At 70.2% G+C, this 57,671-nt stretch carries 51 protein-coding genes and 1 tRNA gene (1 of these 52 running past the window's edge); 15 read left to right on the top strand and 37 right to left on the bottom strand.

Annotation, left to right across the window (positions count from 1 at the left end):
- The 8 genes from AC27LF_RS34985 to AC27LF_RS34950 form a co-directional block, all read left to right on the top strand.
- Nucleotides 1-636, top strand: the 3' portion of a protein-coding gene (locus AC27LF_RS34985; protein WP_479663490.1) for a carbon-nitrogen hydrolase family protein. 231 nt of this gene lie to the left of the window's left edge; the window shows 636 of its 867 coding nt (coding positions 232-867); its start codon lies beyond the left edge, outside the window; the stop codon is at nt 634-636.
- Nucleotides 633-1,991 (top strand): amidohydrolase family protein, encoded by a 1,359-nt coding sequence (locus AC27LF_RS34980; RefSeq protein WP_479663489.1) that lies wholly within the window; start codon nt 633-635, stop codon nt 1,989-1,991. The genes AC27LF_RS34985 and AC27LF_RS34980 overlap by 4 nt, the downstream gene beginning before the upstream one ends.
- The gene (locus tag AC27LF_RS34975; protein ID WP_479663488.1) at nt 1,988-3,178 is read left to right on the top strand and encodes an amidohydrolase family protein; all 1,191 of its coding nucleotides are present in this window, start codon (nt 1,988-1,990) and stop codon (nt 3,176-3,178) included. Before AC27LF_RS34980 ends, AC27LF_RS34975 begins: the two co-directional genes overlap by 4 nt.
- A 13-nt stretch (nt 3,179-3,191) precedes the next feature.
- On the top strand, nt 3,192-3,800 hold the full coding sequence (locus AC27LF_RS34970; RefSeq protein ID WP_479663487.1) for a DUF1989 domain-containing protein: 609 nt from the start codon (nt 3,192-3,194) through the stop codon (nt 3,798-3,800).
- Nucleotides 3,797-4,843: a hypothetical protein gene (locus AC27LF_RS34965; RefSeq protein ID WP_479663486.1), complete on the top strand. Its 1,047-nt coding sequence runs from the start codon at nt 3,797-3,799 to the stop codon at nt 4,841-4,843. Before AC27LF_RS34970 ends, AC27LF_RS34965 begins: the two co-directional genes overlap by 4 nt.
- Nucleotides 4,840-5,562 carry a class II aldolase/adducin family protein gene (locus tag AC27LF_RS34960; protein WP_479663485.1) on the top strand — a complete coding sequence of 241 codons (723 nt, stop codon included), beginning with the start codon at nt 4,840-4,842 and terminating at the stop codon, nt 5,560-5,562. The genes AC27LF_RS34965 and AC27LF_RS34960 overlap by 4 nt, the downstream gene beginning before the upstream one ends.
- A gap of 24 nt (nt 5,563-5,586) precedes the next feature.
- On the top strand, nt 5,587-6,831 hold the full coding sequence (locus AC27LF_RS34955; protein WP_479663484.1) for an aspartate aminotransferase family protein: 1,245 nt from the start codon (nt 5,587-5,589) through the stop codon (nt 6,829-6,831).
- A gap of 664 nt (nt 6,832-7,495) precedes the next feature.
- Nucleotides 7,496-8,395, top strand: a complete 900-nt coding sequence (locus tag AC27LF_RS34950) for a winged helix-turn-helix domain-containing protein (protein WP_479663483.1) — start codon at nt 7,496-7,498, stop codon at nt 8,393-8,395.
- A 54-nt stretch (nt 8,396-8,449) separates the two neighbouring features.
- On the opposite strand, the gene AC27LF_RS34945 is transcribed toward AC27LF_RS34950, so the two are convergent.
- Nucleotides 8,450-9,322 (bottom strand): sugar phosphate isomerase/epimerase family protein, encoded by an 873-nt coding sequence (locus AC27LF_RS34945; protein ID WP_479663513.1) that lies wholly within the window; start codon nt 9,320-9,322, stop codon nt 8,450-8,452.
- 1,086 nt (nt 9,323-10,408) lie between these two features.
- Here AC27LF_RS34945 and AC27LF_RS34940 point away from each other — a divergent pair.
- Nucleotides 10,409-10,486 (top strand) — tRNA-Met (locus tag AC27LF_RS34940).
- Nucleotides 10,487-10,580: 94 nt separating this feature from the next.
- On the opposite strand, the gene AC27LF_RS34935 is transcribed toward AC27LF_RS34940, so the two are convergent.
- Nucleotides 10,581-11,276, bottom strand: a complete 696-nt coding sequence (locus tag AC27LF_RS34935) for a GNAT family N-acetyltransferase (protein WP_479663482.1) — start codon at nt 11,274-11,276, stop codon at nt 10,581-10,583.
- Nucleotides 11,277-11,627: 351 nt separating this feature from the next.
- Between AC27LF_RS34935 and AC27LF_RS34930 the strand changes: the two genes are divergently transcribed.
- From AC27LF_RS34930 to AC27LF_RS34910, 5 genes are all read left to right on the top strand, one after another.
- A complete protein-coding gene (locus AC27LF_RS34930) occupies nt 11,628-11,894 on the top strand; it encodes a hypothetical protein (RefSeq protein WP_479663481.1) in 267 nt (88 codons plus the stop codon).
- Nucleotides 11,895-12,011: 117 nt separating this feature from the next.
- Nucleotides 12,012-12,419: a hypothetical protein gene (locus tag AC27LF_RS34925; protein WP_479663480.1), complete on the top strand. Its 408-nt coding sequence runs from the start codon at nt 12,012-12,014 to the stop codon at nt 12,417-12,419.
- A complete protein-coding gene (locus AC27LF_RS34920) occupies nt 12,416-13,297 on the top strand; it encodes a transketolase (RefSeq protein WP_479663479.1) in 882 nt (293 codons plus the stop codon). The genes AC27LF_RS34925 and AC27LF_RS34920 overlap by 4 nt, the downstream gene beginning before the upstream one ends.
- Complete coding sequence (locus tag AC27LF_RS34915) at nt 13,294-14,292, top strand: transketolase family protein (protein WP_479663478.1); 999 nt, start codon at nt 13,294-13,296, stop codon at nt 14,290-14,292. The genes AC27LF_RS34920 and AC27LF_RS34915 overlap by 4 nt, the downstream gene beginning before the upstream one ends.
- Nucleotides 14,293-14,322: 30 nt before the next feature.
- Nucleotides 14,323-15,084, top strand: a complete 762-nt coding sequence (locus AC27LF_RS34910) for an SDR family NAD(P)-dependent oxidoreductase (protein WP_479663477.1) — start codon at nt 14,323-14,325, stop codon at nt 15,082-15,084.
- A 176-nt stretch (nt 15,085-15,260) separates the two neighbouring features.
- Here the strand turns inward: AC27LF_RS34910 and AC27LF_RS34905 are convergent, their stop codons facing one another.
- The 29 genes from AC27LF_RS34905 to AC27LF_RS34765 form a co-directional block, all read right to left on the bottom strand.
- Nucleotides 15,261-16,973: a dipeptide ABC transporter ATP-binding protein gene (locus AC27LF_RS34905; RefSeq protein ID WP_479663476.1), complete on the bottom strand. Its 1,713-nt coding sequence runs from the start codon at nt 16,971-16,973 to the stop codon at nt 15,261-15,263.
- Nucleotides 16,970-17,845, bottom strand: coding sequence for an ABC transporter permease (locus AC27LF_RS34900; protein ID WP_479663475.1), 876 nt, complete (start codon nt 17,843-17,845; stop codon nt 16,970-16,972). Before AC27LF_RS34900 ends, AC27LF_RS34905 begins: the two co-directional genes overlap by 4 nt.
- Nucleotides 17,846-17,856: 11 nt before the next feature.
- Nucleotides 17,857-18,816, bottom strand: coding sequence for an ABC transporter permease (locus AC27LF_RS34895; RefSeq protein ID WP_479663474.1), 960 nt, complete (start codon nt 18,814-18,816; stop codon nt 17,857-17,859).
- 66 nt (nt 18,817-18,882) lie between these two features.
- Nucleotides 18,883-20,598: an ABC transporter substrate-binding protein gene (locus AC27LF_RS34890; protein ID WP_479663473.1), complete on the bottom strand. Its 1,716-nt coding sequence runs from the start codon at nt 20,596-20,598 to the stop codon at nt 18,883-18,885.
- Nucleotides 20,599-20,658: 60 nt separating this feature from the next.
- The gene (locus AC27LF_RS34885; protein WP_479663472.1) at nt 20,659-21,783 is read right to left on the bottom strand and encodes an LLM class flavin-dependent oxidoreductase; all 1,125 of its coding nucleotides are present in this window, start codon (nt 21,781-21,783) and stop codon (nt 20,659-20,661) included.
- A gap of 502 nt (nt 21,784-22,285) precedes the next feature.
- The gene (locus AC27LF_RS34880; RefSeq protein WP_479663471.1) at nt 22,286-23,125 is read right to left on the bottom strand and encodes an MFS transporter; all 840 of its coding nucleotides are present in this window, start codon (nt 23,123-23,125) and stop codon (nt 22,286-22,288) included.
- 257 nt (nt 23,126-23,382) lie between these two features.
- Nucleotides 23,383-24,420, bottom strand: coding sequence for an aldo/keto reductase (locus tag AC27LF_RS34875; protein ID WP_479663470.1), 1,038 nt, complete (start codon nt 24,418-24,420; stop codon nt 23,383-23,385).
- 54 nt (nt 24,421-24,474) lie between these two features.
- Nucleotides 24,475-25,497, bottom strand: coding sequence for an aldo/keto reductase (locus tag AC27LF_RS34870; protein ID WP_479663469.1), 1,023 nt, complete (start codon nt 25,495-25,497; stop codon nt 24,475-24,477).
- Nucleotides 25,498-25,524: 27 nt separating this feature from the next.
- Nucleotides 25,525-26,760: an acyl-CoA dehydrogenase family protein gene (locus tag AC27LF_RS34865; protein WP_479663468.1), complete on the bottom strand. Its 1,236-nt coding sequence runs from the start codon at nt 26,758-26,760 to the stop codon at nt 25,525-25,527.
- 44 nt (nt 26,761-26,804) lie between these two features.
- Nucleotides 26,805-28,160 carry an NtaA/DmoA family FMN-dependent monooxygenase gene (locus tag AC27LF_RS34860; protein ID WP_479663467.1) on the bottom strand — a complete coding sequence of 452 codons (1,356 nt, stop codon included), beginning with the start codon at nt 28,158-28,160 and terminating at the stop codon, nt 26,805-26,807.
- A gap of 58 nt (nt 28,161-28,218) precedes the next feature.
- Nucleotides 28,219-29,043 (bottom strand): NADPH-dependent oxidoreductase, encoded by an 825-nt coding sequence (locus AC27LF_RS34855; RefSeq protein ID WP_479663466.1) that lies wholly within the window; start codon nt 29,041-29,043, stop codon nt 28,219-28,221.
- Nucleotides 29,044-29,093: 50 nt separating this feature from the next.
- Nucleotides 29,094-30,188, bottom strand: coding sequence for an LLM class flavin-dependent oxidoreductase (locus AC27LF_RS34850; RefSeq protein WP_479663465.1), 1,095 nt, complete (start codon nt 30,186-30,188; stop codon nt 29,094-29,096).
- A gap of 26 nt (nt 30,189-30,214) precedes the next feature.
- Nucleotides 30,215-31,372, bottom strand: coding sequence for an acyl-CoA dehydrogenase family protein (locus AC27LF_RS34845; protein ID WP_479663464.1), 1,158 nt, complete (start codon nt 31,370-31,372; stop codon nt 30,215-30,217).
- Between the two features lie 73 nt (nt 31,373-31,445).
- The gene (locus tag AC27LF_RS34840; RefSeq protein WP_479663463.1) at nt 31,446-32,360 is read right to left on the bottom strand and encodes an LLM class oxidoreductase; all 915 of its coding nucleotides are present in this window, start codon (nt 32,358-32,360) and stop codon (nt 31,446-31,448) included.
- Between the two features lie 17 nt (nt 32,361-32,377).
- Nucleotides 32,378-33,625 carry an LLM class flavin-dependent oxidoreductase gene (locus AC27LF_RS34835; RefSeq protein WP_479663462.1) on the bottom strand — a complete coding sequence of 416 codons (1,248 nt, stop codon included), beginning with the start codon at nt 33,623-33,625 and terminating at the stop codon, nt 32,378-32,380.
- 9 nt (nt 33,626-33,634) lie between these two features.
- Nucleotides 33,635-34,837 (bottom strand): acyl-CoA dehydrogenase family protein, encoded by a 1,203-nt coding sequence (locus AC27LF_RS34830; protein ID WP_479663461.1) that lies wholly within the window; start codon nt 34,835-34,837, stop codon nt 33,635-33,637.
- 12 nt (nt 34,838-34,849) lie between these two features.
- Nucleotides 34,850-36,502, bottom strand: coding sequence for a dipeptide ABC transporter ATP-binding protein (locus AC27LF_RS34825; RefSeq protein ID WP_479663460.1), 1,653 nt, complete (start codon nt 36,500-36,502; stop codon nt 34,850-34,852).
- Entirely contained in the window at nt 36,499-37,401 is a 903-nt protein-coding gene (locus AC27LF_RS34820; protein ID WP_479663459.1) for an ABC transporter permease, read from the bottom strand. The genes AC27LF_RS34825 and AC27LF_RS34820 overlap by 4 nt, the downstream gene beginning before the upstream one ends.
- Complete coding sequence (locus tag AC27LF_RS34815; protein WP_479663458.1) at nt 37,398-38,447, bottom strand: ABC transporter permease; 1,050 nt, start codon at nt 38,445-38,447, stop codon at nt 37,398-37,400. The genes AC27LF_RS34820 and AC27LF_RS34815 overlap by 4 nt, the downstream gene beginning before the upstream one ends.
- 36 nt (nt 38,448-38,483) lie before the next feature.
- A complete protein-coding gene (locus tag AC27LF_RS34810) occupies nt 38,484-40,145 on the bottom strand; it encodes an ABC transporter substrate-binding protein (protein WP_479663457.1) in 1,662 nt (553 codons plus the stop codon).
- Nucleotides 40,146-41,165: 1,020 nt separating this feature from the next.
- On the bottom strand, nt 41,166-42,386 hold the full coding sequence (solA, locus tag AC27LF_RS34805) for an N-methyl-L-tryptophan oxidase (protein ID WP_479663456.1): 1,221 nt from the start codon (nt 42,384-42,386) through the stop codon (nt 41,166-41,168).
- The gene (locus tag AC27LF_RS34800; protein ID WP_479663455.1) at nt 42,383-43,453 is read right to left on the bottom strand and encodes an aldo/keto reductase; all 1,071 of its coding nucleotides are present in this window, start codon (nt 43,451-43,453) and stop codon (nt 42,383-42,385) included. Before AC27LF_RS34800 ends, solA begins: the two co-directional genes overlap by 4 nt.
- Nucleotides 43,454-43,539: 86 nt before the next feature.
- On the bottom strand, nt 43,540-44,727 hold the full coding sequence (locus AC27LF_RS34795) for an acyl-CoA dehydrogenase family protein (RefSeq protein ID WP_479663454.1): 1,188 nt from the start codon (nt 44,725-44,727) through the stop codon (nt 43,540-43,542).
- A complete protein-coding gene (locus AC27LF_RS34790; RefSeq protein WP_479663453.1) occupies nt 44,724-46,124 on the bottom strand; it encodes an LLM class flavin-dependent oxidoreductase in 1,401 nt (466 codons plus the stop codon). Before AC27LF_RS34790 ends, AC27LF_RS34795 begins: the two co-directional genes overlap by 4 nt.
- On the bottom strand, nt 46,121-46,957 hold the full coding sequence (locus AC27LF_RS34785; protein ID WP_479663452.1) for a carbohydrate ABC transporter permease: 837 nt from the start codon (nt 46,955-46,957) through the stop codon (nt 46,121-46,123). The genes AC27LF_RS34790 and AC27LF_RS34785 overlap by 4 nt, the downstream gene beginning before the upstream one ends.
- Nucleotides 46,954-47,841 (bottom strand): carbohydrate ABC transporter permease, encoded by an 888-nt coding sequence (locus AC27LF_RS34780; RefSeq protein WP_479663451.1) that lies wholly within the window; start codon nt 47,839-47,841, stop codon nt 46,954-46,956. Before AC27LF_RS34780 ends, AC27LF_RS34785 begins: the two co-directional genes overlap by 4 nt.
- The gene (locus tag AC27LF_RS34775) at nt 47,838-49,016 is read right to left on the bottom strand and encodes an ABC transporter substrate-binding protein (protein WP_479663450.1); all 1,179 of its coding nucleotides are present in this window, start codon (nt 49,014-49,016) and stop codon (nt 47,838-47,840) included. The genes AC27LF_RS34780 and AC27LF_RS34775 overlap by 4 nt, the downstream gene beginning before the upstream one ends.
- 449 nt (nt 49,017-49,465) lie before the next feature.
- Complete coding sequence (locus AC27LF_RS34770) at nt 49,466-50,170, bottom strand: GntR family transcriptional regulator (protein WP_479663449.1); 705 nt, start codon at nt 50,168-50,170, stop codon at nt 49,466-49,468.
- A gap of 179 nt (nt 50,171-50,349) precedes the next feature.
- Nucleotides 50,350-50,715, bottom strand: a complete 366-nt coding sequence (locus AC27LF_RS34765; protein WP_479663448.1) for a hypothetical protein — start codon at nt 50,713-50,715, stop codon at nt 50,350-50,352.
- 149 nt (nt 50,716-50,864) lie between these two features.
- Here AC27LF_RS34765 and AC27LF_RS34760 point away from each other — a divergent pair, with 149 nt between their 5' ends.
- The gene (locus tag AC27LF_RS34760) at nt 50,865-51,071 is read left to right on the top strand and encodes a hypothetical protein (protein ID WP_479663447.1); all 207 of its coding nucleotides are present in this window, start codon (nt 50,865-50,867) and stop codon (nt 51,069-51,071) included.
- Between the two features lie 302 nt (nt 51,072-51,373).
- On the opposite strand, the gene AC27LF_RS34755 is transcribed toward AC27LF_RS34760, so the two are convergent.
- From AC27LF_RS34755 to AC27LF_RS34730, 6 genes are all read right to left on the bottom strand, one after another.
- A complete protein-coding gene (locus AC27LF_RS34755; protein ID WP_479663446.1) occupies nt 51,374-52,510 on the bottom strand; it encodes a phosphotransferase enzyme family protein in 1,137 nt (378 codons plus the stop codon).
- Nucleotides 52,507-53,307: an ABC transporter ATP-binding protein gene (locus AC27LF_RS34750; protein ID WP_479663445.1), complete on the bottom strand. Its 801-nt coding sequence runs from the start codon at nt 53,305-53,307 to the stop codon at nt 52,507-52,509. Before AC27LF_RS34750 ends, AC27LF_RS34755 begins: the two co-directional genes overlap by 4 nt.
- Nucleotides 53,308-53,442: 135 nt before the next feature.
- Nucleotides 53,443-54,363, bottom strand: coding sequence for an ABC transporter permease (locus tag AC27LF_RS34745; RefSeq protein ID WP_479663444.1), 921 nt, complete (start codon nt 54,361-54,363; stop codon nt 53,443-53,445).
- Nucleotides 54,360-55,574: an ABC transporter substrate-binding protein gene (locus tag AC27LF_RS34740; protein WP_479663443.1), complete on the bottom strand. Its 1,215-nt coding sequence runs from the start codon at nt 55,572-55,574 to the stop codon at nt 54,360-54,362. The genes AC27LF_RS34745 and AC27LF_RS34740 overlap by 4 nt, the downstream gene beginning before the upstream one ends.
- Entirely contained in the window at nt 55,571-56,530 is a 960-nt protein-coding gene (locus AC27LF_RS34735) for an ABC transporter substrate-binding protein (RefSeq protein ID WP_479663442.1), read from the bottom strand. The genes AC27LF_RS34740 and AC27LF_RS34735 overlap by 4 nt, the downstream gene beginning before the upstream one ends.
- Nucleotides 56,531-57,423: 893 nt before the next feature.
- Nucleotides 57,424-57,552 (bottom strand): hypothetical protein, encoded by a 129-nt coding sequence (locus AC27LF_RS34730; RefSeq protein ID WP_479663441.1) that lies wholly within the window; start codon nt 57,550-57,552, stop codon nt 57,424-57,426.
- Between the last annotated feature and the right edge of the window lie 119 nt (nt 57,553-57,671).

Here is a 57,671-nt window from a genome sequence, read left to right as displayed (position 1 = left end):
TGGAGCCGGATGGAGGAGTGCGCCGACGGCTTGTGGCGGCTCGTCGTGTATGTCACCGACCGCGCCGGCGGCCAGGTACTGCGGTACGAGCGCAGCCACCCGGCGACCGTGCCGCCGGGTGACACCGGTGGCTGGGTGGCCCCCGGCCCGGTACTCGGCTCGTTCGAGCTGGACGGTATCCCGATGGGTGTCGTGGTCTGCTCGGAGCTGTGGGTCCCCGAGCCGTCCCGGGTGCTCGCGCTGCGCGGAGCACAGATCCTGCTGTCCCCGGCGGGCGGGGACTTCACCAGCCTGGCGCCGAACTGGGAGGCGATCGCCCGGGTCCGCGCCATCGAGAACCAATGCTATGTGGCGCTCACCAACAACCTGTACGACGTCGAGTCGGGCTCTGCGATGATCACCGGCCCGGAACATCCGCTGGTGAAGGCGGGCCGGGCCGAACTCGCGGTCGCCACTGTGGACTTGGCCCGGCTCCGCTGGCTGCGCGAGCACGACGACCAGCTCGGCGCCGTGAAGGCGTTCGACTCGATCCCCGGGCTGCTGCGGGCCCGCCGCCCCGAGCTGTACGGCGAGTTGGCGGCGCCCCGCGACGACCTGTTCGACTATCACACTCCGCGGGCGGAGGTCACCAAGTGACGCGCACGACCCTGGTCCGCGGCGGGCATGTGCTGACCGCCGGCCCCGCCGGAGCGCTGCGCGACGCCGCCGTACTCGTCGACGGAACGACGATCGCCGCCGTCGGGCCGTACCGGGAGCTGCGCGCCGCGCACCCGGCGGCGACCGAGCTGGGCGGCCCGCACGACCTGGTGCTCCCCGGGTTCGTCAACACGCACGGGCACTTCTCCGAAGGGCTCATCACCGGGCTGGCCGAACAGTTCACGCTATGGGAGTGGGTCCACGCGCTGATCGAACCGGTCGCGCCGCACCTGGACCGCGAGGCCGCCTACCTGGGCACCATGATCTCCGGCATCCAGATGCTGCGCAGCGGCATCACCACCGCCAACGACATGTTCGTCTGCGACCCCCGGCAGGAGTCCGCCACACCGGGAGTGGTCGCGGCCCTGGACGAGCTGAACCTGCGCGGCGTCGTGTCCTTCGGCGCCGGCGACAGGCGGCCCACGCCCGGCGGGATCGAGGCGCTGCTGGACGAGCACGCCGCGCTCCGGGAGGCCGCCGCGGCGAGCCGTCTGAGCACGTTCCGCGTGGGCATCGGAGCGGTCGGCGGGCAGAGCGCCAAGTTGTTCGCGGCCTCCGTGGCGCTGGCCACGGGCGGCGGTCACGGCGTGCACATCCACCTTCAGGAGATACGCGAGGAGGTCACCGCGACCGTGCAGGAGTACGGCGCGACACCGATCGGCGTCTGCGCCCGGGAGGGCCTGTTCGCCGCGCCGACGCTGGCCGCGCACTGTGTGTGGGTGGACCGCCACGACCGCCGGCTGCTCGCCGAGCATGGTGTCGGCGTGGCGCACAACCCGGTGTCGAACATGATCCTCGCCTCGGGCGCGGCCCCGGTCGCGGAGCTGCGGGCGCTCGGCGTGGACGTCGGTATCGGCGTGGACGGTGCAGCCTCCAACGACAGCCAGGACATGCTCCAGGCAGTGAAGTCGGCGGCGCTGCTGGCCCGCGTGCACGCGATGCAGGCGACCGCGATGACCGCCCGCGAGACCTTCGAGATGGCCACGATCGGCGGCGCCCGGGCGCTCGGGATGGCCGACCTGATCGGCTCGCTGGAGCCCGGCAAGGCCGCCGACCTCGTCGTGCTGGACGGCTCGTCGCCGGCGCTGGCCAACGTGCACGACCCGTACCAGGCCGTGGTGTACGTGGCCGGATCGCGGGAGGTCGCCCAGGTGCTGGTGGACGGCCGGGTGAGCGTCGCGGACGGGGATGTCGTCACGGTGGACGTGGCCGAGACCGTCGAACGGTCCCGCCCGGCGGCGCGCGCACTGGTGCGCCGCGCGGGGCTGGCCCACCTGTCGGAGCTCGCCCGGTGACCCGCACGCTCATCACCGGCATCGGCACGCTGCTCACCGGCGATGTGTCCGCGCCGGTCGCCGAGCCCGGCGACCTGCTCGTCGAGGACGGCCGTATCGCCGAGCTGAACACCACGGTCACCGCCGAGGCGGTGGACCGGGTGATCGACGCGGGCGGCGCCACGGTCGCCCCCGGCCTGATCGACTCGCACTGTCATGTAGTGCTCGGCGACTACACGCCGCGGCAGACCGCGGTCGGCTTCCTCGCCTCGTACGTACACGGCGGCATCACCTCCGTGATCTCCCCCGGTGAGATCCACCTGCCCGGACGGCCGCACGACGCGGCCGGGGTCAAGGCCCTGGCGGTGCTCGCCCAGCGGTCCTGGAGCGAGTACCGGCCCGGTGGGATGAAGGTCAACGGCGGCTCGGTGGTGCTGGAACCGGTGCTCACCGACGCGGACTTCCGCGAGCTGGCGGCACAGGGCGTGCGCTGGGCCAAGTTCGGCTTCGGCCGGTACCGGGACCCGGCCGACGGGCTGCCCCAGGTCCGCGGCGCGCAGCAGGCCGGGATCGTGGTCACCTGCCACTCCGGCGGCGCCTCCATCCCCGGCTGCGCGCCGATCACCGCCGACCATCTGATGCTGCTGCGACCGGACGTCTGTGGTCATATCAACGGCGGACCGACCTCCCTGGGCGGCGAGGGACTGCGGGCCATCGTCCGGGACGGTGAGATGGCCCTCCAGATCGTCCAGGCGGGCAACCTGCGCAGCGCGATCGAGCTGGTCGGGATGGTCCGCGAGTACGGCGCCGAACGGCGCGTGGTGCTCGGCTCCGACACCCCGACCGGCACCGGCACCATGCCCCTGGGTGTGCTGAAGACGGTGGCAGAACTCAGCTCGCTCGCCGGGGTGGACCCGGCGATGGCCTGGGCCTGGGCCACCGGCAACGTGTCCTCGGTCTACTCGATCGAGGCCGGGCTGGTCGCGCCGGGCCGGCCGGCCGACCTGGTGGTGCTGGACGCCCCCTGGGGCTCTCAGGCGCCGGACGCGCTCGGCGCGCTGGCCCGCGGCGACATCCCGGGTATCAGCCTCGTCCTGATTGACGGCGAGATCAAGGCGCTAACCAGCCGAAACACTCCGGCGTCGGCGCGTCGGGCGCGCGTCACACCGTCCGTGCCCGAGCCGCCCGGTTCGGCTCACGTCTGCTGAGGAGGAACGACAAGTGATCATCGAGGACGTGCCGATCCCCGCCCGGGAGGGCCGGGGCGTACGGCTGGCCGCAGGGCAACTGCTCGACCTGGTGGACGTCCAGGGCAGCCAGGTGGCGGATTTGGTGGCCTACGACGCGGACGACCCGGAGGAGTATCTGTCCCCCGCGCACACCGCGGCGGTGAACACCTCTGTCCTTCTCAAGGCCGGGCAGAGCGTGTACTCCAACCACCGCAACCCACTGCTCACCATCGTCCGCGACGACGTGGGCAAGCACGACATCGTGGTGCCGTGCTGCGACCGCGAGCGGTACGAGTACTCCTACGGCGTGACGGGCCACGCCAACTGCCTGGACAACCTGCTCCAGGCCCGCGACCTACTCGGCCTCGACCTGAGAGTCCGTGGCGAGAACGCCTGGAACGTCTTCATGCACAACCGGGTCACCGCGACCGGTGAGGTCGTCACCGACCCGGCGCTCCAGCCGGCCGGCTCCACGATCACCCTCCGCGCCGAACGCGACCTCGTCGTGCTGGTCTCGGCCTGCCCGCAGGATCTCAGCCCGTGCAACAACTTCGACCCGACCCCGATGCGGCTGGTCGTCCGTGCCGAGGAGGGCCGATGACCACCGCGACGGAGCTGACCAGGCAGGCGCGCTTGCCCTTGTCCGCCAGGAAGATCAGGCCGCCGTTCGCACTGGACCCGACCATGTGCTTCTACTCGCCGCAGGAGAACGTGGACGCCCTCCGGCACCCCCGGGTGGCCGCGTGGCTGGACTTCGTGCGGCACGAGTGGACGCCTGCTCCTGTGCCGGGAGCGACTTCGGGACGGCTGGGGCTCCTGCTCCCCTGCACGAAGTACAAGCCGTACCCGACGAGCCGGGAGCACCGGGGCGTCAACGCCGCGCTGCTGGCCGCGGGTTGGGAGCCGGTCGGCGGGCCGGTCCCCAAGCGGCTCCCGGAGTGCCTGGATCCGAGGGAGGACCCCCGCCTGCTCGACGTCTCCCCGATGGTCCGCGACGGATGGGTGCTCGACCGGTTCGTGGTGAGCGAGCCGCTCGCCCTGGTCCCGTACGACCACGTCTACCGGTGGCATGGCGAGCAGTCCCCGGCGACCTCCTACGACGACCCGGGGCTGTTCGAGTCGCGCGGCGCCTCCGTCACGCCGTACCGCGATGACTGCACGGCCGTGCCCAGACAGGACGGCACCTGGCAGTGGGGACCCGGCGAGCGCGAAGCCTACGCCGACATGCACGACGTCATGGTCGGGGTGCTCGCCGATGTGCTCCGCCGCGTCGGCGAGCGGTACGCCGGGATCGGCGCCTGGGTGTCGCCCGGCCTCACCCATGTCAGCTTCCTGGCCGACCGGGACCGCCGGCGCGCCGACGGTCTGCCCGCCTCCCGGCGCGGCGCGACCGGAAAAAGGCCGCTGACCGGCGTGCTCGACCTGCTGCCCGGGGCCCTCACCCTGATGCCCAGCCGCGCCCAACTCGACGCGGCGATCCGGGTACTGGCCGCCCGGCTGGCCGAGGAGGGCCGTCCGGCCACGCCCGGCGCCGTACGCTCGGTCTTCGCCCGGGGCGACGGCCGGGACACCCCGCTCGCGCTGCCCGAAACGCTCGTCCGCCTCATCGGCTGGATCGACGACATGACGGGTTCACGCTCGTGACAGCCCTCGAAGCCCATGGGGAGGGGACACGGAGTGTCCAGCGGGTCCGCGCGGAGGTCGCGCGGACCGCGCGGATGATCGCCGCCGCCGGGCTGGCCGAGGCGTTCGGGCATGTGTCGGCCCGGTTGCCGGGCGGCGGCGCGGCCATCACCTCGACCCGGCCGCTCGCCGAGGCGCGGACCGCCGATGTACTCGTCCTGGACGCCGCCGGGACGGCTGTGTGCGGCGCGCTGGACGACGTCCCGCTGGAGATCTGGCTGCACTTGGAGATCTACTCCGCCCGCCCCGACGTCGGCGCGATCTGCCGAGGGCATCCGCCGGCGGCCATCGCGTGGGGCACCGGCGACACCGACCTGCCCGCACTGCACGGCCTCGGCCTGCTCGCGGGCCGCCGGGTCCGGGTGCACGACGATGTCGCCCTGGTCGCCACCCCGGAGCGCGGCCGGTCCGTCGCCACCCGGCTCGGCCCGGACGTCGCACTGCTGCTGCGGGCCAACGGTGCCCTCGCCGTCGGCCCGGACCCGCTCACGGCCGCCACCCGGCTGTACGCCCTGGAGGAACGGGCCCGGATCGTGCTCGCCCCGCTGCCGCGCGCGGCCCGCCCCATCGGCGACGCCGAGTGGGACGAGCGGGAAGCCGCGAGTGCGGTCGAACTGGCCCGGGCCCGCCGCTGGTTCGACCGCCGATTCCGCCCCGTTGATTCCAGCGGCCGCACATAAGCGGCCCACATAAGGAGAAAGACGATGCTGAACGCCCTGGAGCCCTCCGCGACCATGAGCCAGGAGGAGCTGGCGTCGTACCGGGACCGGTTCGCCGCCCACCTGTCCCAGACCGTCCCCGACCGCACGGAACTCGTGGTCGCCGCCGCGAGCGGGTGCACCGTGAAGGCGGCCGACGGCCGCGTCTACCTGGACATGACCTCCGGCCTCGCGGTCGCCAACGTCGGCCACACCCATCCGGACGTGGTCGAGGCCGTGCAACGGCAGATCAGCCGGTACGCGCACGTCAACGCGTACGGCCGGCTCGTCGTCCCGGAACAGGTCGAGATCGCGGAGCGGCTGGCCAGGGTCGCCGGCGGCGGGCTGACCACCGCATACCTGACCTCGTCTGGCGCGGAGTCGACCGAGTGCGCACTCAAGCTGGCCCGCAAGTACACCGGGCGACCGAAGTTCGTCGCGATGGAACAGGCCCATCACGGCCACACCCTCGGCGCGTTGTCGGTGAGCCGGCGGGAGCAGTGGCATACGTCGTTCGAACCGCTGCTGCCCGGGGTGGCACGCGTGCCGTTCGACGACCTGGAGGCGGCCACGGCGGCGATCGACGAGCAGACCGCCGCCGTGATCGTCGAGCCGATCCAGGGCGAGGGCGGCGTCCGTGTCCCCTCCGACGGCTTCCTGCCCGGGCTGCGCGAACTGTGCGACCGCACCGGTGCGCTCCTCGTCTGTGACGAGGCCCAGGGCGGCATGGGCCGTGCCGGGGCCTGGTTCTCCCACCAGCTCTGGGGCGTGCGCCCGGACATCGTCATCTGTGCAAAGGCAGTCGGCGGCGGCCTGCCGCTGGGCGCGGTGCTGGCTTTGCCCGAGGTGTCCGCGACGTCCCTGGAGCCCGCGCCGAGCCACCTCACCACCATGGGCGGCAACCCCGTGGCCTGCGCCGCGGGCGTCGCGGCCTTCGACGTGATCGAGCGGGAGGGCCTGGTCGCCCAATCGGCCCGACTCGGTGCGTATCTGCGAGAGCGGCTGGAGTCGGTGCGCGGCCAGTTTCCCGGCTTGCTCACCGACATCCGCGGGCGTGGGCTGTGGTGCGCGTTCGAGCTGAGCGTCCCGGCGCAGCCGGTGGCCGAGGCGATGCAGGAACGCGGCGTGCTGGTCGGCTCGGCACTGAACTCCGAGGGCACGGTCTCGGTGACACCGCCGCTGGTGATCACCGCCAGCGAGATCGACGTGTTCGTCGGCGTGCTCCGCGCGGTCCTCCGGAACCTCACGTGACACAGCCCGCTCGGGAGGAGACCCCCATCCCGGCCGCCTGGGTACTGACGGCCGGGCCCGGTGGAGAAATCCCGGACGGCGCGACGCACATCCGGAACGGCGCGACGCACATCCCGGACAGCGCCACGCACATCCCGGACGGCGCGACCCTCGCGGCCGGGCCGTCCCCGCGGCGCGCGGGGCTTCTCGCCGGGCCGGTGACCGGCGACGGCCACCGGCCTGCTCGTCCCCGGCTTCGTCAAGGTGCACACCCACCGGTCAGCGGCTCACCCCAGGGACGGGTCCAAAGCCGGCTCTCTTCGGGTGGGGCGAGCGGCTCATCGGCCCACTCCGCGCCCTGCTCACCGCCGCGGGCGCCGCCGCGCGGCCCCGTCGGCGAGCAGGGCGCACGCCTGCTCGCCGCCGCCCACGCCGCACCCTCACCCGTGCCCGTGCCCGGCGGCCCGGTCGTGGTCGTGGTCGTGGTCGTCGAGACCCCAGAGGGCGAACCCGGCCCGATCGGCCCGTCGTTCGACCTCATGACGCACGTGGGACATCAGGGCACGCACGGACCGTGGCTGGCTCCGCGTGATCTTTTGACATCCTCAAGGATTGGGTGTGGTGCAAGAGCCATCCTGGTCTCATACAGCCTGGTACTGATCGGGGAACCCGAATGAGTGGCGTAATGCTGACGCTGACCGACGTGCACCGCATCCTCCGCGACCGGATCGCCTCTGGCGTCTACGCCGTCGGTTTCCGGCTGCCGTCCTGCCGGACACTCGCCACCGAACTGGGCACCAACCCCTCCACTGTGGATCGTGCGGTCCAGAAACTCGCCCGCTCGGGCCTGGTGCGGACCACTCCCCGGCAGGGCAGCATCATCATCCGCCTTCCGCAGATCTCGCCGGTCAACGCCGAGACTTTCAGCCGTGACCTGCACACACTCCTCAGCCGCGCCCAGTCCGCCGGGCTGTCCGCCACTGAGATCCAGCGGATGATCGCGGACACGCTGACCGACCTGGGCCCGGCCCCGAAGGTGGCATTCGTCGAATGCAACCCCCGAGACCTGCGGAGGATGAGCGCGCTGGTGGAGACGGCCTCGGGCATCCCCGTGGAACCGGTCCTGCTGTCCGAGGCGACCGGCCGTCGTCTCGACGACGAGTACGACATCGTCGCCGCCCCGATCTTCCACCTGCGCGACCTGGAGTCGCTGGTCGACTCCTTCGACAACGTGATCGAGATCATCGCGACGCCCTCGTCCGCGATGCTCCGCCGTCTGGCCACCCTGGGCGAGGGTCGCCGCGTGATCGTCGCGGCCCCCACGAACCGTGGCCTCGACCGCATGGCCGCTCTGGTCCGCCAGTACTACGACGCCAGCCCCGAACGCTTCCTCATCGGCCACGACGACATCTCCCGACTGGCCGGCGCGGACACCCTGATCCGCAACAACGCCGGCGAGCTTCCCGACGGCGCGGCGGACCTGGTCGGCGAGGTCCTCATCATCGAGTGGGGGTTGGCCCCCGACTTCAGTGACACCTTCCCGGCCCGCGTCAGCGCCGTAGTGAACCGGCACCGCGGTTCGTAGCGGCCGGGCGGCGGTTGCGAGCACGTCACGTCATCGGGGGCAACTGCCCATCCGTTACTCCCTGGGAAGTGCTGATGGCACCCGAATCGGCAAACCGGTCAGGGCGTGGTTCAGCCCCCGAATGCTCCGGTCCAGCATGAGAGCTTCCCTCTCCACGAGGTCCGGATTGCTCAAGGGCGAGGTGTCGATGCAGTACTCCATGTCGTGCTCAGGTAGGTCGATCGGATCGAAGAGGCTCCCCCGGTGATCATCAGGGCCTCGGTGCGGTGCTGGAGTCTGATAGGCCCAGGTGTTCTCGAAGCAGATGCGCCGAACTCCCGATTCGAGAAGCCGGTTGGTGAACTGGCGTATCGGAAGTCTTCCGGAACCAATGGGGAGGCCGAGGATGATGTCATCGGCGCTCTCCTCTGTGGCGATCACTGCCTGATCTTTCAAGTGCCCGCTCATCACCCAGGGCAGCAATGCTTCGAGGCCCTCGGCTGGTTCTTCGCCATGTACCATCGAGTTGCCATAGTCGTAGAGGGCGCCTATCCACGGAGAGTCGACCGCCGAAAGTATCTCCGCCACCTCGCGCGCGGTCACGTCTTCGTGATTCTCGACAGCGATCGGTATGCCGAATTCCTCAGCCACCGGAACGATCGCGCGGAGGTTGGCGATTGCGTCCTTGATGCGGTTCGGGTCCTGGGGAGACCCCTGTACCAAGGTCCTCAGCAATCCCGCACCGAGTTCCCGACCGATGTCGAGCAGGCCACGCAGCCGCTCGGGGTAGGTGTAGTTCGATTCGATATCGATACCCATGCCCAGCTCCGAAAGGACCGAGCGCGCGTTCCTCAGATACGCGGGAGATGCGTCTGAAAGGTGCTCGTACTGCGGGCCGTACACCGACACATTGACGCCTCCGAACCCCCGCTCTGCCGCGTCCCGGATGAAGTCGACAGCCCCCGCGCAAGGGCCGCGAAGCCGTCTTACGCCCCCTGGTACGCGTAGTCCGGCACGGTGGACAGCGTGTACGCCAGGAGGCCGTCCGCCAACTCAAATCCGCAGCCGGGTGCCACTCCCGGTCACGTACGCACGCACCGCGCCGTTCGCACCGATCAGCCGACGCGCGTTGTCCGGACCCCCCTGGCGCACTCTCCGGCGTCTGCGGGACATGCCGACCCTGTCCCCCGACGCCGACGCTCGTCTGCCCGGAGCACGGTTCGGGGGCGGTCGTCACAGCCTGAATCGTCGCAGGGGCTCCTCGCGGCCAACTCGTAGAATTCCGACGGCGCTTGCCTCACTGCCAACAACCATTAATCTACCTCACCAGGACGCCAAAGCTCAGCTATATGTGTCTTCTTGTGTGGCCCGACCCTTCCCCGCCGCCACCAGGGACCGACAGACCCCCACGCAGCGAACAAAGCATCCACACAACCACCGGGAGACCGGCACACAGGAACACCCGGGGCACACCCACACCACGGGCGCACCACGGCCGTGCAGGCCGTCACGGCGGCACACCTGGACAGGCCGGTCCGGGAGTCAAGGCCCAGGCGGCATCGAGCCCGCCGGCGCCCACCGGCGCCCGGCACACCTGCCCCGCACCGGCCGGACGCTCAGCCAAGGGCGCAGCGGCGCGGGGGCTACGTCCGGGCGAGATCCACCTCGCCGGCATCGACCAGGGCAGCGCGGTTGCTCCGTGCCGGCGGGGCGCCGAGAACGGCTCCTGGCGAGCAGCACCGGCGAGACCTACCACCGTCGCCGCGCTCGCCGCCGGCGCCGCCCCCGCAGCCGGGCCCGCGCGTCGGAGCAGCAACATCGAGTACCCTCACACGATCGGCTGAATCCCCCGCCAGTCGCTCCAGCAGTCCCTGCGCTGGCCGCTACAGTGAAGCCGCGCCACTGGACACTGGGGAAGCCCCTCCGCACATGCGGAGACGACGAAACGGGGCCCGCGCGTCAGCCTGGCCCCCGCGCCGCAGCGCGAAAATCCACCGCCCGGCCCGCCGACATCCCGTACCCTGACTAGACCGACGCGGGGTGGAGCAGCTCGGTAGCTCGCTGGGCTCATAACCCAGAGGTCGCGTGGTTCAAATCCCGCCCCCGCTACCACCATCCGGCCCTCGGCGACATCCCGTCGCCGGGGGCCGGAGCCGTTCAGGGGCAGCGTTGCCGGGTTGTACGCCATCGTGGCGGGCTCCGGGCGTCACCGGCCGGCGAGCAGGCCGGCGAGAACGCCGGCCCGGTACGACACCTGCGGGACAAGCGGGCGCACCAGGTGCCGCATCGACACATTCGCCGGGTACCGGAGACGGCCGACGGGCAGCTCCAGGTCGAGCGGGGCCCCGGGCGAAAGAACGTGAAAGCCGTCCGCCTCGTAGTACGGCGCCAGGTACGGCTTGCGGGTGTGGATGCCGCCCAGCATCGCCTCGTAGTCCCGGTCGCTGTAGGAGCGGACCATTTCATCGACGAGCCGGTGACCTAACCCCTGGCCGCGGGCGCTGTCGGCCACCGACACCACCTCCAGCTCGACGAGCGACCTCGACAGCCTCAGGCACAGCTGCCGCCCCAGAACTGCCTCCATCGCCATCAGCCACTCTACCGGCGGGATCGCATGGGCGAGGCCGACGACCTCTCCCGCCGGGTGTTCCTGCGCGAGCAGCAGGGTCGAGGTGCCGAACTGGGCCGGCAGGCGCCAGCCGGTGCGCATCCGGTCGACGATCTCTCCGGGCATCGCCGCATCCATGAAGTCCACCGGCTCCAGGAGCGCGCGCACCGCCTCGGGGTCGTCGTCCAGGGTGGCAGGGCGGATCAGGTACCGCTCCAGCACCACGACACCGGGAGCAGCATCGGGCTGAGGCGCGTTGCGGCGTTCTGCACGTCGTCGAGAGGCTCGTCCCATGCCCCTCATCCTCCCCCAACCCAACCCAGAACAATGGGTGATGACCGTCCGGCCCGCGTTGGGCAAAGCCCTCGTACGACGGCGAGCAGCAGACCGCCCCCTGAAGGAAAAAGGGGCCGGGCTTGGCTGGGCATCCTTTGGCATGAACGCGACTTCCCGGCATGTCGGCTTTCTTCAGGCTCGTGAACGGCTACGGCCTGCACCGATACGGTCCGGGCCCGGCGTCGGGCGGCTCACCTGCAGGCGACGTCGACGTCCCCGGGGTTGACCAGCGCCGTTCTCAGTTCCTCCAGCCCGGAGGCGGGTGCGCCGGGGGGGCGGGGCCGCCGCGGCCTCCAGCAGCGTGCGGACGTGCCGCCGGACCGGCTCCCCGGCGGAACGGGCGACCAGCAGCGCAGCCAGCAGCAGGGCATCCTGGCTGCCCGGATGACCGGCCGCACGCTCGGCGACCAGGTCCCCACCCGCCAAGGCCGCAGACTGCCCGGCGCTCGCCCGCATCAACTCCAGCCACACGGCCTCGCCGACAGCCATGTCGACGAACGTGCCCACCCCGGCCAGCGTGCCGACGGGCAGGTGGGCCGCGAGCGCGGCACGCCACAGCACCACGGCCGCGTCTAGCCGGGCGGCCGCAGCCGGCGGGAGCGGTGCGTTGGCGCCGGTGTGCGGCGTGCGGACGGCGGTCGCCTCCTCCTCCTCAACACCGGCGCTGCGACCGCGATCGTGCTCGCCTTTGCCGTGAGCTACGCCGTGTGCCAGAACAGCCTGGCCGGCGTGCAGGGCGCCTGGTTCTCCGAACTCTTCAACGCCCGCACCCGCACCAGCGGCGCGTCGCTGGCCTACCAGCTCTCCGCCGTCGTCTCCGGCTTCACGCCCTTGATCGCGACCGCATTGTTCTCGCACACCGGCTGGATCGGACCTGCTCTGCTCTTCAGCGCGTACGGCCTGCTCGGCCTCGGCGCCGCGCTGATGACCCGCGAGACTTGGGGCAGCGCTGAGCGAGACCATGTCGCCGCCCTTGAGCGCGACCTTGCCGCCGCCCCCGCCGACGTGCCCCGCCGCCCCTCACACGTGGTCAGGGAACCTGACTGCCAGTCCCTGACCTCACGCCGCACCGCACGATCAACAGGAGGAACGAACCGATGACCTCGGTGACTACGGACCAGCCGCCGGCCCTGGCCCAAGGGCCTGAACAACGCATCGCCCGTCTGCAGGCCGCGGCGACGCGCATCCGATGCCACGCGCTGACCATGGGTGAGGTCCAAGGCCAGGGATACATCGGCCAGGCGCTCGGTGTCGCCGACGTCCTGGCCGTGTTCTACGCCCGCGAAGACGGCGAGCTGCGCCTGCGCCCTGAGGACCCGGGCTGGGACGGACGTGACCGGTTCCTGCTCTCCATCGGTCACTACGCGATCGCCTTCTATGCCGCACTCGCCGAAGCCGGGACCATCTCGGTAGAGGAGCTTGAGACCTACGGCACCGATGAGTCCCGCCTGCCGATGTCGGGCATGGCCACTTACACGCCCGGGATGGAGATCTCCGGCGGCTCCCTCGGTCACGGCCTCGGCATCGCCTGCGGGATGGGCCTCGGACTGCGCCGACTCGGCCATCCGGCCCGAGTGTTCAACCTGCTCTCCGACGGCGAACTCGATGAGGGAGCCACCTGGGAAGCGGCCATAGCCTGTGCCCACCACGGCCTGGACAACGTCACCGCGATCGTCGACGTCAACGGCCTCCAGGCTGACGGACCCACCCCTGCAGTGCTGCGCACCGAACCGGTCACCGAGAAGTGGCAGGCCTTCGGCTGGAACGCCGTACGCGTCGACGGCAACGACATCCCCGCTCTCCTCGACGCACTGGACAGCATCCGCGACCACACCGGCGGCCCCTCGGTTCTGATCTGCGACACCCGTATCGGCCAGGGCGTGCCGTTCCTGGAGACCCGGGAAAAAGCCCACTTCATGCCCGTCGCCGACCACGAATGGCAGGCCGCCCGCGCCCACCTCGAAGGAGCCCAGCAGTGAGTACCACCCCACAGGCCCCTCGCAAGCGCCTGACCACCTCGGCGATGATCGCCTCGTTCGCCGATCCCGGCCAGCGCACCTCACCGGCACCGTTCGGGCACGCACTGAACCAGCTCGCCGCACGACGCCCGGACATCGTCGGACTCTCCGCCGACCTCGCCAAGTACACCGACATGCACGTCTTCCGCGACGCGAACCCTGACCGCTTCTTCCAGATGGGCATGGCCGAGCAGGCCATGCTCGGCGCCGCCGCAGGACTGGCCGAGGTCGGACTCGTCCCGTTCGCGTCGACCTACTCGGTGTTCGCCACCCGCCGCGCCTACGACTTCCTCTGCCTCGACATCGCCGAACCCGGTCTGAACGTGAACGTCGTCGGCGCCCTGCCGGGCCTCACCACCGGCTACGGGCCCAGCCACCAGGCCACCGAGGACCTCGCGATCCTGCGCGCCTGCCCCAACCTGACCATCGTCGACCCCTGCGACTCAGTTGACATCGAACAGGCTGTACCGGCGCTCGCCGACCACTCCGGCCCGACCTACATGCGCCTACTGCGCGGCAAGGTCCCCACCGTCCTCGACGAGTACGACTACCGCTTCGAACTGGGCAAGGCTGCCGAACTGCGCCCCGGCCGCGACGTCCTGTTCATCTCCACGGGCCTGATGACCATGCGGGCGCTGCAAGCCGCGCAGCGCCTTGAGAATGACCACATCGACGCGGCCGTTCTGCACGTGCCCACCATCAAGCCACTGGACACCGACACAATCGCCACCCAGATCCAAGGCGACAGACTGGTGGTCACCTGCGAGAACCACACCGTGATCGGCGGACTGTCCGAGGCCGTCGCCGCTCTCGTCGCCTACGCAGGCATCAGCGCCCGGATCGTCCCCGCCGCGCTCCCCGACGAATTCCTTGCCGCCGGAGCCCTGCCCACCCTGCACGACCGCTACGGGCTGTCCACCGACGCACTGTGCGCACGCGTGAAGTCCTCCCTTTGACCCCCCTGCTTCCAGGAGTTGCATTCAGCCATGAACGTCAATGAACTGACCGCCGTTGTCACCGGCGCCGCCTCGCAGCGGGGCATCGGCCGCGCCACCGCCCATGCTCTCGCCGCTGCCGGCTGGAACATCGCCGTGCTCGACCTCGACGAAGCCGCAGCCAAGGACACCGCAGCTGAGATCACGGACCGGCACCATGTACGCGCTGTCGGACTCGCCTGCGACGTGACCGACGAGGCCGCCGTCGCCACAGCCGTCGACACCCTCAACGCCGACGCACCCCCGATCGGGGCACTGGTCAACAACGCGGGCATCACCTCGCCCACCCCCTTCCTTCAAGTGGACGGCAGCGAGTGGGACCGCATCTTCGCCGTCAACGTCCGCGGGGCTTTCAACATCACCCGCCGGGTCGCCCCCGGGATGACCGAACGCGGCTTCGGCCGCATCGTTTTCCTGTCTTCCGTATCCGCCGAACGAGGCGGAGGCGTCTTCGGCGGCGTCGCCTACTCAGCGGCCAAGGCCGCCCAACTCGGCTTCGCCCGAGCGCTGGCACGCGAGGTCGGACCACACGGAGTCACGGTCAACAGTGTCGCCCCGGGCCTCATCGACACCGACATCACCGGGGGCGCCTTGGAAGGCGAACGCAAAGACACCCTGATCGCCGGCATCCCCGTCGGACGCAACGGTCGTGTCAGCGATGTCGCCGACCTGATCACATATCTGTGCCGCTCCGACTCCGGCTACATCACCGGAGCAACATACGACGTGAACGGCGGATCGCACATCCACTGACTTCCGCTGAACGGACAGAACCTGCCGGAGTCGTCCGGCAGGGAGGAGCGGACGCGAGGCGGCCCTCCGCAGCCCATATTCCACAACGGCCACGGATGCGTTCACCTGGCTCTCAGCCACAGCACGCATACTGCCTGAGAAGCCTTCCGCTTACCCCGCACCGCCGGCGCACGGTGTCACGGCTGGTGTGCGTTCAACGTGCCGACCCGCTCTCCTCCGCTCGGGCCGGCGCCGGTGAACCCGGCTCCCGGAACGGCTTCCAGCAGTTCCCGGGTGTACTCGTGCCGGGGCGAGCGGAGCACCTGCTCGGCCGGGCCCGTCTCGACCACGACGCCGCCCCGCATCACCGTGACGTCGTCGGCGATCAGACGTACGACCCCGAGGTCGTGGGTCACGAACACGTAGCTGAGTCCGAACTCGGCCTGCAGATCGACCAGCAGTTGCAGGATCTGAGCCTGGACCGACACATCGAGGGCGCTCACGGCCTCATCGAGCACGAGGATCCCTGGGTTGAGTGCCAGCGCCCGCGCAATCGCGACCCGCTGCCGCTGACCGCCGGAGAGTTCGCTGGGGAGCCGGTGCAGATGGCTCTCGTCCAGTGCCACCGCCCTGAGCAGCTCGACCACCCGGGCCGTCCGTTCCTGTTTTCCGGTCGCCAGCTTGAAGGCCCGCAGCGGCTCGGCGACGATCTTGCCGACCGTGAACCGCGGATCGAGCGAGGTGAACGGGTTCTGGAAGACGAACTGCAGGTCCCGGCGGATCTCCCGCAGTTGTCCGCGGCCCAGGCCGGTCAGTTCCCGGTTGCCGACGTGCACCGTGCCGCTGTCGGCGGCGGTGAACTGGACCAGGATGCTCGCCAGCGTCGACTTGCCCGCGCCGGACTCTCCGACGATGGCGTGCGTGGTGCCCTTGCGCACGACCAGGTCGGCGCCGTCCAGCGCCCGCAAGTGTCGCCGCCGGCCCCGGCCGCCGCGCAGGTGGTAGCTCTTGGTGAGGGCGCGCGCTCGCAGGATTGGCGAGCTGTCGGTGGGGACCGTCCGCGGGCCTGACGTCGGTTCGAGCCGGCCGGCCTGCCGCGCGGGGGCCGCGTCGAGCAACCGGCGGGTGTAGTCGTGGGTGGTGTTCTCCAGCACCTGGTGTACCGGGCCCTCCTCCACGATCCGGCCGTCCTGCATGACCAGGATCCGGTCCGAGCGGTCCAGTGCGACGCCGAGGTCGTGGGTGATCAGGAGGATGCCGATGCCGAGTTCCTCGCGCAGCCGCACCAGGTGGTCGAGGATCACTTTCTGCACGGTGACGTCGAGTGCGCTGGTCGGTTCGTCGGCCACGATGATCTTCGGCTTGCCCGCCAGCGCGATCGCGATGAGCGCGCGCTGCTTCATGCCGCCGCTGAGCTCGTGGGGGTACTGGTGGAAGACCCGCTCGGCGTCCCCCAGGCCCGCAGTGCGCAGGCTCTCCAGCGCGGCTTCCCGGTGCTCTGCCGCGGTGCGGGCCTCCGGCGCGTTGAACCGGACCGCCTCGATCACCTGCTGCCCGATCTTCTTGACCGGGTTGAGCGAGGTATTGGGGTCCTGGGGGACGAAGCCCACGTAGTTGCCCCGCACCCGGGCCATGCGCTGGTCGCTCCAGCCTGTGACATCGACACCGGAGTATGCGATCGAGCCGGCCCGGATCCGCGCGGCGGGCGGAAGCAGGCCGAGCGCGCCCTGGACCAGGGTGGTCTTGCCCGATCCGGACTCCCCCACGAGCGAGACGAACTCGCCCGGGTCCACGTGCAGATCCGTGCCGCGGACGGCCGGTGTCCACCGGCGGCGCCCCGTCCGGTAGTCGATCGCGAGGTCGGCGATCCGCAGCAGCGGGTCCTGCTTCCCCTCGGGCACGTCCGTCATCGTCGGTGTTCCTTCCGGTACGAGGTGCTGATGCGGTGGGTGGCGATGACGACGAGCGCGAGCGCCAGGCCGGGCATGATCGAGGGCCATGGGTGGGTCGCGACGTAGTCGCGGCCCTCGGCCACCAGCAGGCCCCACTCCGGCAGCGGCGGCGGTGCGCCGTAACCGAGGAACCCGAGCGAGGCGACCGCGAGCACGGCCGTTCCGACCTCAAGCGCGGCCAGCGCGATCACCGAGTTCAGCGAGTTGGGCACGACGTGCCGGAGCAGCACGGCCGTCCGGCCGCCCCCGAGGCCGTACGCCGCCTTGACGTAGTCCTGGTTCACGACCGTGAGCACCTCGGCTCTCATCACCCGCGCGAACGACGCGATGGAGGAGATGCCGACCGCCAGGGCGATGTTCTGCGTGGAGTAGCCCAGGACCGAGACCACCACCATCGCCAGCAGCAGGCTGGGGATCGCCAGGAACACATCGACCAGTCGCATGACGGCGGTGTCGACGATCCCTCCGCTGAAGCCGGCGATCAGCCCGACGACCGTGCCGATACCGAAGGCGATGAGGACGGCCAGCAGGGTCGCGGTCAGGGTGGTGTGCGCGCCGTACACGGTGCGGGCGAACAGGTCACGGCCCAGCCGGTCGGTGCCGAACCAGTGCTCCGCGCTCGGTGGTGCGAAGCTCGCGGCGCTGTCGCCGTCATAAGGGCTGTAGGAGGTGAACAGCCGAGGGGCGAGGGCCCAGCCGATCACGACCAGCACGGTGATCCACGAGGCCACCAGGACCGGCTGCTGCGCTAGTTCACCGAGGCGTCTGAGCGACGCGCGGCCGGAGCGGGGCCGGGCGGGCGGGGCGAGGGTGTCCAGTTCGACGGTCATCACATTCCTCCTCAGGCCGCCCGGGGCGAGCCGGCGGTGAGCGCAGCACGCAGTCGCGGATCCAGCAGCGGGTAGATCAGGTCGACGATCAGGTTGATCACCGCGAAGCTGGCCGCCACGAGCACGACGACCCCCTGCACCAGCGGGACGTCCAGCGTGTTGATCGCGGCCTGGGTCATCCGGCCGATGCCCTGACGGGCGAAGACGGTCTCGGTGATGACCGACCCGGCGATCAGGTTGCCGAAGGTGATGCCGGCGATGGTGAGCGCCGGCACAGTGGCGTTGCGGAAGACGTCACGGACGACGATGACGCCGCGGGTGGCCCCCTTCGCCCAGCTCGTCGTGACGTAGCCGGAGCGGAACTCGGTGGCGAAGCTGCGGACGAGGAGCTGCGCGATCGGCCCCGACACCGGGATGGCCAGAGTGATCACGGGCAGCACGAGGCTCTTCGCGCCGCGGTCGCCGAAGGCCGGGAACCAGCCCAGATGGAACGAGAAGACCTGCAGCATGAGAATGCCGGAGAGGAAGACCGGCACCGAGACCGCGCCCGACGGCAGCGCCTCGATCAGGTTGCGCACCCATGCCCGGCGGGTCGAGGTCGCGATGAGCGCGATCGCGAAGGCGATGAGCAGGGCCAGCAGCAGAGCGCCGGACGCGAGGACGAGGGTGCTCGGCAGCACGTCGAGGATGGTCGCGGTGACCGACCGGCCCGACTGCACGGAGTTGCCGAAGTCGCCGGTCAGCGCGTGTCCCAGGCGGAGGAGGTACTGCAGGAACACCGGTTTGTTGAAGCCGTAGCTCTCCGCCGCCTGCTCGCGGACCTCCGGTGTGACGGTGTTGAGCTCGGCGGGGTCGAAGAGCAGATCCACCGGGTTGGCCGGCAGGACGAACAGCAGCACGAAGGTCAGGGTGAACGCGGCCCAGGTCACGAACAGGGCCCGCCCGACCTTCAGCGCGAGGTAGCGCAGCACGAAGATCCTTCCATCAGGGCGTGCGAGTGGCCGCCGCGCCTCTCGGGGCGCGGCGGCCACGGGACGTCACTTCCCGTTGCCCTTCCAGGCGTTCACGAAGTGGTTGCGGGACTGGGCGTCGAAGATGATCCCGTGGACGTACTTCGCCTGGGCGATCACCTGCGAGGGGTTGTAAACCGGGTTCACCAGCGCGTACTTGTCCAGCAGGAGGTCTTGCGCCGCCTTGGTGTACTGCTTGCGCTCGGCCGGGTCCAGGGTAAGTTCCAGCCGGCCCAGGGTCTTGGTGACCTCGTCGACGTCGACGCCGGTCGAGTCCTCGCCCAGGTAGGAGCCGTTGCCGAGCAGCGGGCTGTACTGGAGGTTGAGGACCGCCGGGTCGTTGCGCGAGCGGTTGGCCGCGGTGATGTTCCAGTCGGTCTTCGCCTTGGCCACGTTGGCCGAGTAGTCCGGGATCGGGACGACGGTGAGCTGCAGGTCGACGCCGATCTTCTTCAGGTCCTGCTGGATCGACTCGTAGGCAGGCTTGTTCACCACCAGGTTGTTGATGCCCAGCAGCTTGACCACGAGCTTCTTGCCGCCCTTCACCCGGATCCCATCCGGGCCCCGCTTCCAGCCGGCCTTCTCCAGGAGCTGTCCTGCCTTCTCCGGGTCGTACGTCAGGACCGAGCCGCTGTAGTCCGCGTATCCGAACACCGACGGCCCGAGGACCGAGGTCGCCACCGAGTAGGAGTCGGTGAGCACCGTCTTCTTGAGCGCCTCCCGGTTCCAGCCGAGCTGGATCGCCTTGCGCACCGCGATGTCATTGGTCGGGAACAACCGGGAGTTGAAGTTGAAGAAGATGGAGGTGCCGGACACCGCCCGGTGGATGATCTCGAACCCCTGGTCGGCCAGTGACTTCTCGTCCGTGGTACCCACGTCGAGCGTGGCGTCGATCGCGCCGGAGGTCAGCGAGCCGGTCCGGACGCTGGCCTCCGGGATCGTGTTGAACACGATCTTGTTCAGGTACGCCTCGCCCTGATGCTTGAGCGCCGGCGGGGACCAGTTGTAGCCCTTGCGCTTCACCAGGACGGTACTGACCTGCGGCTTCCACGACCGGTACACGAACGGGCCGGTGCCGATCACCTTCTTCGGATCCGTCCGCTGCTCGACGCTCAGCTTCAGCGTGGAGAGCGACAGGAAGCCGGGCTGGGCGTTGGCGGTGAAGGACGAGGCCTGGAGGAAGCTCGCGAGGGGCTTCTCGAAGCGGATGACGGCGGTGTACTTGTCGGGGGTCCGGGTCTCGATGTAACCGGGCAGCAGGGTGGCGCCGTTGGGGAGGATGCCGAGCTTCTGGTCGCCGTGCACGTACTGATCGAAGTTGGCCTTGACCACCGCGGAGTCGAACGGCGTGCCGTCGCTGAAGGTGACATCCGTCCGCAGGTGGAACGTGAACTCGGTCAGGTCCTTGTTGTAGTCCCACGACTTCGCCAGCCATGGCGTGATCTCGCCGGTGTCCGGGTCCTGCCAGGTCAGCTTGTCGGTGATGTTGTTGCCGATGAGCGACTCGGCGTAGTTGGTGCCCCATTGCGGGTCCGGGCTGCGCTGGTAGTCGATCAGCGCGAACTGCAGGGTGCCGCCGCGGACGGGCTTGCCGTCGCCGGCAGCCTGGTTGCCGGAGCGGCCGCCGCGGGTGAGGGCGAAGGCGCTCACGGCGATGAGGAGGACGACGGCGACACCGGCGACCCAGGGCCACTTCTTCCGTCTGGGCGCGGCTCGTTCGATGGAACTGCCAAGGTCGGACATCATTTTCCTCGTGACGAATGGACGGGTGACAGCGGGCTCGGCGTGGGGTGGGGCGTTGGCTCACGAGCCCTGGAGGGGACGCCAGCCGAGCAGCGGCGCGACCTCCTGGGCGGTGGTGGCGAGCAGGCGTAGGTGCTCGTCGTACTCGGGGACACCAGGGACGAAACTGACGAGCAGATCGGTGACGTGGGCGAGGGACGGGTCGGCGGCGAGGGACTCGGCGACGGCCTCGGACGGCCCTAGCAGGGACCGGTCGCGCTCCAGGTACTCCTGCACGCCGAGCTCGGCGGCCTCACGGCGTTGGGCAGCCCATGACTGCCACCGGCGCACACCGGGTGTGACGGCGCGGATCGCACTGGCCCGGTCGGGATGGGGATAAACCGCGCGTGAGATCTGGACCCGCGGCTCGTGGCCCGCCCCGGCCGCGGCCTCGCGGTACGCGGCGACGATGTCGGCCTGCCGCCGGGCGGTCTGCCGGCCGGGCCAGTCGCCGGCCCGGGAGAGCTGCAGCCCGTCGCCGGCCTTCGCGGCGGCAACGGCCGCGTCGACGGCCCGCGTCGGCTCACCTGTGGTCGCCTGCCACAGCCGCCGCCGCACACCGGCACCCGGTGGGTGAAGCACCTCCCCGGCGCTGTTGACCGGTCGTCCTTCGAGGATCCCGTGCAGTCTCGCCACGCTCTCGTCGAAGAGCCCGTACCGGTCCTCGATGCTGCGGCCGAATGCCTCCCAGGCGGTCGGGAACGGACCTGAGCCGACACCGAGTTCGAGCCGCCCACCGCTGAGCTCGTCGAGCAGGGCCGCGTCCTCGGCGACGGTCAAAGGGTCCGCGAGCGGCAGGACGAGCACACCGGTGCCGAGCCGGATCCGGGTGGTGTGCTCGGCGATCGCGGCCAGCAGCACGAGCGGGGCGGAGACATGCTCGTTCCCCTGGCGGAAGTGGCGGTGGATGACCCAGCCCGAGTCGTACCCGAGTCGTTCGGCGGCCACGAACAGGTCGATGGCCTGGCGGTACGCCGCGGCAGGGGTGAGGTCCGAGTCGAGGTGGAGCAGGAAGCCGAGCCGGAAGGGCCGGCCGTCCGCCGCTCCGGCTCCCACCGCACCCGCCGTCTCGGTCACGGGCACCGGCCCCGTGGTCGCCATACTGGTCGATGCCTCGGTCGGGGACGTCATGGACGCCTTGCTCATGGTGCTCCTTCGGGAAGTCGGCGACCGCCGCCGGCCATGGGGGTGCGGCGCGTCGACGCGCCCGCGGCCGGTGTCGCCCCTGGGCGCGGTGAGATGTGGGGTGGTGTGGGCCTTCCGCCGGATCGCGGCAGAACGGATCACAACAGGTGCGTCCGCGGAGGCCGGTGGTCAGCCCACCGTCCGCTTCGACGCTGTCGTCAGGGGAGAAGTACCGCCGACCGGTCCGCTGGGACCAGGGCCGCGCCGGTACTCAAGACGGGGCGGACGATCGAAGACGGTCGTCCAGGGTGTGGATCACGCCACGCGGGTCGTCAACACCGCGCGCTGGAAACCCTGAGCAGGTCGACACAGCGCTCGCTGGTCAGCAAAGGGTCCAGGAGGCTCATGGGGACTGAGTCTGTGGCGGACCGGTATTCCTTGTCAAGCAGTGTCTTGAACCCCGAACACCCGTCCCTGACTGGGGTGTTGGGCCGGGAGAACGCGTTCGGCGGCCTCATGCGGATCACCTGTCCGCTCGGTGCTGATGGTGCGCGAGCGGCACCAGGGCAACGGCCGCGACAGCCGTGACCGAGCCCAGCAGGATCAGGAACCGCCAGTTCTCCAGCCACGCGGCGACCAGCGGCATGCCCGCACGAGCGAATGCCATGGGCACCGCGGTGACGGCCATGATGCTCGCGAACCGCGTGACCCCGAAGGTGCCGGCCACGACCGACGGCCGGGCGACCACGCTGATCCCGTAGCCGAGTCCGAAGGCCATGATGCACAGCACCGTGGGCAGGATGGACGCGCCGGCAGATGGCAGCAGGAGCAACCCGAGTGCCTGCGCGGCGAAGGAGAACATCGTCACGGGCAGCATGCCGAATCGCGCCGACAGCGGTGCCAGTGCCAGGCGCGAGGTGAGCTGCAGGACACCGACGGCGAGCGGCAGTGTCGAAGCCGTGTGCGCGCTGAAGCCGACGTTCTGGAAGTAGGTCACCATCATGACCAGGAAGCCGGACGTGGTGCCGGCCTGAGCGACGAATGAGACCAGCAGCAGCCAGAATCGCGCTGTCCTGATCGCGTCGCCCAGTTGGAACCCGGTGCGTTTGGTGATCCGGCTGTGGTGGGTGGCACGCCCCGGTACGGCCCACAGGTGCGCGGGGATGACGATGAGCGTCATGGCGATCGCCAGCACCTGGAGTGTGGTGCGCCACCCGAGCCCGCCCTGCAGCCACCCGATGAGCGGGTAGAAGAAGCTCGTCAGGAAGCCCGTGATCATGGTGATGGTCACGATGGCACCGTCGCGGCGGCCCTTCGGGGTGGCGACCACCACGACAGCGAACGCCGCATCGTACGTCGACACGCCAGACATCCGTAGCCCAGGGTCTGGGTGATCGCGAAGATGACCACCAGCCACTGGCCTTCCGACGTGCCGGGACGGAGAGCGTGCCGCTGGGCCTCAGGGGCCGTGCGCACGGTCATCTGGGCATCAGCATCTGAGCAGTTCCTTCCTTGGCATCAACCGTACGACGGCGGACCGTCACGTGCGGATCTGTGGGAGCCCGGGGCCGAGTCGCCCCGGGCCGCCCCGTGCGGACGTTCTGAGCCGCCCCGGCGGTGTCAGCCGCGCCGGACCGTTCCGTGCACGCCGTACTCGTCGATGACGGCGAGCTCGTCGTCGGTGAGCTCCGGGCCGTTCAGCGCCCCCAGGTTGTGGTCGAGCTGCTCCTTGGAGCTGGCGCCGATCAGCGCCGAGGTCACGGCGGGGTTGCGCAGCACCCACTGCAGGGCGAGCTGGGCCAGCGACTGGCTGCGGTCCTCGGCGAGCTTGTTCAGCTGCGCCGTGCGGTGCCGGTAGGTCTCGTCGATCTGGTCGGGCTTGAGGAAGTCACTGTTCTGGGCGCGGGCACCGTCCGGGATGGTCTCCAGGTACTTGTTGGTGAGCAGTCCCTGGGCCAGCGGCGAGTAGACGATGAGACCGAAGCCCTCCTTGACAGCCAGGTCGGCGAGGCCGTTCCGGTCGATGCTGCGGTCGTAGAGGGAGTAGCGCGGCTGGTGGATGAGCAGCGGCACGCCCTCGGCCCTGAGCAGCCGGGCGATGGCCTCGGCGCGGTCGGGCTGGTAGTTGGAGATGCCGACGTACAGGGCCTTGCCCGACCTGACGGCCGTGGCGAGCGCGCTCGCGGTCTCCTCCAGCGGCGTCGTCTCGTCTGGGGTGTGGTGGTAGAAGATGTCGATGTAGTCGGTGCCGAGGTCGCGCAGGCTCAGCTCCAGCGAGGTCAGCAGCGCCTTGCGGCTGCCGCCTCGGAGGTTCGGGTTGGGCCCGAAGACGCCGCCGGCCTTGCTGGACAGGATCAGCTCATGGCGGTAGGGCGCCAGCTCCCGGCGCAGCACCCGGCCGAAGGTCTGCTCGGCGGCGCGGTGCGGCGGGCCGTAGCGGTTGGCGTTGTCGATGTGGGTGATGCCCAGGTCGAACGCGTGCAGGATGATGTCGCGCTGGGTGTCGTAGGCGTAATCGGCGCCGAACTTCTGCCACAGGCCCAGGGAGAGGGCGGGAAGGTCGAGCCCGGATTGCCCGGTGCGGCGGTAGGGCAGGGAGTCGTAACGGTTGTCGGCCGCCTTGAAGACGTCCTCGTAGTTCGGGTACTGCTCGCTCATCAGGTGCTCTCTTGTCGGATTCGTCGGGGCTTGCGTGAAGGGGTGGGCGGGAAGTCAGCGGCGCAGCACGGCCGGCTGCAGCGAGGGGGTGTCGCGGCCGGTGTCGCGCTCCAGGAACTGGGTGCCGGGGTCGACGATCTCGTCGATGGCGTCCAGGATCTCGGGGCTCAACTCGACCGTGGCGGCCTTCAGGTAGGTCTCCAGGTGGGCCTGGGTGCGGGGCCCGATGATCACGCTGCTGACCGCCGGGTGGTTGAGTGCGAAGGCGACCGCCAGCTCGGTCAGCGTCAGGCCGTTGTCCTCGGCCAGCGTGGCGAGCGCGTCGGCGGCGGCGAGCTTGCGCTGGTTGCGCTTGAGTGAGATGTCGAAGCGGCCCGCGATCAGCTCGGCACGGGCCGACTGAGGCTGCTCGCCGCCGATGCGGTACTTGCCCGACAGCCAGCCGGCGGCCAGCGGGCCATAGGAGAGGACACCCTCGCCGTACTTCCGGACCGTCGGGAAGACTTCGCGCTCGACCCCGCGGACGAGCAGGGAGTACGGCGCCTGTTCGGTGTGCGGGGCGATGAGGCCGTGCTTCTCGGCCAGCCAGTGCGCTTCGACCTTCTGGTGAGCCGGGAAGACCGAGGTGCCGTAGTAGCGGATCTTGCCTTGCCGGATCAGGTCGTCGAGCGTTCGGATGGTCTCCAGCAGATCAGTGTGCTCGTCGGGCCGGTGTGCCTGGTAGAGGTCGATGTGGTCGGTGCCGAGGCGGCGCAGGCTGTTCTCGACGGCCTTGACGATCCACCGGCGGCTGTTGCCGGCGTGCTGGGGGTTGTCGCCGACCTGGCCGTGGAACTTGGTGGCCAGGAAGAGGTCGTCGCGGCGGTGCTTGATGGCCTTGCCGACGATCTCCTCGCTGGCGCCGTCGCCGTAGACGTCAGCGGTGTCGACGACGTTGATCCCCGCGTCGAGCGCGGCCCCGATGATCTCCAGGCTCTCCTTCTCCTGAGTCCAGCGGCCGAAGTTCATGGTGCCGAGGGCGAGCGGTGAGACGCGGACGCCGGTCCGGCCGAGGTAACGGGTCAAGCCGATGGTCATGGGTGTGGTGATTCCTCTCGGGGACGGTCAGAAGAGGCCGGTGGTCGGGGGCTCGGCGACGCCGAGCCGGAAGGCCCCGGCGACGGCGAGCTTCCAGTCACGGGGGTTGTGGTTGGCGATGACGCGGGCATTCCGCCAGTGGCGGTCGTAGCCCCACTCGCGGTTGGTGAGGGTGCCGCCGCCTACATCGAAGAGCAGCGGCGCGGCCGAGAGGGCCGCGTCGATGGCGATGACCGAGGCCTCCGCGACGGCGACCGCGGCGCGGGCACCGCCGCGGTGCGCTTCCTCGCCGTGCAGGCCGCGCACCGAGTCGAGTTCCTCCGCGGCGAGCAGGACGGCTGAGCGCGCCGCGCGGGCGTACGCCGATATCTCCCCGACGCGGCGCCGGATGTAGGGGTCGTCGACGCTCTTGTCGGCCGAACTGTGCTTGATGGGCCGGGCCTTCTCCCGCACCCACCACAGCGCGTCGTCGAGGACCCGGGCGGCGATGCCCGCCTCGATCGCCGCGAGGTGCAGCTGGGGATAGCTGCCCTGCCACGGGTTGTCCGCGACCGGTGAGTCCGCGGCGGCCAGGACCGCCTCGTCGTCGCCGGCCAGGACGTCGGTCAGGCGGGTGGTGCCGCTGGCGGTGAGCCGCTGACCGACCGCGTCGAAGTCGTCGAGGCGCTCGACGCCCTCGCGGTCGACGGGCACCGTGAACCGCAGGAGCGTACCCTCCGGAGTCTTCGCCGTCCCACCGAACCAGTCGGCGTACAGCCCGCCGGTGGAGTAGTACTTCTCGCCGTTCAGCACCCATTGATTGCCGTTGTGCACGGCGGTGGTGTTCACCGACCCACTGGCGCCTCCGCTCCGCTCGTTCGAGGTGCCGGCCAGGATGTGCCCGCGCCGGAGCCGACTCAGCGTCTCGTCGCGGTGCGGGGTGTCCGGCCGGGACGTCACGGCCCACGCGGTCATGAAGGTGGAGCGCAGCGCCTGGGCGACGTTCGAGTCGGCACGCGCGATCTCGATGACGACCTCCACGGCCTCCCGCAGGGAGCCTCCCGCGCCGCCCTCCTCGTGCGGCACCACAGCCAGGGCGACGCCCGCACGGGCCAGGGCACGCACGTCGTCGAAGGGGTGGTCGCGCGTTGCCTCGCGTTCCGCGGCGGAAGCGGCCAGCCGCGCGAGGATCGGCGCGATCGCGGTACGGATCCGGGCGACGGTCAGCGGCTCGGCGGGAGCCGACGGACTCCCCGGCACGGCGTCTGCGACATCCAGAGTCATGAGGGCCTTCCGAGTGGTATTCAAGTCGTTGATCGCGGTCGTCATCAGGCCGGACTCGCGGCGGGCCGCTGGCCGGCCGGCTGGAGTCCCGGCACTGGCAGGCCCAGCCGGTCGCGCAGCGTGCCCTCCGGGTACTCCCGGTGGAACAGGCCACGCTCCTTGAGGATCGGCACCACCCGGGTGGCGAAGCGTTCGAGGTCGACGCGTGTGTCGGCGAACATCACCGTGAAGCCGTCGGCGGCTCCTCGGCGCCACCACGACTCCAGGTCGTCGGCGATGTGCTCCGGCGAACCGACGACCAGCCGGTGGGTGCCGATGCCGGCGGTGTGGGCCACCAGCTCGCGCAGCGTGCGCGGGCCCTCGGCGAGTACGGCACGGGTGTTGTTGTACAGGCCGATCGAGAAGGCCTTGAGGTTCGGCTCGGCCGGCACGTCCTCCAGCCGGATGACGTCGTCGGGCCCGAAGGCGTCGGCCTGCAGGCCGAGCGACGACAGGACCACCGACACCAGGTACTCCACCGGGGGCAGCGTGGCGTTGAGTTCGTCGTGGCGGCGCTTGGCGTCCTCCTCGTCGGTGCCGACCAGCACGATGAGGCCGAGCGAGTACTTGATGCTGTCGGCGTCCCGGCCGTGTGCCCGCGCGCGTGCGCGGATGTCATCACGCGAGGCCTTGGCCTTGGCCACGGTGTGGCCGGCGGCGAACACGACGTCGGCGTACTGGGCGGCCAGTTCGAGGCCGGCCGGCGTCTCGCCCGCCTGGGAGATGACGGGGCGCACCTGCGGCGAGGTGGGCACCGGCAGGGGGCCGGCGACGTCGAAGAACTCGCCGTGGTGGTCGATGGCGTGGATGCGGCTCGGGTCGCCGAACTGCCCGGTGGACTTGTCGGCGACGATCGCGCCGGGCTCCCACGCCTCCCACAGCCGCGTGATGACCTCCAGGAACTCGTGCGCCCGGCGGTAACGGGCGTCGCGGTCGGGGTGGGCGGCCGTCCCGAAGTTCGCGGCGGCCGCTGGGTTGCCCGTGGTCACCACGTTGAGTGCGGCACGGCCCTTGCTGAGGTGGTCGAGGCTCTGGAGGCGCCGGGCCAGGCTGTAGGGCGTGCTGTAGGTCGTCGATACGGTCGGCAGCAGACCGATCCGTTCGGTGGCGCCGGCGATCACGGCCAGCAGGGTGAATCCGTCGAGGCCGCCCGAGGTCCCGGTCGCGATCTCGGGCCCGAGCGCGGGACTGTCGCCCTGGAACACGGCGTCGATGCCGGCCTCTTCGGCGATCTTTGCCAGGCGCACGTAGTGGCCGGCATCGAGGTAGGCGTGCGGGTCGGCTTCGGCCAGCCGCCAGGCGGCGCGGTAGTGGCCGGGCGACATCAGGGAGAAGTTGAGGTGGAACTGGTCGCTGCTCATGGAAGGCTCCGGATGGTTGGGCGGCGGAACGGGTGAACCGGGCGGCCCGGGACGGTGGTCAGCGGGAGGGCAGGTAGCGGCGTTCGAGGAGGTCGCGGAGCCTGTCGCGACCGCCCAGACTGGCAGCGCCGGCGAGCCGGGCCAGGACGCGTTCCGTCCACGCGCCGGTGAGCCCGTGGGCGCGGTTGTAGGCGGCCAGGCGCTCGTCGTACGCCGGCAGGTCGGCGTCGGCCCTGACGGCGTCGTAGGTCTCGCGGTGCAGGACGGCGGTCTGCGGGAGGCGGGGCTTGACGTCGGCGTCCTCGGTGGGGTCGGGGTGCCCGACCGCGAGCCCGAAGACGGCCACGCTGTGCGGCGGCAGGCCCAGTTCCTCGGCGAACTCCTCGGGGTGGTCACGGACCGCGCCCACGAAGACCGATCCCAGGCCGAGTGACTCCAACGCCACGACCGCGTTCTGGGCGGCCAGCGCGGTGTCGATGACGCCGAGCAGCGTGGCCTCCAGGTAGATCGTGGCACCGAGCGGCTTGCTGTCACGCTCCGCCAGGCGGTGGCTGCGGTCGAGGTCGGCCACCCAGACCAGGAACAGTGGCGCCTCGACGATGAACTCCTGTCGCGCCGCCAGGTCCGACAGCCGCCGCTTGCGCTCCGGGTCTGTCACCGCGATGACGCTCCATGCCTGCAGGTTCGAGGACGTCGACGCCGAGGACGCCGCGGCGACGACGGCCCGCAGTTGCTCTTCGGTGACGGGCGTCGGCAGGAACGCGCGCACCGAGCGGTGACGCAGCTGGTGCTCGATGACCGGTGAGGTCGCTCCGAGGACGAAGTCCGGGTCGCCGTAGCGGATACCAGCCGGGTTGATCGTTGAGGTGTCGGTGAGGCTCATCTGCGCGGGCTCTTTTCAGGGGGAAACGGGAACGGGTGACGTCGTGGCGCTCAGCGGGTGCCGTCGAGCGCTCGGAGCTTGGGCAGCAGCTCGTCGCCGACGCGGCTGATCTCCCGCTTGTAGGGCGTGTCCGACAGGACGAAGTGCGAGATGCCGAGCTCCCGGTAGCGCTGCAGCGCCTGCGCGACCTCGTCGGCCGAACCGACCAGCCAGGTGGTGCCCGCTCCGCCGCCGCCCACCGTGCCGGGCGTGGTGTAGAGGCAGGTGTCGAGCACCTCGCCACGTTCGGCGAGTTCGAACAGACGCCGCTGGCCCACCGCGGTCCTCCGGTTGCCGACGGCGGCCCAGCCGGGTCCGGTCTCACCCTTCCCGGTCTTCCTCGCCATCTCCTCGACCTTGGCCTCGGCGTCGCGCCACGCCTCCTCGGACGTGTCACGGACGAGTGTGGTGATGCGCAGGCCGAACTCCAGCGGCTTGTGCCTGCGCTCTACCTCGCCCTCCAGCTTCTTCAGCCGCTCGATGCGTTCGGCCAGGCCCTCCAGCGGCTCGCCCCAGAACAACTGCACGTCCGCCTCGGCGGCCGACACGCGCTCGGCGGGCTCGGACGCGCCGCCGAAGTAGAGGGTGGGGTGCCGGTCGGGATAGCCGTCGGGGCGCGGCAGCACGGTGGAGTTCTCGACGGCGAAGTGCTCGCCCTTGTAGGTGACGTTCTCCTCCGTCCACAGGCGCCGGACCAGCTGGACGAACTCGCGGGTGCGCTCGTAGCGGTTGGCCGGGTCGGTGGTGTAGTCGCCGTAGGCCGCGAGGTTGTCCAGGCCGCTGACGATGTTGACCAGCACCCGGCCGCCGCTCAGGTGGTCGAGGGTGGCGGCAGAGCTCGCGAAGTGCGCAGGCTGCCAATAGCCGGGCCGCACGGCGATCAGCGGCTTGAAGGTCGTGGTCCGGGCGGCCAGCGAGGCGCCCAGCGTGAAGGTGTCGGGGCGGCCCCAGCCGGTGCCCAGCAGCGCGCCCTCCCAGCCGTGGTCCTCGGCGGTGCGGGCCAGGTCGGCGGAGTAGCCGAGGGTGCCCCAGCCTTGGTCGCCGCTGGTGTCGTCGCCGCGGTGGCCGGGCTCGATCTGGTTGGGTATGTACCACAGGTAGCTCATGTCGGTGTCCTGTCTCGGGTGGCGTCTCAGGGAAGCCGGGGAACACTGTCGGTGATCGCGTCGAGCTGCGCGGTGCGCACTGCCCTGGTCTGTCCCTGCACCTGAAGGAACAGAGCGGAGCGGGCATGCAGCTGTGCGGTGTTGTCCGCGGGCAAGCCCCGGCCGGCGCGAGCCACCATGAGGGCGCGGCTGAGCGTTGTCAGGGCCTCACCGGCGCGGATCTTGAGGGAGAGCCGTTCCGCGAGCGAGGCATCGGGGTCACCGCCATCGAGCACCGCGTCCGCCAGCCCATACGCTCGGGCCCGCAGGCCCCGCAGATACGGGAGCCAGGCCTCGGCGACGCCGGTACCGTGCGGTTCGCCGGCGATCTCATCGAGGATGCGCCTGCCCAGCCCGAAGAACTGAGAGCCGGCGTTGCCGGCGGTGGAGACGTCACTGTGCTGCCATTCGGCCAGGGGCTTTACGGTAAGCACGTAGGCGTCCGGGACGACCGCGTCGAGGATGCGGACGCGCTCGGTGCGACTGCCGGACAGTGCCTGGAGTGCCAGCGGCGTCGCGCGGTAGTGCTCGTCGATCGGGACGAGGGCCAGGATGACCTGCTCGGACTCAGGGTCGACCGCGGCGAGGACAGCGGCCTCGTTGAGGCCCCAGCCGCTGAACCACGAGACCGTGCCGCTCACCGTCCATCCGTCGCGGGAGCGCCGCGCGGTCAGATTGCCGGTCGGGTAGCGGCGCACGTCGCTCAGTGCCGCACCGATCAGCAACTCACCGCGCAGCACCGGCTCGGCCAGGGGGTGGGATGCGCCCGCCGCGGAGTTCAGCGTGCCGGCGACGCGCGCGACGGTCGGGGCGTGCTGGGCCCAGATCAGCCACACATTGAGGTCGGCGTAGGCGAGCAACTCGTGCAGCCGGCGGTCGGCGTAGCGGTCCAGGCCGGCGCCGCCGAACTCCGGGGGCGCCAGGTGGTTGAGCAGACCCAGGCCGCGGAGGTCTTCGATCGTTTCCCGTGAGACGTGCTCGCGGTCGGTCCGAAGCGCCGCGGGTGCCAGCTTCTCCAGGGCGTACTTCTTCGTGCGGGCTACCAGTGGTCGCTCGTCGGCGGCGTCGACCGCTGCGGCGGCGGTCGTGGTTGGGGCGGTCGTGGCTGGGGTGTTTGTCTCCCCAACGGCTGCTTGGGCCGGCATCAGCCGCACCTCCAGAACTGTGACGTGGGTCCTCATGGGACGCGTGGGGGTCAGCCGCGTGCGCTGCGACGCCTCAGGCAGACGGCGTCAGCGAGAAGGCGCTGCGCAGTGTCGCGTCGGTGCTCGGGGCGAGGGCCGGCAGGACGTCCGCGATCAGGGCCAGCACCTCGTCCTTGCCGCCTGCGGCCACGAGCTCGACGCCGTCCAGCCCGTGCTCGGCCACGAGGGCCGGCACCGTGGCCGCCGCCGTCTCCGGCTCGGTCACGTCGACGCGGACGATGAGCGCGGCGCTCCGGCGCCGCCGGCCCGCTCGCGCCAGGGCGGCGGACAGATCGGCATCCGCCGTCGGCACCGACTTCCGGTCGACGACAACGACGTCGGCGTTGCGGGCGATGACGTCCCAGCCGAGGATGTCCACATCGTCGGCGACGAGCAGCGGACCGCCCTGGGGCGAGGCGGGGCCGTCCAGCGGCCCGGCCACCCGGTAGTAGTCACCCTCGAAGTCGAGCGGCTTGATGAGGGTCTGCTCGGCGAAGACCTCGCCGTCCTGGTCGCCGACGAGCGCCGCGGGCGGGAAGGACGTCCACAGGCCCTTGAGGATCTGGGCGTACTCGTCCCAGCGAGCCGACCGGTCGCTGCCCGGCTTCTGGGCGACCGGGTCGCTGACCTCGTCCCCGTCGCCGGCGCGCAGGGCGAGCGCCGCACGCCCACCGGTGGCCCGGTCGAACGAGTTCGAGCGGCGGGCGAGGTTCGTCGGCGCGTTGTGGCTCGTCGAAGCCTCCAGGATCCAGCCGAGATTCGACTGCGGAGCGGCATCCGTACCGGCCAGGTACGAGGCGATGACCGAGGCGTCCAGGGTCTGGCCCGGCGCGCCGTCGAGAACGCGGATCGCTGTGGCCCCGGCGTCCGTGGCGGCCTTTGTGATGTCGGCGGCGTCGGAGGGCGAGATGGTGGTGCCGACCACGAGGTCGACGATGACGATGCTCATCAGGTGTTCTCTCCTGCTCAGCGTGCGGTATCGAGCGTCTGCTCGGACACGTCGAACGCAATGGGGGCCGGCGGGATCGTGAAGCCGAGGTGACCGCGCAGCGTGTCCGCCTCGTATTCCTTGCGGAACAAGCCGCGGCTCTGGAGTTCGGGGATCACACCGTCGACGAAGTGGTCGAAGCCGGACGGCAGGACGTCGGGCATGACGTTGAAGCCGTCGGCGGCGCCGTAACGGAACCAGTGCTCGATGTCGTCGGCGATCTGCTCAGGTGTGCCGACGACGATGCGGTGGCCGTTGCTGCCGGAGAGCCGGCGAAGCAGTCGGCGCAGCGTCGGCTGCTCCTTCTCGATGATCGCGCGCACGATCTTGTAGAAACTCTGCGAGCCGCCGGCCTCGTCCGGGTCGGTCAACAGCTCCTGCGGAATCGGCTGGTCGAGGTCGAGGTCATCGAGCGAGAAGCCGAGCTGAGCCGCGAGCCGGGTACGGCCGTACGCCAGCGGCAGCAGGTCGTCGAGCAGCTCCCGGCGCTTGCGTGCCTCCTCCTCCGTGCTGCCTACGACCGTGGAAAGGCCCGGCAGAATCACGATGTCCTCCGGACGGCGCCCGAACTGAATGGTCCCGGCGCGGATCTCGTCGCGGAAGACCTTGGCGTCGTCGATGTCCTGGGAAGCGGAGAAGACGACCTCGCCGACCCGGGAGGCGAGCCGCTTGCCGTCGCTTGAGCCGCCGGCCTGCACCACCACAGGACGGCCCTGCGGCGAGGCGAACTCCTCGCGCCCGGCCCACTGGGCCACGACTCGCTCGGTGAAGTCGCCGGCCCGGCGGTAGCGCAGCGCGTGGTCGGGCTCCTCGTCACGGCCGAAGTTACGAGCTGCGGCGGAGCCGGCCGTGGTCACGACGTTCCAGCCGACCCGACCGCCGCTGATGTGGTCGAGGTCACCGATGCGGCGAGCCAGCTCGATCGGGTCGTTGTAACTGGAGGACAGGGTGCCGATGAGGCCGACGCGCTCGGTCTGGGCTGCGATGCGCGCCAGCACGGTCGAGGGCTCGAAGTTGTTGCCGGGACGGTGACGAATGATCGGCTCGATGACCGGGCCGTCAGCCAGGAAGACGGCGTCGAGTGCGGCCGCTTCGGCCTTCTTGGCGATCGATGTGTAGTGGTCGATCGAGTAGGCGGCGAGCGGGTCGCTGCCGGGCAGGCGCCAGGCGCCGCCGAAGACACCCGAGTTCAGGATGTTGACGTTGATGTGGAGCTGGTTGGCCATGCGGACCTCTCAGTTGTCGGCGGCCGCCGATGCGCGGCCCCTGTCATAGCCGTTGACTGGCTCGGCGCCGTTGATGACGTGGTCGCCGATCACGCGCGGCTTGTAGATGACGGGGTTGTGCGAGGCCAGCGTGCGGGCGTTGCGCCAGTGCCGATCCAGATGCGCCCGCTGGCGTACGGTGGAGGAACCGCCGGCGTGGAAGGCCAGGTTCGCTGCCTCCAGAACGATGTCGATGAGCGCGACCTGGGCAGCCGAGGTCTCGATGTAGGCCTGGGCGAAGGCCTCCGGGGTGTCGGCGGTCTCGGCGCTCTCCAATGCCTCGGACACCTTGCGCAGCACGGCGTCTGCGGTGAACCGGTGCGCATACAGGCGCCCCACCACTCCGAGTACGTCGGGGTCCTGCGTGGCCTTGTCGGACAGGGCGTGGAGACTGGTGCGGCTGCGCCCCCGCACCACGGCGGAGGTCTCGGCCACAAGGCTGCGGGCGATGCCCGTCAAGTTGGCCAGGTGCACCAGCTGCACGAAGGAGTTGAGCGAACGCAGGTCTTCCTTGTAGCGGCCCAGTTCGCCGTGGTCCGCGACCGGCACCCGGTCGAAGACCGTCGTGCCGCTGCCCGTCAGACGCTGCCCGATGCCGTCCCAGTCGTCGAGGTGGGCGACGCCAGGGTGCCGGGCGGGGACCACGGCGAACCAGCGGTTGCCCTCGTCGTCCGCGACCGCGACGCGGATGTAGTCGGCGTACAGCGACCCCGTCGAATAGAACTTCGTGCCCGAGACGAGATGCCGCCCATCGACGGACTCGACCTTCGTCGTGGTCGCGAAGGGCGCTCCGTCGAGTTCTGACTGCGCGTTGCCCAAGACGGCGCCCGCGGCCACCTTGCGCAGCCAATGGGCTGCGGTCTCCTGGTCTTCGGCGTGGCGCAGAATCTCGACCGTGGTGAAGTGACCACGCAAGATCTGCGGCACATTGGAGTCGGCTTCGCCTGCCTGTGCAAGCAGCTCGAACAGCGTCGGGAGGTCCACGCCGAAGCCGCCGAGCTCGACCGGCACCCGCAGTCGGCCGAAGCCGGCGTCCGTGAGGGCCCGGACAAGGTCGATGGGGTTGTCATGGCTGAGATCCCGCTCCCCTGCTCCTTCGGCAAACTCCGTGAAGACCGTGTCGAACGCGGCCCGCGCCTCCCGGAGGGAGGTTGCGGCAACAGTGGTGTTCATGATCCTCGATCGTTAGAGGTGGACGAGTTTCTGGCCGGCGGTCGCCGCCAGCAGCTTCTGCGTGTACGGCGACGACGGCCGGCTGAAGACGTCGTCGACGGACCCCTGCTCGACGATCTGCCCGTTCTGCATGACTGCCACGTGATCCGAGATCGCCCGCACGACCGCCAGATCATGCGAGATGAAGACGTAGGTCAGACCGCGCCCCTTCTGGAGGTTCTCCAGCAACTGAAGGATCTGCGCCGCGACCGAGACGTCGAGCGCCGAGATGGGCTCGTCGAGCACCAGGATCTTTGGCTCGACCACGAGCGCTCGGGCGATGGCGACGCGCTGGCGCTGGCCGCCCGAAAGCTCCGCCGGGTGCAGGTCGGCGAATGACGGCGGCAGCGCAGCCGCCTCAAGTGCCGCCACGATCCGGTCGCGGTTGGCCTTCTTTCGCTTCCAAGGCGGTTGCGGGGGCTGGAAGGCGCGCAGTGGCTCCTCAACGACATCGAACACGTCGAATCGCGGGTCGAAGGACGAGTACGGGTTCTGGTAGACGATCTGGATGTCCTGGCGCAGCGGCCGGTACCCGCGCCGGTCGAGCTGGGTGATGTCCTTGCCGAGCACGGACACGGAACCCGAGGTTGCTTCCGTGAGTCCCAGGAGCACGCGGGCCGTCGTCGACTTGCCGCTGCCGGATTCGCCGACGATCGAGAACGTCTCGCCATGGCGTACCTCGAACGACGTCCCGGCAACCGCGTCGATGTCGCCGTACGACTTGTGCAGGTCCGTGACGGTGATGACCGGCTCGCGCTTCTCGACCGCTGCGACATCGCGGACGGGCACCGTGATCCGTGACGGCACCGCCCCGACGAGCTGCTTGGTGTACGGGTGCCGCGGGGCGTCGAAGATCTGGTCGGGGGTGCCGACCTCCACGAGCCGACCGCGCTCCATGACGCCGATCTGGTCAGCACGGTCGGCGGCGACCCCGAGGTCATGGGTGACCAGAACGACAGCCGTCCGGCTGCGGCGACTCAGGTCACTGATGAGGTCGAGTACCTGCTTCTGGACGGTGGCGTCCAGGCCCGAGGTCGGCTCATCGGCGATGATCAGGTCGGGCTCGCCGGCGATCGCGGAGGCGATCAGTACGCGCTGCTTCATGCCGCCCGACAGCTCGTGCGGGTACTGGCGATACCGAAACTCGACATCACGGAAGCCGACGGTCTCCAACAGCTCATGGACCTTCTGCCGGCGCTGCGCGGCGTCGATGTCGCTGTGCAGCGACAGTGTGTCCTCGACCTGCTCGCCCACACGGCGCAGCGGGTCAAGCGAAACGGTCGGATCCTGCGGGATCAGGCTGATGGCACGGCCCCGCAAGGAGCGCCAGCCTTTCGGCGACAGCCCGGTCAGCACCTGGTCACGGAACGTGATCTTGCCGCCGGTGACATGCCCGTTCTCCGGCAGCAGCCCGAGGATGGCATGGCCGGTGGTGGTCTTGCCCGAACCCGACTCGCCGACGAGCGCCATCACCTCACCTGGGGCGATACTGAAGCTGACGTCATGCAGGGTCGGCTTGAGCCGCCGATTGACCCTGTAGGCGACGTTGAGGTCCTCGACCGCCAGCAGGGGCTCGACGCTCGTGCCATCGACGCTGCCGGGGGCGGATTCGTTGGTGAGGGTCATCGGAAGCTGCTCCTCTTGCTGAGGAAGTGCGCGATGTGGCTGGTGGCCAGAACCGCCACGATGATCACGACGGCTGGCCAGAGCGTGAGCCAGTTGGCAGTGGCGATGTAGTTACGGCCGTCGGTGACCAGGCGGCCCCACTCGGGCTGCGGCGGCTGGGCGCCCAGTCCGAGGAAGCTCAGCGAGGCGATCCACATGATGGCCACTCCGAACTGCAGCGTGATGAGTGAGACAGTCGGGGCGATCGAGTTCGGCAGCACGTGGCGCCGCAGGATCGCAGGCGAGGAGGTGCCGCTCGTCACCGCCGCCTCGACGTAGTTGCTGGCCTTGGCCTTGAGCACCTCGCCGCGAATCAGGCGGGCGAAGGTGGCCGAGGACGTCAGGCCGACCGCGACCGCGGCCTGGATGACGCCGAATCCGAGCACGACCACGATGACGATCGCGAACAGGAAACCGGGGATCGACAGCACGACGTCGATCCCTCGCATGATCAGGGCGTCCACCCACCGGCCGAACCACCCGGAGACGGCGCCGATGAGGGATCCGACGACGACGCCGATGGCAACAGCCAGGGCGGAGCCGGTCAGCGATGGGCGGGCGCCGTAGACGATGCGCGCGTACTCGTCGCGGCCGAGCTGATCGGTGCCGAACCAGTGTTCGGACGACGGGTGGAGGAACCGCGCCGTGGGCACGATGGTCAGCGGGTCGTGGCTGGTGAACAGGCTGGGGACGATCGCCCACAGCAGGATGATCGCCACAATCGCGACCGCCAGCACCAGGCTCCAGTGCCGGGAGAGCCACACCAGGCCGCTGACCACACGGGACTTACCATCGTTGCCGGGAGCCGGCTGTTCGAGCTCGGTGGCGACGTGGTCAGTGGTGTCGGCGATTGCGGTCATGGCTTTGTCACCTCAACTCGGGAGCGCTCGTTGGACAGTTCAGCCGCCTCGACAAGATCTCCGCCGAGTTCCTCGGCCGTCACAACCCGCCTGATGCGAGTGGCGCGCGTCGTCTTCTCATCCAGCGCGATACGCGGGTCGATGAAGGGGTAGACAATGTCGGTGATGAAGTTGACGGTCACGTAAATCGCCGTCGTCAGCAGCACGATGCCCTGCACGACCGGCAGATCCTGGGTGTTGACCGACGTCACGATCAGCTGTCCCAGGCCGGCGCGGGCATAGACGCTCTCGGTGACGACCGCGCCGGCGAGCAGTTCGCCGATCGTCAGGCCGAGCAGCGTCAGGATTGGCAACGCGGAGTTCCGCAGGATGTCCTTACGGAAGATGTAGCCCTCCCCCGCTCCCTTGGCGTGCATCACATGGACGAACGGCTGGCCCCGAGTCAGCCGGATCGAATTGCTCAGCACCTGGGCCAGTGACCCCGAGACCACCAGCCCCACCGTCGCCGCCGGTGCGATCAGCGCCGTGAAGGTGTGGTTGTCCACCGGCGGGATCCAGTGCAGGTCGAAGGCGAAGACATTCAGCACGATGATGCCGATGACGAAAATCGGCACCGAGGTGAAGAGCGCCGGCAGGAAGCTGAAGATGTCCTTCAGCCAGCCGAACCTCGCATAGTTGATCAGCAGTGCGACGATCGCCGCGAACACGAGCCCGATGACCAGGCCCAGGCCGGTCAGCTTCGCCGTCGAGGGAAGGTTGAGCGTCAGCAGGCTCCAGACCGTGCCGCCGTTGGTGATGGAGTAGCCAAGGTCGCCCGTGCAGAGGCCACCCAGCCCCCGGAAGTACTGCTCAATGAGCGGTCGATTCGATCCGTAGTATTCCAGGAGCGTCTGCGCTTGCTGCGGCGTCATGAGGGAGTCCGGAGCGTTGATCCGGTTTCTGATGGCATCGCCGGGCAGCACGCTCAGGAGAATGAAGGACAGGGTGTATGCCGCCCAGAGGACGACGAGCGCCTGTGCCAGTCTCTTGAGGATGTAGCGTCGCATCACTCTTCAACGGCCCCCTTCACTGGTCCCCGTCCGTCACTTGCTCAGCCAGGTGTCGTACAGCCAGGCGCGAGCCGTCGACTCGGTCCCGAAGCCGTGCACCGCGGACGACAGGCCGAAGACCTGCGTCTCGTCGTAGAGCGGGATGCTGTAGCCCTGCTGGTACAGGTATTCGCCGATCTCCTTGACGGCCGCCGCGCGCTTGGTCGGGTCGAAGATCTCGGCCTGGTTGCGCACCAGTTCGTTCAGCTTCGTGTCCGGGTTCTTCACGTCCTGGCCCAGACCGTTGGCGCGTGTGGTGTCGTAGTCGACGCGAAGGACGTTCGGGTCAGCCGTCGAGGTCTGGCCCTGGCTGAACGAGAACTTCTCGTTGCCTGTGCCGCCGGCCGCCCGGATCGACTGGTACTGGTCGAGTGAGACGCTGTGGATCGTCAGGTTGACGCCGACCTTCTTCCACTGCGACTGCAGCACCTCAAGCACCTGCTGGGAGACCTGGTAGAACGGCGCGACCCAGATGTCGAAGTGCAGTTGCTGACCGTTCTTGTAGCGGTAGCCGTCCGGGTTCGGCGTCCAGCCGGCGTTCTGCAGCAGCTGCTTGGCCTTGTCGGGGTCGTAAGCGAGATAGCTCGACAGGCCGGGGGCGTGCGGCGTGCCCTTGACGAGCGGGCCGATCGGGATGCCGTAGTTCGGCGACAGAACGGTCTGGTTGATCTCCTTGCGGTCGGTGGCCGCGTTGAGCGCGAGCCGCACCCGTTTGTCATCGGTGATGAGGCCGGGCTTGACCTGGACGGCAAGCGCGTTGGTCTCGCCCTGCACGGCGAACGACTCCAGCCGGCCGCCGAAGGAGCTGACGGTCTGTTCGTCAGTGGGCGACAGGTTGCGGACGATCTGCGCCTGGCCGGACTGCAGGGCGCCGATGCGGGTGCTCTCCTCCGGGACGTACTTGAAGTGGATCTCGTTCAGGTACGGCCGGCCTGTGTGGGCCGAGCCGGTCGGCCACGAGGTATAGCGCGGGTTCTGCTTGAGGATGACCTCGTTGACACCGTCGCCGCCAGCGTACCTGAACGGGCCGGTGCCGACCCAGTTCTGGATCTTGCTCTGCCCTGCCAGGTCCTGCTTGACGTACGACTCGGCGAGGATCGTGGAGGCGCGGTAGTTCGACAGCACCTGCAGGAAGCCGGCATCCGGCGTGTTCAGCTTGATCTGGAACGTCGTGTCGCTGATGACCTTGGTGCCGGCGTAGCCGTTCCAGAACGGGTCGGCCGGGATGCCCAGCTTCTTGTCGCCGAAGCCGTGCTGGTCGAAGTTGTCCTTGACCACCTGGGAGGTCAGCGCGGTGCCGTCGGTGAACTTGACATTCGGCTTGAGGTGGAAGGTGTAAGTCTTGTGGTCGGCGCTGACCGACCACGAGTGGGCGAGCCACGGCACCAGCTTGCCGGTCTTGGGATCCTGCCAGATGAGGCGCTCGCCGATGTTGTCGGTAACCTGGCTGACCGACCACAGCGAGTTGGTGGTCTGCCAGTTCTGGTACTGAACGGGGTCGTAGAACGTGAGCGTGCCGCCGGTCTGCGGCGAACCGCCACCCGAACCCGGGTTTGAGCTGCTGCCCGAGGAACCGCACGCCGACAGGAGCAGAGCGGAGGCGGTGGCAATGGCGCCGAGCGCAAACGCTGGGCGGCGCGGACGGGACGTGGTCATGGCCTGATCGGTCTTCCTTCTTGGGCCGCGCGAAGCTGCCCCCCGTGGGCGCGTCAGAGCGCACAACGGCGACGGACAGCAGGGCAGGGCAGCTGGAATAGGTGGCGCGCTTTACGGGGAGAGTCCGTGCCTGCCGATGGGCGCCTGAGAGCGAACAACGGCAGCGGGCAAGGCAGCAGGAACAGCTAGCGCGTTACGGGATGTTCGCGGCAGGGAAGCATCGTCGCTCATGCACCGGCACGCAAGGAGCCGGGCGACCCGAGAGGCGGGGCGAACGCAATGGACGGGCTAGCGGAATCCGGCGATCGACCGATGAGAACGGCCAGCGGGAAGAACCGTCAGCAGAAGCGACAGGCGCTGGTGGCGATCAGCATGTAATCAACCACCCGGCGGCTGGTCAGCGGGGTCCACGACATGATCGAGAGATTGGCATCCGCGGACGGGAGCGGTCAAGGATCGCCCAAATCCCGAGACACGCACCTGAGCTGAGGGGAGGCGCTCGCACCTGCCTCCCCTGTGGGCGCGTCCGATTGTCAGGCCGCGGCCGGCATGGGATGTCTCGCCGAAACCGGCCTCACCTCGACGACATCACGACGACAACGTCAGTAATCGAGTCCTTCCTCCATCACCCCGACTCAGAGGTGCGCGAGGAGGCTCGGCTCGGCGGAACCCCCTCGACCCTCGTGCGCTGGACGAGTACGTGCGCTGCTTCTCCGACCCGGCAGCCATCCACACCTCCTGCGAGGACTACCGCGCCGCCGCGAGCATCGACCTCGTCCACGACGACGCGGACGCCGCCGCGGGCCGCCGCGTCACCTGTCCCCTGCTGGCACTGTGGGGCGCACACAGCTTCGTCGGCCGCACCTACGACGTCCTCGACGTCTGGCGCGCCTACGCCACCGACGTACGGGGCCAGGCGCTGCCCTGCGACCACTACGTGCCCGAAGAAGCCCCGCCCGGACCGCGACACCGCTGGACGCCTTTCTTCAGGGCCGGCGGTAACCGGGCACGGGACCGGCGTCAGCTCGGTGCCGGCTCGTTACCCGAGGTGGGAAAGCGGTCGGGGGAGAGGAATCCGACGTCGGTGTACGGAGTCTCGCCCAGCGTGAATCCGGCCAGCAGCTCACCGATGCCGGCGGCGTGCTTGAAGCCGTGGCCCGAGTCCCCGCCGGCGACCACCAGACGCGGGTCGCCGCGGGGCCGTCCGACGACGAACTGGTGGTCCGGGGTCGTGGTGATCATGCAGGGGGCTGCGCAGGCCGGTACCGGATCGACACCAGGGAACGCGTCGGCGACCCACGCGGACAGCTGGGCGATGTCCGTGTCCGGATGGATGCCGCGGTCCACCTCGTCGGGATCGGTGTCCGAGAAGTTGTGCCCCTGATCCTCCATCCCAATCTTGATGCCGAAGCCCTCCCGGCTGTCCGAGCCGTGCCCCCACAGCACCCGGCCGTCCGGGAGTTGCCGGATGAACGCCGGGAACCGTTCCAGAGCGAACCCCTCGTCCCGCGGGTCGCGGGCCCGGAACCAGAACAGGGGGACGCGGCGCGGTTGCAGGGGCAGGCCGGGGACCAGCTGTCCGAGCCAGGCCCCGGCGCTGACGACGGCCTGCCGGGCGACCACACGCGTGGTCGGTGTGTGTGCGACGACGCCGTCCGCGGTGAGTTCGAGACGGACCACCCGCGTGTCCGTATAGACCACGGCCCCCTGCTCGGACGCCGCGCGCACATGGGCGCGCACGGCCCGCTCGGGGAAACAGATCCCGGCCTCCGGGTCGAGGACCGCCTCGTCGGTGGCGCCCAGACCGGCGTACTGCGGGTAGCGGGCGATGAGTTCGTCGTGCCCCATGCGGACCACCGGCAGGCCCGCGCCGGCCGCGGCGGCGAGGGTCCCGGTGATCGGCGTCGATCCCGGTGAGCCCACGCTCAGGCATCCGCTCTGCCGCACCAGCTCCTGCCGGTAGCGGTCTTCGAGTTCGTGCCACAGGTCGCGGGTCCTGCCCGCGATCGGGGACAACCCGGGATGCTCCTGGCAGGCGACCCGGAACAGCCGGGTGACGCCGTGCGACGAGCCGAACGGGTGCCCCACCCCGAAACGATCGAGGCCCACCACATCGACCCCGCGCTCGGCCAGGCGCCACAGGGCGGCCGAGCCGAACGCGCCGAGGCCGACCACCACGACATCCGTGCGTACGGGCGCGAAGGACCCGCTCCGGACCGCCGCGGCGCTGTCGCCGGTCACAGCGCGGACGAGGCCGTCCAGGGGTTGACCCCGGCCTCGACAGCGTGCTCGTCGATCTCGGCGAGTTCCTTCTCGGTGAAGGAGAGGTTCGTCAACGCATCGAGATTGTCGCGGAGTTGCTCCACGCTGACCGCACCGACCACGGCGGTCGTGACCCGGGTGTCACGCAGCACCCAGGCGAGCGCGAGCTGTGCGAGGGTCTGGCCGCGGCGCTCGGCGATCTGGTTCAGGGCCCGCAGCTTCACCAGGTTGGCGTCGGTCAGCGCCGCCGCGGGCAGCGTGGGACGCGCGCCGCTGCGCCGCACCCCGTCGAAACCGTTCAGGTAACGGTCGGTGAGCAGGCCCTGGGCCAGCGGCGTGAACACGGCGGAGCCGATGCCGGCCTCGCCCAGTGTGTCCAGCAGTTCGGTCTCGATCCACCGGTTCAGCAGCGAGTACGAGGGCTGGTGGACCGCCAGCGGCGTGCCGAGACTCCGCGCGATGGCGATCGCCTCCTTGGTGCGCGCGGCCGAGTAGGAGGAGATACCCACATACAGGGCCTTGCCGGCCCGTACGGCGGCGTCGAGCGCCCCGATGGTCTCCTCCAGCGGGGTGTCCGGGTCGTAGCGGTGGGAGTAGAAGATGTCGACGTGGTCGACGCCGAGCCGCTCCAGGGACTCGTCCAGGCTGGTGAGCAGGTACTTGGCCGAGCCGAGGCGGCCGTAGGGGCCGGGCCACATCGGCCAGCCTGCCTTGGTGGTGATGACCAGTTCGTTGCGGTAGGGACGCAGGTCCTTGCGCAGTACCCGCCCGAAGTTCTCCTCGGCGGCGCCCGGGGGCGGGCCGTAGTTGTTGGCCAGGTCGAAGTGGGTGACACCGTGGTCGAAGGCGTAGCGGATCAGGTCCCGCTGTGTCTGGAACGCCCGGTCGTCCCCGTACCCGTACCACAGGCCGAGACTGATGGGGGGCAGCAGCAGACCGCTGCGGCCGGCGCGTCGGTACTCGACCCCGGCGGCTCGGCGCGGGTCGGCGCGGAAGACGTCGTGCGGGTCGGGGCGCTCGTCGTCGAAGGTGGCGGTGTTCGACATGGTTCTCCAAGAGGGCGTCGGGGTGGGCGGGTACGGGGTTCTCGGCCGCGCCGTGCGCTGCGGTGACGGGGTGTCCGGGGTCGGCCTCAGTCGCCTGCGGCGCGGTCCTCCTGGGCCTGGCGGACGAGGGCCGCGCCGGCGGAGGCGTACTTCCAGCCGTTCGGATCGTGGAGGGTGTGGGTACGGGCGTTGCGCCAGTGCCGGTGCAGGTTGTGCCGGTCGTCGGTGGCGCTGGAGCCCGTCCAGGTGAACAGGTCGGTGGACACCTCGACGGCGACGTCGGCGGCGAACGCCTTCGCCTGGTCCAGGACGAGGCGTGCCTCGTGGACGTCCGTGTCGTCGTCGCTGTTCCAGGCCAGGTCGACCGCGCGGGCCGCGTCCTCCAGCAGCAGCCGTGCCGCTCGGGTGCGGGCGGCGGCCACGCCGACACCGTGCTGGATCAGCGGGTCGTCCCCAGGGGTGTCGAACGGCAGCCCAGGGGAGACCCGCGCCCGAGTGGCCAGATAGGCGAGGCCGTCGTGCAGGGCGTTCTCGGCGATGCCGACGTCGATGGCGGTGTGCGCGAGCCGGCCGGCGAGCCACCAGCCGCGGCGCGCGGCGGGCTGGGTCCACGGCCTGATCACCCGGTGTGTGGCCACGGGTACGTCGTCGAACTGGGCGGTACCGCTTCCCGTGGCGCGCTGTCCCATGCCGGCCCAGTCGTCCGCGAGACGCACGCCCGGGGCGTCGCCGGGCACGAAGACGACGGTGAGTTCGTCGTCGAGGAGCGCGTAGACGGCGATCCACTGTGCGCCGAGCGCCCCGGTGGCGTAGTGCTTGGTGCCCTGCAGCCGCAGACCGTCCGCGCTCTGCACGACCCGGGTGCGGAAGTCGGCGGCCGTCTTGCCGCCCCGCTCGCTTGCGGCGTTCCCGATGCGGGCGCCGGCGAGCACCGCCGTGAACACCTCGCGCCGGAGCGTCTCGTCGCCGGCCACGAGGAGCGCGTCGAGGAACGCGAAGTGACTTTGCGGGATCTGCGCCAGGGCACCGTCCGCTGCCGCCAGGACGCGGAAGACCTCGGCGACGGTCCGCTGGTCCACGCCCGCGCCCCCGTACGCGGCGGGGATCCGGATGCCCAGCAGCCCCGACTCCGACAGCAGCCTCGCCGCCCGGTACGGGAAACGTCCCTCGCGATCGCGCTCCGAGGCGTCCGCCGCGAGTTCGTCGGCGAGGTCGTGAGCCGCCCGGACGGCCTCGGACGCCGATGCCAGGACGGGCACGGGTGGGGTACTCATGCCGACACCTCCCGGAAGGCCGCGGCGGGATGGGTGCCGGCCACCCGGTCGCCGGCACCGAGCAGCCGGTGACGGTGGCTGCCGGGCTCGTACGCGGTGCGGTAGAGGCCCCGTCGTTGCAGGATCGGCACGACGGACTCGATGAACTCGGTGAAGTCGTCGGGCGTGACGAACTCGTGCAGGTTGAAGCCGTCGACTCCGGTGGTGTCCGCTATCCGGCTGATCCCGTCGGCGATCTGCGCGGGTGTGCCGATCAGCGTCTCCGAGTACGGGCTGAGGTCGGTCAGGCGGCGGACGACGTCGTCCACCCGGTCGGGGGTCTGCTTCTCCCTGGTGAACCGGGCGGCCTCGGACTGGGAGTGCTCGCCCGGTGCGGGACTGAGCCGTTCCGTTCCGGACGCGGTGGAGAGGTCGATGCCGCTGGCGCCGCCGAAGCCGGCCAGGGCGCCTTCGACCGACTGGGAGCGCCGCACCAGGTCCGCCTTGCGCTGGGCCTCCTCCTCGGTCCGGCCGATGACCACCGACAGGTCGGTGACCACCCGCAGGTCGTCGCGCCTGCGTCCCGCGGCCTCGGCGGCGTCACGGATCGCGGTGATCGCCGCGGTCAGCGCGCCGGGATGGGTGCCGTTGACGAAGACGGCTTCGGCATGACGGCCGGCGAAGGCACGTCCCCGCTCGGATGCTCCGGCCTGGTAGATCACCGGGGTACGCTGCCGCGACGGCGGCACCAGCGAGGGGCCCTGCACGTCGAACAGCTGCCCGTGGTGGTCGATACGCCGAACCTTCGCCGGGTCGGCGTAGACAGCGTTCTCCTTGTCGTACAGCACCGCGTCGTCGAGCCAGCTGCCCTCCCAGAGCTTGTAGGAGACCTCCAGGAACTCCTCCGCCCGGGCGTAGCGCACCGCGTGCCCCGGCATCTCGGAAAGGCCGAAGTTGCGGGCGGCGTTCGGCAGATAGGACGTGACGACGTTCCAGCCGATCCGGCCACCGGTGAGGTGGTCGAGACTCGCGAAGCGGCGTGCGTGGGCGAACGGGTGCTCGTAGGTGGTGGAGACGGTGACCGCGAACCCGAGGTGCCGGGTCACCGCGGCCATGGCCGGGATGACGGTCACCGGGTCCAGCAGCGGGAAGTCGACGGCGCTGCGGATCGCGGGATCCGGGGACCGCCGGTAGATGTCGTAGACCCCGAGCACGTCCGCGAAGAACACCGCGTCGAACAGGCCCTCCTCGAACTGGCGCGCGCGGTCCAGCCAGAACGAGAGATCGGTGAAACGTTCCCGGTGACTGCGAGGGTGCGTCCAGGTGCCGTGCGCGTAGTAACCGACACCGGTCATCTCGAACGCGTTGAAGATCAGGGGGCGGTTGCGTGCCGGAATGATCTGCTCCTTGGATGTCATCGGATACCGCTGGTGGAGGACGAGGCGATGAGCCGGCGCTGGGCGAACAGCAGCAGGACCGCCGGAATGACGACGAGGACGAGGACCTCGGCGAACGCCCGCTGTGTGTGGGACGACAGGGGGCCGAAGTTCGACGCGATCGCCACACTCGCCGTGACGTTGTGGTTGTCGGAGATGATCAGGAGCGGCCACAGATAGGAGTCCCACTGCGACACGAAGAGGATCATCCCGGAACCGATCAGTGCCGGGCGGCTCAGCGGAAGGTACAGGTGCCAGAAGCGGCGCAGATGTCCCGCGCCGTCCATGTGCTGCGCCTCGGCCAGTTCGAGCGGGACGCTCAGGAACGCCTGGCGCAGGTTGAACACCGCCAGCCCGTTGCCGAGAGCCGGCAGAATCAGCGCGGGCAGTCCGTCGGACAGGCCGAAACGGGAGAAGACCGGCACCAACGGCACCGACACCGTCTCGAACGGCAGCAGAAAGCTGGCCACGATCACCACGAACAGCACCTTCGAAAGCCGGGTCCGCACCACGACGAATCCGTACGCGGCGAGGGACGACACCGCCAGCCCGCCCACGACCGTGCCGGCCGCCGCCGCGAGCGAGACACCGACCGCACGGAGGTAGCCGTCCTCGATCGCCGACCGGAAGCCCGCGAAGGAGAAGGACCGCGGTATCAGTGTGTCGAGGACCGATGTGCTGCTGAGCGCCTCCGTCGGATCCCGGAACGCGGCGACGACGAGCCACCAGACCGGGACGAGGAAGACCAGGCCGCTGAGCACGCCGAGCACGGTCAGGCCGTACCGCCGTACCCGCTTCTGCGCGAGGGCTGTCATTCCCGCTCCCCGAGCAGGGCGAACTGCGCGGCGACGGTGGCGCCGAGCAGCACCAGCAGGACCACCATCTGGGCCATCGCCTGCTGCTGGTTGGAGTAGACCGTCGCGGTGCGGACGGTGTCGAACATCAGGGTCGAGGTCGCTCCCGAGGGCCCGCCGTTCGTGAGCACCTGGATCGGGGCGTAGATCTGGAACACCCAGACGGTGTTGGCGACCAGCACGAACAGCAGCGGCCTGCGCAGCAGCGGCACGACCACGGAGAAGAACTCGCGCCATGATGACGCCCCGTCCATCCGCGCGGCCTCAAGCACCTCACGCGGGATGTCCAGCAGGCCGGCGATCAGGAAGACCATCCAGTAGCCGACACCGCCCCAGGCCGTGATCAACGCGATGGTCGGCAGGGCCTGTGCCGTGGAGCTGTAGAAGCCCTGGGCGGGCAGACCGAGCGCGTCGAGGACGTTGTTCATCACACCGGTGGGCTTCAGCGCCACGCCCCACATGACCGTCAGCCCCAGGCTGGGGATGGCGCTGGGCAGGAACGCCACCGTGCGCCAGAACCCGCGCATCGGCATCGTGCGGGTGTAGAGCCAGGCCAGGAAGAGTGATCCCACCACGATGACGGGACTAGCCAGGACGACGAACCACACCGTCACGCCGAGCACCTGCCAGAACGCCGCGCTCGTGAACAGCCGCCGGAAGTTGTCCCACCCGGCGAATGTCCACGAGGCGCTGCCGAACGGGTCGACCTTCTCCAACGACGCGACGAGCGAGTAGCCCTCGGGAGCGAGCCTGGTGAGGATCAGCAGAGCCAGGGCCGGACCGGTGAAGGCCAGCAGCACGCCGGTCCGGGCCCCGCGCCGTACCCCGGGAGTACGACGGCTCACTTGTACTTCTCCAGCGCCGCGCCGGCCGTGGCCTGCGCCGACTTCAGGGCCTTCCCGACGTCCTCACCATTGGTGATGGACAGCAGGGCCGAGGACAGCGCGGAACTCAGCTCGTTCCAGCCGACGGTGGACACCCGTTGCTTGGCGATGCCGTGGGACAGCTGGTAGTCCACGACCTTCTGGGCGTCGGTCGCCCGCGGGTCCTGGAACACCTCCTGTGCCCAGTACAGCTTCTTGCCCTTGTCGTTGGCCGGCGGCGAGCTGGTCTCGGAGTTGTACGCCGCTGCTCCGGCGCCCTTGAACACCATCGCGTTGATGAACGTCAGCGCCGCTTCGGTGTTCTTCGACCCGGTGTAGAGCCCCAGGCCCACCCCGCCGGCGTTCGAGACGGGCTGGCCGCCTGCGAACTTGGGCATCGGCGCGATCCCGTACTCCAGGTCCTTGTTCTTGTTCAGCTCGGCGATGTTCCAGTCACCGCCGATGTGGAACGCGGACTTCCCGGAGGCGAACAGGCTCGTGTAGACGCTGTTGGCGTCGCCCTGCGGGCTGACCTTGTCCTTGTAGAGGCCGGCGTACCAGCTGAACGCCTTCACCGCGGCCTCGCTGTCCAGGTTCGGGGTCAGACTGTCCGGGCCGTCGGCTCCGTAGCCGCCGCCGAGTCCTTGCGCGAGGGGCCACTGGTAGTACCAGTTGGAGATGCGCTCCCACGTGATGCCGTGTTCCGCTCTGGCCTGCTGTGCCTTCTTCGCGTCGGAGGTGATCCGTTCCCACGTCGCGGGCTTCGAGGGGTCGGACGACGGCAGCGCCACCCCGGCCTTCTGGAGCAGGTCCTTGTTGTAGAAGAGGAACGAACTGTCTGACTGCTCGGGCGCGTTGTAGAGCTTCCCGTCGACCGTCGAACCGGCGAGCGAAGCCTTGTCCAGCGCGTCGAACTCACTCTTGAACACAGGGGTGATGTCGGACAGGTAGCCGGCGGCCACGTAGCGGGCCGTCAGCGGCTGGTCGACGGTGATCACGTCGACCTTTCCGGACGTGAGACGGGACGGGAGAACGGTTTCGAAATCGGCGTACGGAATCGACTCGTACCTGATGGTGATGTTCGGGTATTCGGCCTCGAACTTCTTGATGGTCGAGCCCACGTTCACGTTCGTGTTGGCCGCGTCCAGCCATGTCACCGTGACCTTCTGGTCCGGATTTCCCAGCGCAGAGAGGGACGGCAGCGACTTCTTGGCCGATGAACCCTCGGAATCGCCTGCACAGCCGGACACAAACGCGAGACATCCCATGGCGACGACCGTCGCCGTCGCGCGAAACGTGGTCCTTGGCAGCCAAACCGACATCGAGCCTCCCTGAGATGGCGGACATGAAGTCCGGGCCGCATCGTATGCGCTGACCAGGCCGATGTCGTCACGCGGTTTCACGATCTGGAATGCGCGCCAGTCTGCCGGCAGAACCCCTTGGGAGCACTGGGGAGCGGCGATGATTGCGCGGGATTGCGCGACGCCGCTTCCGCGGATGTCGGGCGTCCTCTTTCAGGGCTGCGCCCGTCGGACGGCTGCGGCGCCGGCCGGACGGCAGGCGGGAGCGAGGTGGAGACACGCATTCCAGCCCGCGCTGGTCTCCGTCAGGCGCCCTCGGTGAATTCGAGGAAGTTCGCGCTCGCTGGAAAATATGCGTGGGACACTTCGAGGAGCAGTCCGTCGGCATCGGAAAGGCGGCGCTCGAAGCGAAAAACGGATTTCCCCTCATCGATACGAATGAGGGTGGCCAGTTGCCGGTCGCACTCGACGGCTTCCGCCGTGATGGCCACATTTCCGAGCTGGGCTCTATATTTTTCGGTGAAGTACTCGTCGAGAGGTTGACTTGCCTCCCAGCGCGGACGGCCCTGGGAATGCATTGCCGACAGCCTGGCGTGCAGATCGCTGTCGACGGCTCGGGAGAATGTGATCTCGAAGCAGAGGGCGTCGCCATGGCCCAGCAGGCGCTCGACCACCACGGTCTCGGTGGTGGCCGACTGCTCGTCGAACAGGCCCGGTGGTGCGGGGCAGGTGGTGACTTCCAGCACCGCCACCGTGGGGTCGAGGTTGCGCACGCGGAACAACTGGCCGACATCCACCCGGCTGGGACCGCGCATCACCACGGTGCCCCGGCGCGGGGCACGCTCGACCAGGCGGTCGTCGCGCAGCCGCTGCAGAGCCACACGGACCGCGTCACGCGGAGCGGAGAACGTGCGACCGAGCTGGCCCTCGTCGAGCCTTGAGCCGGAGGGGACCCGACCGTCCCGTATGCCCGAGCGCAATGCCCCATAGATGCGCTGAGTGACTGGCACTGGCGCTCCCGCCCTTCCCGAGACCCTTTTGGGTAGCCTTTTTCTGTGAAATCAAGGTATCAGGCCTGCGTGCCGCACAAGTCGCACCGCGAGAATTATGAAATTTATGTTGCAGCTTTTCGGTGCCCGCATTTTCACGGGTATGCTCAATGAAAGGGAATGCGCGCCGCGGAGTCGGCTCAGCGCAGTGCGGCCACCAGTGCGTCGCTCGCGGAGCACCACACCTGGCGGGCCTCGGCGAAGCCCTGCTCCAGCAGGGTGTCCAGATGCCAGCGGGTGGCGGTGGGCCGGTCCGGCTTCGCGCCGACAGGCCGGGGCTCGCGTGGGTCGCCCAGCAGGGCGAAGCGGCGGGCAGCCGGTTCGGCGAGTACGGGATCGTCGGCCAACCGGCTCCACCGGTCCGCCCAGTCGAGGGCGCCCTCCCGCCGCTGCCGCTCCTGGCGCTCGGTGAGCAGGGCGCTCAGAAGCCGTTGTTGTACCGATCTTGTTGGACGCCGGTTCGAGTGTGGTGACTCGGTCGCGTGATCTTCGGCTCCGGCATGCACGAAGGCGGGGCCTCCTGTCCAGCTCGGGATTGTCGAAGTCCGAACGAGCTGGCCGGGAGGCCCTTGTGCACGGCGGGGAACTGCCCGGCATGGTCGACTAGGAGCTCGCCGACCTCATCCGGCCGGGCCTGGACGTCGTCGTTCCCGGGGTGCCCTACCAGGGACACGCCGAACTGGTCGCGCACCTGGGGCCCCGACTGGCGGGCAAGGTGCTGATCAGCTGTGTCAACCCGCTCGGCTTCGACCAGCGGGGCCCCTGCGGTCTGGCCGTCGCCGACGGCCGTGCGGCCGAGAGGCGCAGCGACTCGCCCCCGAGGCGAAACTGGCCGGTGCGTTCCATCACCTGTCGGCCGTGAACCTGTGGAGCGAGGCCGAACTGCTGCACGAGGACGTGCTCGTCTGCGGCGACGACGAGCAGGCGAAAGCAGTGGCCGCGGAGCTCGCGCAGACGATCATCGGCCGGGTCGGCATCGACGCGGGGGCGCTGCGCCTGGCCCGGCACCTGGAACCGCTCACCGCCACCTGGTCAGCATCAACAGGCGGTACAAGACCCGCTCCGGTATCCGTGTCATCGGCCTGTGACACGGCCGGCGCGGTTGGGCCGCGGTCGGGCCGCCGGAAGTGTCCGGGCCGATGCGGGGATGCGCGCGGCGTGACTTCAGCGGGCGGTCAGCAGCCGGCAGGTCTCCCGTAGATGACGCAGCGCGGCCAGTCCGTCCGGCGAAGCGAACCAGCGGGTGTGGTCGGTGAAGTACGCCCGCGCCAGCGCGGTGTTGGCGGCGGAGCGCGTCACTCCGTGGAAGTAGTCCATCTCCGACAGCGCGTACTCGGCGTTGATCAGTGGCAGCAGCGCGGGCAGCGCCTCGGCCTCCGCCTCCGCCAGCGGACGGACGCCGGCGTAGCCCTCCAGCAGGGCCGTCATGTGCGCGTACTGCACCGGCACCTGTCCGCCGGGCAGGTCCAGCCAGCCGAAGACATTGCGTTCGAGGGCCACCGCAAGGTCGTGCACGGCCGTGGTCCGGTCGCTGAGGCCGAAGTCGAGCACGGTGGCGACCGTCTCCGCGCCGTCCGCGGTGTCCCACAGCAGGTTGGAGGCGTGCCAGTCGTTGTGTGTCCACAGCGGCTCCAACTCGTGCAGCAGCGGCGCGAGTTCGGCGTGCAGCGGCAGATGCCAGCGGGCCAGGTCTGCATCGAGGGGATGCGAGCTCAGTGCCTCGGCCAGGGCCGGACGCTCGGCGGTGTAGGCGCCGAGCGCGGCCTGCGGATCGGGGGCCGAGAAGATCCGGAAGGACGACACCAAGGGCTGGGCCCGGCGAGCCGGGGCGTGGTGGCCGACGGCCGCCCGGTGCAGCCGGGCGAGCGCGGCGCCCGCCTCCCGGGCGTGCCGGGTGGCGGCGAACGGTGTCCACGACAGGGCGTCCTGGTACAGGTCGGACCCGGTGCCCAAGGAGTGCACCTCGTAGGTCCACTCGCCGCGTGCCGCGCTGTCGAGGACCTCCACCACGGGGGCCCCGTGGGAGCGCAGATGGCGCAGGAACGCATGTTCCTCGGCCAGTCCGTCGAGGGTCCGCACGGAGCTGTGGTGCCGTTTGAGGAACACCCGCTGCCCGTCGTGCTCGACGACGGCCGCCGCGGACAGTGGCCGGGGGCTGTGCCAGTGCAGCCGTACCGGGCCGCCGAGCACGTCCGCCGCTTCGCCGCCGGTCAGCGGCGCCCAGTCGGGCTCGACCCGTTCGTAGCCCAGGCCGTGGGTGGCCGGCCGGGTCCCTGCTGTGGCGTCGTGGGCGTCGGTCATCGTGCGGCTCCCGCCGGGGCGGCGAGCGCAGCCAGCACCTGCTTCTCGACGGCGGCGGCCGTGACCGGGTCCAGGGCGCGGGGCCCGTCTGCGGCGGGCGACGGTCGGGGCACTTCGATGCGCGCGGTCACCGATGCGGGCCGAGGCGAGAGCACATGGACCGTATCGGCGAGCACCACCGCTTCCCGGATGTCGTGGGTGACCAGCACCACTGTCCAGCGGTACCGCTGCCACATGTCGGCCAGCCAGTGCTGCAGATCGGTGCGGGTGAGGGAGTCCAGCGCGCCGAACGGCTCGTCCAGCAGCAGCAGCGGCCGTCCGAGCACCACGGTGCGCAGCAGCGCGGCGCGCTGCCGCATGCCGCCGCTGAGCTGGGCGGGGTAGCTGTCCTGGAAGCCGTCGAGGCCGAACGCGTCGAACAGGGCGGATGCCCGGCGTCGGGCCTCCGCCCGCCGCACGCCCTGGGCCTGAAGGCCGAGCGCAGTGTTGGCGAGGATGGTGCGCCAGGGGAAGAGCAGGTCCTTCTGTGGCATGTAGGCGACCCGGCCGGAGCGGGTGCGCGGGGGCTCCCCGTCCACCAGGACCTCTCCCGCGGTGGGCCGGTCCAGTCCGGAGACGAGGTTGAGCAGGGTGCTCTTGCCGCTGCCGCTCGGACCGATCACGGCGACGAACTCGCCGGGCGCGACGGACAGGTCGATGCCGCGCAGGACTTCCAGACCGTCGTAGGTCTTGTTGACCTGCCGCAGCAGGAGTCGGGGGTCGGGGCCGGACGGGGCCGGGGCGCCGGGGGCGGTCATGGCGTCCTGCCTTTCAAGGCGTGGTGTCTGATCTGGAAGGGCCGCGAACAGGACCTGTCGGCGCTTGCGCGCCGACGCCTCGGTGTCCTGTGGGCGATGATCCGTGGCGGAGCGCGCGGTCGCACTTCACCCCCGTCACCCTCGGGGCGTGCCAGCACGAATGGGGCGTTCCGTTCGCCGGGTCGCTCGCGACCAGGGCAGGACGATGCGCTGGAGGAGGTAGGTGGCCGCGAACAGGGCGATGCTCAGGGCGGCGGTCACGGCCACGGCCGCGAAGACGAGGTCGGTGCGGAAGGCGCTCTTCTGCGCCTGCATGTAGATGCCGAGTCCGTTCTCCGCTCCGGCGTACTCGGCGAACACCGCGCCGACCACGGCATAGGTGATGCTCACGCGCAGTCCGGCGAAGAAGTAGGGCATCGCGCTGGGCACCCGTACCATGCGGAACGCGCGCAGCCGTCCGGCGCCCAGGGAGCGCAGCAGCCGAAGCGCCTCCGGGTCGGCGGAGGCGAACCCGGCGGCGAGGTTGGCGGCGAGCGGGAAGAACGTGGCGAGGGTGACCACCAGCATCTTCGGGAACAGGCCGAAGCCGAACCAGATGATGAGCAGCGGCGCGACGGCCACGATCGGGATGGTCTGGGAGGCGACCAGCAGCGGGTACAGGCCGCGCCGGGCCCAGACGGAGAAGTCCAGCAGGACCGCCACCAGCCAGGCGGCGGCGAACGACATGGCGAAGCCCGCCACGGTCTCCTGGAGCGTGGGCAGTGTGGCCTCCCACAGGTCCTGCCGGTTCTGCCAGCCCTGGGAGACCACCCGCCAGGGTCCGGGCAGGACGGTCGGGTCGACGCCGGCGGCGCTGGTGTAGGTCTGCCAGACCGCGAGCAGCACCGCGACGACCAGGACCGGTGGCAGGACGACGGACAGGCGGCGCGGGCCACGTCGGGCCCGGGGCTCGCCGGCGGCCCCGGGTCGGGGGTTCGCCGGGTCCGGCCCGGGGGCGGGCCGAGTGGACGCCGCCCGGACGGCGGGGCCGGGCGTGCCGGTGGTGGTGCCGGTCACGACTTCTCCGGAAGGTAGTCGTTGCTGAACCACGCCGAGGTGTCCGGCGTGGCGGTGAGCTTCTTGCCGCCTGCGTCGCTCAGCAGCCCGGCCTGGTACTCGAAGTCGGCGAATGCCTGCCAGCGCCGGGCGGACTGGGTGCCGAGCGAGCCGTCGGCGGCACGGTAGTAGGAGTCGGCGAGCAACTTCTCGCTCTGCTGGACCAGTTCGGTGTTGGTCAGCACGCTCATGTTCGCCTTGATGAGCAGGTCGGCGGCCTTCGAGGGGTTGTCCACGGCGTAGGCGTAGCCGCGCCCCACCGCGGCGAGGAATTTCTTTGCCGTCGTGCCGTTCGCCTTCAGGTACTGGTCGGAGGAGGCGATCAGAGTGGAGTAGATCTCGGGGAAGCCGTAGTCGGTGAGTTCGAAGTTCTTAAGGGGCTTGCCGCTGAGCTTCGCCTCCAGTCCTTCCCAGGTCGGCATCGGCATCGCGAAGTCCGCCTTGCCCGCGTACAGGGCGGAGTAGGCGGAGGTGCTGAGGGTGACCGACTTGAAGTCGCCCTTGCCGCCGGCGTTCTTGATGACGGACTGCAGCAGGGGCTTCTCGTAGGCGGCGCCGAACCCGGCGTACGTCTTGCCGTCCAGGTCCTTGGGCGAGGTGATGTCGTCGCGGCGGGCGGAGACCGCGATGGTGACGTCGGTCTTCTGCGTCACGGCGTAGACGGAGGTGATGTCCTGGCCGGCCGACCGGGCGGCGGTGATCCCCTCCTGGTAGGAGATGCCGAAGTCCGCCTTGTGGTTGGCGATGAGTGTCTCGGGCGAGGTCGAGCCGTAGGGCACGATCTTCAGGTCGATCCCGGCGTCCTTGAACCAGCCGAGCTGCTGGGCGACGTAGATGCCGGTGTGGTTGGTGTTCGGCGTCCAGTCGAGGGCGAGGGTGACCTGGGTCAGGCCCTTGGCACCGCCGTCGGAGGGTCCGGAGCCGGAGGAGCAGGCGGCGGTGGCGAGCAGGGTGGCGAGGGCGGTGGCCGCCACCGCGACGCGGGCGGTGCGGTGCGACGCGCGGGAGAGCGGGTGGGTCGGGTTCACGGGACGGGCTCGTTTCTGGCGGCGGGCGGGGGCCTGCCCGGTGCGGGCGAGGAAGGCCGGGGGGTGGCGGGCGACGCCGGGACACGGCAGGGCGTCGCGGGGCCGGCCGGACCCGGTGCTCGCGGCGGCCGGTGCCGGGTTCACGCGATGTCCTGGCCGGCCGGGACCGCGGCGGGGTCGCGCGGTTCGGCGCGGGGCAGCAGTTCGGTGGTGTACGCCGCGCGCCAGCCGTCGGCATCGGGCAGTACGCCGTGGGCGGCGAGCCAGTCGGCGTAGGGGCCCATCCGGTCCTCGGCGATGACGCCCCACCGACCGTCCGGGTCGGTCCAGGTCGGGGCCACAAGCTCCAGGGACCGGGCGATCAGCGGGCGCGGGAAGTAGGGGATGACGCGTTCCATCAGGGCCAGGGTGGCGGGCTGGTCGGCGGCGGCGGTGGCGAATCCGCGCGCAGTGACCGCGAGGAACCGGCGCACCGCGTCGGGGTCGACCCGCACCGTCTCCTCGTGCGCCCCCAGCAGATAGCTGTGGTAGCGGGGGGCGCCTATCTCGTCAACGGGCCAGGTCAGGCGGCGCTCCTCACGCAGGCCGCCGCGGAGCGCGTCCCATGACCAGTAGACGCCGAAGGTGGCGTCCGCCTCCCCGGACTCCAGCTCGTCGACGGTCAGTTCGCGGTACCCGGAGTCGACCGTCACCACGGCGTCGGGGTCACCGCCGTCCGCGGCGACAAGGTGGCGCACCATGGCCCGGCCGCGCGGTGTCGGGTTGTACGCCAGGCGCCGCCCGGCCAGGTCGCGGGGCCGCTCGATGCCACGGCCGGTGACGGTCTGCACGGCTTCCAGGGCACGGTGATTGACGGCGGCCAGCGCGACCAGCTGCTGCCCTTGGGATCGGCGCACCAGCAGCCGGTTGGGCGGGAAGACGCCGAAGTCCGCCTGGCGGCGGGCCAGATACTCCAGGGTGTCGCCGCGGCCCGGATCCTGTACGCGCAGCTCGACCTCCAGCCCGGCCTCCCGGTACCAGCCTCGGTCACGGGCCACGAAGAAGCCCGCGGAGTTGGGCCAGGGGTGGAAGTAGTCGAGCATGACACGGATGTGGGACACGTCGGCTCCGGATCGGGTGGGGGTGGGAAGGGAAGGCGGAAGCGGCACGGCGGGCGGGTCAGCCGCGCCGGTGGCGGGGGCCGACGGCAGCCGGGGCCGCACGTGTGCTCGCGCGGGGCGGCGCCCTGGTAATCGTTCCGTGTCCACAACACCCGCCCGCGGAACTGGAGTTCGGCCTCGGCAACGGCGGCGGCGGCGGAGGGGAAGAACCGCGGGGGCCGTTGAGCAGGTTCCCCTGTAGTCGGCGGGATGCACCTTGGCGGATCCGCCGCCGCAGGCCGGGCCCGGGCGGCGCCCTCCAGGGCCGAGCTGACGGTGTCCCCACCGATCCGCCCATTGCTCAGGTGGTCGAGCGTGGTCGTCTTCCGGGCGAACCCCAGAGGGCGTTGGTGGGTGGCGGAGACGGTGACCGCACATCCGGGGTGCGCGGTGGCGGCGGTCGGCGCGCCGACCAGGAGTAGCGGGTCGCCGCTGGGGGTGGCTATGCGGTCCCGCGGGGCCGCGTCGACGGAGCCCTGGTGGGCGTCGAGCGGGGCGGTCCCCATCCGGTGGGCCAGGTCACGGTACCGGTGCGCCTGGCTGTCGGGGTGGCGCCACAGGCACATCACGCTCCGCCCCACGGTCGACTGGCGCGGACCGCTGCGGGGTATCCGCCGGGGCGCGGGGCCGGCAGCGGGAGAGGACGGGCTCATGGTCATGCTCCGGGTCGACGGGAAAGCGGGCCGCGGGCGGGCGGTGAAGGGCGCACGCCCACGCGCCGTGGAGGGCCGGGAACGGGCAGCCGGACAAAGGGGCGACGGCGGGGGCCACGTGGAGCGGGCAGCCGGGGGCCTGTTACGGCTGGGCGGCCGCGCGGCGCGGCGGGAGTGCGGCGCCGGTGCGGCGTCCGCGGGTCAGCCGGCGGTACAGAAGGCGCTGGCGCAGCGCCCGAGATCGACATGGCGGCGCAGAGTGAGGCGACGGTCGCGGTCGACTGCGGCCGGGCGCAGGAGCGACGGTCCGCTCAGGAGGTTCGTGGGCATCCGTGGCTCCTCTCCGGTCGGTCCGGGACGGTCGGGGACGCACATCCGGTCCGCAGAGCGGAAGTTGATGGCGTGATAGTGCACTTTATCGGGATAACACCCGATGTGGTGGCGGCGAG

Source organism: Streptomyces diversicolor (genome assembly GCF_057537855.1).
This window is presented reverse-complemented; position numbering and strand designations above follow the sequence as displayed.

Coding starts and splice junctions, on each gene's coding strand:
- AC27LF_RS34965 (WP_479663486.1), top strand. CDS start 3,797: ATGACCACCGCGACGGAGCTGACCAGGCAGGCGCGCTTGCCCTTGTCC.
- AC27LF_RS34955 (WP_479663484.1), top strand. CDS start 5,587: ATGCTGAACGCCCTGGAGCCCTCCGCGACCATGAGCCAGGAGGAGCTG.
- AC27LF_RS34950 (WP_479663483.1), top strand. CDS start 7,496: ATGCTGACGCTGACCGACGTGCACCGCATCCTCCGCGACCGGATCGCC.
- AC27LF_RS34935 (WP_479663482.1), bottom strand. CDS start 11,276: ATGGGACGAGCCTCTCGACGACGTGCAGAACGCCGCAACGCGCCTCAG.
- AC27LF_RS34920 (WP_479663479.1), top strand. CDS start 12,416: ATGACCTCGGTGACTACGGACCAGCCGCCGGCCCTGGCCCAAGGGCCT.
- AC27LF_RS34910 (WP_479663477.1), top strand. CDS start 14,323: ATGAACGTCAATGAACTGACCGCCGTTGTCACCGGCGCCGCCTCGCAG.
- AC27LF_RS34905 (WP_479663476.1), bottom strand. CDS start 16,973: ATGACGGACGTGCCCGAGGGGAAGCAGGACCCGCTGCTGCGGATCGCC.
- AC27LF_RS34900 (WP_479663475.1), bottom strand. CDS start 17,845: ATGACCGTCGAACTGGACACCCTCGCCCCGCCCGCCCGGCCCCGCTCC.
- AC27LF_RS34890 (WP_479663473.1), bottom strand. CDS start 20,598: ATGTCCGACCTTGGCAGTTCCATCGAACGAGCCGCGCCCAGACGGAAG.
- AC27LF_RS34885 (WP_479663472.1), bottom strand. CDS start 21,783: ATGAGCAAGGCGTCCATGACGTCCCCGACCGAGGCATCGACCAGTATG.
- AC27LF_RS34875 (WP_479663470.1), bottom strand. CDS start 24,420: ATGAGCGAGCAGTACCCGAACTACGAGGACGTCTTCAAGGCGGCCGAC.
- AC27LF_RS34870 (WP_479663469.1), bottom strand. CDS start 25,497: ATGACCATCGGCTTGACCCGTTACCTCGGCCGGACCGGCGTCCGCGTC.
- AC27LF_RS34865 (WP_479663468.1), bottom strand. CDS start 26,760: ATGACTCTGGATGTCGCAGACGCCGTGCCGGGGAGTCCGTCGGCTCCC.
- AC27LF_RS34860 (WP_479663467.1), bottom strand. CDS start 28,160: ATGAGCAGCGACCAGTTCCACCTCAACTTCTCCCTGATGTCGCCCGGC.
- AC27LF_RS34855 (WP_479663466.1), bottom strand. CDS start 29,043: ATGAGCCTCACCGACACCTCAACGATCAACCCGGCTGGTATCCGCTAC.
- AC27LF_RS34850 (WP_479663465.1), bottom strand. CDS start 30,188: ATGAGCTACCTGTGGTACATACCCAACCAGATCGAGCCCGGCCACCGC.
- AC27LF_RS34845 (WP_479663464.1), bottom strand. CDS start 31,372: ATGCCGGCCCAAGCAGCCGTTGGGGAGACAAACACCCCAGCCACGACC.
- AC27LF_RS34840 (WP_479663463.1), bottom strand. CDS start 32,360: ATGAGCATCGTCATCGTCGACCTCGTGGTCGGCACCACCATCTCGCCC.
- AC27LF_RS34835 (WP_479663462.1), bottom strand. CDS start 33,625: ATGGCCAACCAGCTCCACATCAACGTCAACATCCTGAACTCGGGTGTC.
- AC27LF_RS34830 (WP_479663461.1), bottom strand. CDS start 34,837: ATGAACACCACTGTTGCCGCAACCTCCCTCCGGGAGGCGCGGGCCGCG.
- AC27LF_RS34825 (WP_479663460.1), bottom strand. CDS start 36,502: ATGACCCTCACCAACGAATCCGCCCCCGGCAGCGTCGATGGCACGAGC.
- AC27LF_RS34820 (WP_479663459.1), bottom strand. CDS start 37,401: ATGACCGCAATCGCCGACACCACTGACCACGTCGCCACCGAGCTCGAA.
- AC27LF_RS34815 (WP_479663458.1), bottom strand. CDS start 38,447: ATGCGACGCTACATCCTCAAGAGACTGGCACAGGCGCTCGTCGTCCTC.
- AC27LF_RS34810 (WP_479663457.1), bottom strand. CDS start 40,145: ATGACCACGTCCCGTCCGCGCCGCCCAGCGTTTGCGCTCGGCGCCATT.
- AC27LF_RS34800 (WP_479663455.1), bottom strand. CDS start 43,453: ATGTCGAACACCGCCACCTTCGACGACGAGCGCCCCGACCCGCACGAC.
- AC27LF_RS34795 (WP_479663454.1), bottom strand. CDS start 44,727: ATGAGTACCCCACCCGTGCCCGTCCTGGCATCGGCGTCCGAGGCCGTC.
- AC27LF_RS34790 (WP_479663453.1), bottom strand. CDS start 46,124: ATGACATCCAAGGAGCAGATCATTCCGGCACGCAACCGCCCCCTGATC.
- AC27LF_RS34785 (WP_479663452.1), bottom strand. CDS start 46,957: ATGACAGCCCTCGCGCAGAAGCGGGTACGGCGGTACGGCCTGACCGTG.
- AC27LF_RS34755 (WP_479663446.1), bottom strand. CDS start 52,510: ATGACCGACGCCCACGACGCCACAGCAGGGACCCGGCCGGCCACCCAC.
- AC27LF_RS34750 (WP_479663445.1), bottom strand. CDS start 53,307: ATGACCGCCCCCGGCGCCCCGGCCCCGTCCGGCCCCGACCCCCGACTC.
- AC27LF_RS34730 (WP_479663441.1), bottom strand. CDS start 57,552: ATGCCCACGAACCTCCTGAGCGGACCGTCGCTCCTGCGCCCGGCCGCA.